At 57.4% G+C, this 56,684-nt stretch carries 55 protein-coding genes (1 of these 55 cut by a window edge); 25 read left to right on the top strand and 30 right to left on the bottom strand.

What is annotated here, in order from left to right:
- Nucleotides 1-23: 23 nt before the first annotated feature.
- A complete protein-coding gene (locus MWU55_RS05595; protein ID WP_246934770.1) occupies nt 24-452 on the top strand; it encodes a DUF1801 domain-containing protein in 429 nt (142 codons plus the stop codon).
- A gap of 7 nt (nt 453-459) precedes the next feature.
- On the opposite strand, the gene MWU55_RS05590 is transcribed toward MWU55_RS05595, so the two are convergent.
- Nucleotides 460-858, bottom strand: coding sequence for a metallopeptidase family protein (locus tag MWU55_RS05590; protein WP_246934769.1), 399 nt, complete (start codon nt 856-858; stop codon nt 460-462).
- 61 nt (nt 859-919) lie between these two features.
- On the opposite strand from MWU55_RS05590, the gene gltX reads away from it, so the two are divergent.
- The 3 genes from gltX (at nt 920) to MWU55_RS05575 (ending at nt 4,438) form a co-directional block, all read left to right on the top strand.
- The gene (gltX, locus tag MWU55_RS05585; RefSeq protein WP_246934768.1) at nt 920-2,245 is read left to right on the top strand and encodes a glutamate--tRNA ligase; all 1,326 of its coding nucleotides are present in this window, start codon (nt 920-922) and stop codon (nt 2,243-2,245) included.
- A 38-nt stretch (nt 2,246-2,283) separates the two neighbouring features.
- Nucleotides 2,284-2,934, top strand: coding sequence for a DUF4386 family protein (locus MWU55_RS05580; protein WP_246934767.1), 651 nt, complete (start codon nt 2,284-2,286; stop codon nt 2,932-2,934).
- 103 nt (nt 2,935-3,037) lie between these two features.
- Nucleotides 3,038-4,438 carry an MATE family efflux transporter gene (locus MWU55_RS05575; protein ID WP_246934766.1) on the top strand — a complete coding sequence of 467 codons (1,401 nt, stop codon included), beginning with the start codon at nt 3,038-3,040 and terminating at the stop codon, nt 4,436-4,438.
- On the opposite strand, the gene MWU55_RS05570 is transcribed toward MWU55_RS05575, so the two are convergent.
- The gene (locus MWU55_RS05570; protein WP_246934765.1) at nt 4,367-4,987 is read right to left on the bottom strand and encodes a gamma-glutamylcyclotransferase family protein; all 621 of its coding nucleotides are present in this window, start codon (nt 4,985-4,987) and stop codon (nt 4,367-4,369) included. The genes MWU55_RS05575 and MWU55_RS05570 overlap by 72 nt on opposite strands.
- A gap of 96 nt (nt 4,988-5,083) precedes the next feature.
- Between MWU55_RS05570 and gcvH the strand changes: the two genes are divergently transcribed.
- The gene (gene gcvH, locus MWU55_RS05565; RefSeq protein ID WP_246934764.1) at nt 5,084-5,443 is read left to right on the top strand and encodes a glycine cleavage system protein GcvH; all 360 of its coding nucleotides are present in this window, start codon (nt 5,084-5,086) and stop codon (nt 5,441-5,443) included.
- Between the two features lie 67 nt (nt 5,444-5,510).
- Here gcvH and MWU55_RS05560 read toward each other — a convergent pair whose 3' ends face one another.
- Genes MWU55_RS05560 through MWU55_RS05550 form a run of 3 tightly spaced genes read right to left on the bottom strand, consistent with a single transcriptional unit; the run spans nt 5,511 to nt 8,452 of the window.
- Nucleotides 5,511-6,560: an ornithine cyclodeaminase gene (locus MWU55_RS05560; RefSeq protein ID WP_246934763.1), complete on the bottom strand. Its 1,050-nt coding sequence runs from the start codon at nt 6,558-6,560 to the stop codon at nt 5,511-5,513.
- A 9-nt stretch (nt 6,561-6,569) separates the two neighbouring features.
- Nucleotides 6,570-7,499, bottom strand: coding sequence for an arginase (rocF, locus tag MWU55_RS05555; protein ID WP_246934762.1), 930 nt, complete (start codon nt 7,497-7,499; stop codon nt 6,570-6,572).
- Nucleotides 7,496-8,452: an arginine deiminase-related protein gene (locus MWU55_RS05550; protein WP_246934761.1), complete on the bottom strand. Its 957-nt coding sequence runs from the start codon at nt 8,450-8,452 to the stop codon at nt 7,496-7,498. Before MWU55_RS05550 ends, rocF begins: the two co-directional genes overlap by 4 nt.
- Before the next feature lie 126 nt (nt 8,453-8,578).
- On the opposite strand from MWU55_RS05550, the gene MWU55_RS05545 reads away from it, so the two are divergent.
- Both MWU55_RS05545 and trxC read left to right on the top strand, forming a co-directional pair.
- Nucleotides 8,579-9,004 (top strand): Lrp/AsnC family transcriptional regulator, encoded by a 426-nt coding sequence (locus tag MWU55_RS05545; protein WP_246934760.1) that lies wholly within the window; start codon nt 8,579-8,581, stop codon nt 9,002-9,004.
- A gap of 60 nt (nt 9,005-9,064) precedes the next feature.
- The gene (gene trxC, locus MWU55_RS05540; RefSeq protein ID WP_246934759.1) at nt 9,065-9,505 is read left to right on the top strand and encodes a thioredoxin TrxC; all 441 of its coding nucleotides are present in this window, start codon (nt 9,065-9,067) and stop codon (nt 9,503-9,505) included.
- Between the two features lie 2 nt (nt 9,506-9,507).
- Here trxC and MWU55_RS05535 read toward each other — a convergent pair whose 3' ends face one another.
- From MWU55_RS05535 to MWU55_RS05520, 4 genes are read right to left on the bottom strand one after another with little or no spacing between them, the layout of a single operon-like run.
- A complete protein-coding gene (locus tag MWU55_RS05535) occupies nt 9,508-10,806 on the bottom strand; it encodes a GDSL-type esterase/lipase family protein (protein ID WP_246934758.1) in 1,299 nt (432 codons plus the stop codon).
- Between the two features lie 30 nt (nt 10,807-10,836).
- A complete protein-coding gene (locus MWU55_RS05530; RefSeq protein WP_246934757.1) occupies nt 10,837-12,672 on the bottom strand; it encodes a carbamoyltransferase in 1,836 nt (611 codons plus the stop codon).
- Between the two features lie 7 nt (nt 12,673-12,679).
- Nucleotides 12,680-12,829 carry a DUF5989 family protein gene (locus MWU55_RS16505; RefSeq protein ID WP_348646215.1) on the bottom strand — a complete coding sequence of 50 codons (150 nt, stop codon included), beginning with the start codon at nt 12,827-12,829 and terminating at the stop codon, nt 12,680-12,682.
- Nucleotides 12,830-12,861: 32 nt separating this feature from the next.
- Nucleotides 12,862-13,266, bottom strand: coding sequence for an SxtJ family membrane protein (locus MWU55_RS05520; protein WP_246934756.1), 405 nt, complete (start codon nt 13,264-13,266; stop codon nt 12,862-12,864).
- Nucleotides 13,267-13,438: 172 nt separating this feature from the next.
- On the opposite strand from MWU55_RS05520, the gene MWU55_RS05515 reads away from it, so the two are divergent.
- Genes MWU55_RS05515 through MWU55_RS05505 form a run of 3 tightly spaced genes read left to right on the top strand, consistent with a single transcriptional unit; the run spans nt 13,439 to nt 17,023 of the window.
- Nucleotides 13,439-14,923 carry a di-heme oxidoredictase family protein gene (locus MWU55_RS05515; protein ID WP_246934755.1) on the top strand — a complete coding sequence of 495 codons (1,485 nt, stop codon included), beginning with the start codon at nt 13,439-13,441 and terminating at the stop codon, nt 14,921-14,923.
- Complete coding sequence (locus tag MWU55_RS05510) at nt 14,923-15,945, top strand: imelysin family protein (protein WP_246934754.1); 1,023 nt, start codon at nt 14,923-14,925, stop codon at nt 15,943-15,945. The genes MWU55_RS05515 and MWU55_RS05510 overlap by 1 nt, the downstream gene beginning before the upstream one ends.
- 4 nt (nt 15,946-15,949) lie before the next feature.
- Nucleotides 15,950-17,023: a DUF1513 domain-containing protein gene (locus MWU55_RS05505; RefSeq protein WP_246934753.1), complete on the top strand. Its 1,074-nt coding sequence runs from the start codon at nt 15,950-15,952 to the stop codon at nt 17,021-17,023.
- 60 nt (nt 17,024-17,083) lie between these two features.
- Here MWU55_RS05505 and MWU55_RS05500 read toward each other — a convergent pair whose 3' ends face one another.
- The 4 genes from MWU55_RS05500 to MWU55_RS05485 all read right to left on the bottom strand — a co-directional run bounded on the left by MWU55_RS05500 (nt 17,084) and on the right by MWU55_RS05485 (nt 21,882).
- Nucleotides 17,084-19,588 carry an FAD-dependent oxidoreductase gene (locus MWU55_RS05500; protein WP_246934752.1) on the bottom strand — a complete coding sequence of 835 codons (2,505 nt, stop codon included), beginning with the start codon at nt 19,586-19,588 and terminating at the stop codon, nt 17,084-17,086.
- A gap of 109 nt (nt 19,589-19,697) precedes the next feature.
- Nucleotides 19,698-20,354: a hypothetical protein gene (locus tag MWU55_RS05495; RefSeq protein WP_246934751.1), complete on the bottom strand. Its 657-nt coding sequence runs from the start codon at nt 20,352-20,354 to the stop codon at nt 19,698-19,700.
- A 1-nt stretch (nt 20,355) separates the two neighbouring features.
- Nucleotides 20,356-20,889 (bottom strand): hypothetical protein, encoded by a 534-nt coding sequence (locus MWU55_RS05490; RefSeq protein ID WP_246934750.1) that lies wholly within the window; start codon nt 20,887-20,889, stop codon nt 20,356-20,358.
- A 6-nt stretch (nt 20,890-20,895) separates the two neighbouring features.
- Nucleotides 20,896-21,882 carry a D-glycerate dehydrogenase gene (locus tag MWU55_RS05485; RefSeq protein WP_246934749.1) on the bottom strand — a complete coding sequence of 329 codons (987 nt, stop codon included), beginning with the start codon at nt 21,880-21,882 and terminating at the stop codon, nt 20,896-20,898.
- 185 nt (nt 21,883-22,067) lie between these two features.
- Here MWU55_RS05485 and MWU55_RS05480 point away from each other — a divergent pair, with 185 nt between their 5' ends.
- Both MWU55_RS05480 and MWU55_RS05475 read left to right on the top strand, forming a co-directional pair.
- Entirely contained in the window at nt 22,068-22,550 is a 483-nt protein-coding gene (locus MWU55_RS05480; protein ID WP_246934798.1) for an SH3 domain-containing protein, read from the top strand.
- 49 nt (nt 22,551-22,599) lie between these two features.
- Nucleotides 22,600-23,511 carry a cation diffusion facilitator family transporter gene (locus tag MWU55_RS05475; protein ID WP_246934748.1) on the top strand — a complete coding sequence of 304 codons (912 nt, stop codon included), beginning with the start codon at nt 22,600-22,602 and terminating at the stop codon, nt 23,509-23,511.
- On the opposite strand, the gene MWU55_RS05470 is transcribed toward MWU55_RS05475, so the two are convergent.
- The 6 genes from MWU55_RS05470 to MWU55_RS05445 all read right to left on the bottom strand — a co-directional run bounded on the left by MWU55_RS05470 (nt 23,508) and on the right by MWU55_RS05445 (nt 29,640).
- Nucleotides 23,508-25,526 (bottom strand): M3 family metallopeptidase, encoded by a 2,019-nt coding sequence (locus tag MWU55_RS05470; protein WP_246934747.1) that lies wholly within the window; start codon nt 25,524-25,526, stop codon nt 23,508-23,510. The two genes, MWU55_RS05475 and MWU55_RS05470, sit on opposite strands and share 4 nt — an antisense overlap.
- A 66-nt stretch (nt 25,527-25,592) precedes the next feature.
- The gene (locus tag MWU55_RS05465; RefSeq protein ID WP_246934746.1) at nt 25,593-26,084 is read right to left on the bottom strand and encodes a GNAT family protein; all 492 of its coding nucleotides are present in this window, start codon (nt 26,082-26,084) and stop codon (nt 25,593-25,595) included.
- The gene (moeB, locus tag MWU55_RS05460; RefSeq protein ID WP_246934745.1) at nt 26,068-27,102 is read right to left on the bottom strand and encodes a molybdopterin-synthase adenylyltransferase MoeB; all 1,035 of its coding nucleotides are present in this window, start codon (nt 27,100-27,102) and stop codon (nt 26,068-26,070) included. The genes MWU55_RS05465 and moeB overlap by 17 nt, the downstream gene beginning before the upstream one ends.
- A 1-nt stretch (nt 27,103) precedes the next feature.
- The gene (dut, locus tag MWU55_RS05455) at nt 27,104-27,571 is read right to left on the bottom strand and encodes a dUTP diphosphatase (RefSeq protein WP_246934744.1); all 468 of its coding nucleotides are present in this window, start codon (nt 27,569-27,571) and stop codon (nt 27,104-27,106) included.
- Nucleotides 27,568-28,773, bottom strand: coding sequence for a bifunctional phosphopantothenoylcysteine decarboxylase/phosphopantothenate--cysteine ligase CoaBC (coaBC, locus tag MWU55_RS05450; RefSeq protein ID WP_246934743.1), 1,206 nt, complete (start codon nt 28,771-28,773; stop codon nt 27,568-27,570). Before coaBC ends, dut begins: the two co-directional genes overlap by 4 nt.
- A gap of 66 nt (nt 28,774-28,839) precedes the next feature.
- Nucleotides 28,840-29,640: a ChaN family lipoprotein gene (locus tag MWU55_RS05445; RefSeq protein WP_246934742.1), complete on the bottom strand. Its 801-nt coding sequence runs from the start codon at nt 29,638-29,640 to the stop codon at nt 28,840-28,842.
- Between the two features lie 89 nt (nt 29,641-29,729).
- Between MWU55_RS05445 and cobU the strand changes: the two genes are divergently transcribed.
- The 4 genes from cobU (at nt 29,730) to MWU55_RS05425 (ending at nt 33,366) form a co-directional block, all read left to right on the top strand.
- Entirely contained in the window at nt 29,730-30,266 is a 537-nt protein-coding gene (cobU, locus tag MWU55_RS05440; protein WP_246934741.1) for a bifunctional adenosylcobinamide kinase/adenosylcobinamide-phosphate guanylyltransferase, read from the top strand.
- Nucleotides 30,263-30,847 carry a histidine phosphatase family protein gene (locus MWU55_RS05435; protein WP_246934740.1) on the top strand — a complete coding sequence of 195 codons (585 nt, stop codon included), beginning with the start codon at nt 30,263-30,265 and terminating at the stop codon, nt 30,845-30,847. Before cobU ends, MWU55_RS05435 begins: the two co-directional genes overlap by 4 nt.
- Nucleotides 30,848-30,904: 57 nt before the next feature.
- Nucleotides 30,905-31,786 (top strand): glutathione S-transferase, encoded by an 882-nt coding sequence (locus tag MWU55_RS05430; protein ID WP_246934797.1) that lies wholly within the window; start codon nt 30,905-30,907, stop codon nt 31,784-31,786.
- A gap of 68 nt (nt 31,787-31,854) precedes the next feature.
- Entirely contained in the window at nt 31,855-33,366 is a 1,512-nt protein-coding gene (locus MWU55_RS05425; RefSeq protein WP_246934739.1) for a YifB family Mg chelatase-like AAA ATPase, read from the top strand.
- On the opposite strand, the gene MWU55_RS05420 is transcribed toward MWU55_RS05425, so the two are convergent.
- From MWU55_RS05420 to rsmI, 4 genes are all read right to left on the bottom strand, one after another.
- Nucleotides 33,339-34,265: an alpha/beta hydrolase gene (locus MWU55_RS05420; protein WP_246934738.1), complete on the bottom strand. Its 927-nt coding sequence runs from the start codon at nt 34,263-34,265 to the stop codon at nt 33,339-33,341. The two genes, MWU55_RS05425 and MWU55_RS05420, sit on opposite strands and share 28 nt — an antisense overlap.
- Entirely contained in the window at nt 34,262-35,203 is a 942-nt protein-coding gene (gene gshB / locus MWU55_RS05415) for a glutathione synthase (RefSeq protein WP_246934737.1), read from the bottom strand. The genes MWU55_RS05420 and gshB overlap by 4 nt, the downstream gene beginning before the upstream one ends.
- Nucleotides 35,204-35,266: 63 nt before the next feature.
- Nucleotides 35,267-35,620, bottom strand: a complete 354-nt coding sequence (locus MWU55_RS05410) for a YraN family protein (protein WP_246934736.1) — start codon at nt 35,618-35,620, stop codon at nt 35,267-35,269.
- Nucleotides 35,617-36,474 (bottom strand): 16S rRNA (cytidine(1402)-2'-O)-methyltransferase, encoded by an 858-nt coding sequence (rsmI, locus tag MWU55_RS05405; RefSeq protein WP_246934735.1) that lies wholly within the window; start codon nt 36,472-36,474, stop codon nt 35,617-35,619. Before rsmI ends, MWU55_RS05410 begins: the two co-directional genes overlap by 4 nt.
- A gap of 79 nt (nt 36,475-36,553) precedes the next feature.
- Between rsmI and MWU55_RS05400 the strand changes: the two genes are divergently transcribed.
- Genes MWU55_RS05400 through murJ form a run of 3 tightly spaced genes read left to right on the top strand, consistent with a single transcriptional unit; the run spans nt 36,554 to nt 42,034 of the window.
- Nucleotides 36,554-37,726 carry a penicillin-binding protein activator gene (locus MWU55_RS05400; RefSeq protein WP_246934734.1) on the top strand — a complete coding sequence of 391 codons (1,173 nt, stop codon included), beginning with the start codon at nt 36,554-36,556 and terminating at the stop codon, nt 37,724-37,726.
- Nucleotides 37,668-40,496 (top strand): [protein-PII] uridylyltransferase, encoded by a 2,829-nt coding sequence (locus MWU55_RS05395; RefSeq protein ID WP_246934733.1) that lies wholly within the window; start codon nt 37,668-37,670, stop codon nt 40,494-40,496. The genes MWU55_RS05400 and MWU55_RS05395 overlap by 59 nt, the downstream gene beginning before the upstream one ends.
- Nucleotides 40,496-42,034 carry a murein biosynthesis integral membrane protein MurJ gene (murJ, locus tag MWU55_RS05390; protein ID WP_246934732.1) on the top strand — a complete coding sequence of 513 codons (1,539 nt, stop codon included), beginning with the start codon at nt 40,496-40,498 and terminating at the stop codon, nt 42,032-42,034. Before MWU55_RS05395 ends, murJ begins: the two co-directional genes overlap by 1 nt.
- A 57-nt stretch (nt 42,035-42,091) precedes the next feature.
- Here murJ and MWU55_RS05385 read toward each other — a convergent pair whose 3' ends face one another.
- Nucleotides 42,092-42,778 carry a rhomboid family intramembrane serine protease gene (locus tag MWU55_RS05385; RefSeq protein WP_246934731.1) on the bottom strand — a complete coding sequence of 229 codons (687 nt, stop codon included), beginning with the start codon at nt 42,776-42,778 and terminating at the stop codon, nt 42,092-42,094.
- A 98-nt stretch (nt 42,779-42,876) separates the two neighbouring features.
- Between MWU55_RS05385 and trpS the strand changes: the two genes are divergently transcribed.
- The 3 genes from trpS to MWU55_RS05370 all read left to right on the top strand — a co-directional run bounded on the left by trpS (nt 42,877) and on the right by MWU55_RS05370 (nt 45,314).
- A complete protein-coding gene (trpS, locus tag MWU55_RS05380; RefSeq protein WP_246934730.1) occupies nt 42,877-43,902 on the top strand; it encodes a tryptophan--tRNA ligase in 1,026 nt (341 codons plus the stop codon).
- Nucleotides 43,903-44,019: 117 nt separating this feature from the next.
- A complete protein-coding gene (locus MWU55_RS05375) occupies nt 44,020-44,664 on the top strand; it encodes a CDGSH iron-sulfur domain-containing protein (RefSeq protein WP_246934729.1) in 645 nt (214 codons plus the stop codon).
- Nucleotides 44,661-45,314, top strand: a complete 654-nt coding sequence (locus MWU55_RS05370; RefSeq protein WP_246934728.1) for a TIGR02453 family protein — start codon at nt 44,661-44,663, stop codon at nt 45,312-45,314. The genes MWU55_RS05375 and MWU55_RS05370 overlap by 4 nt, the downstream gene beginning before the upstream one ends.
- A gap of 10 nt (nt 45,315-45,324) precedes the next feature.
- Here the strand turns inward: MWU55_RS05370 and hisG are convergent, their stop codons facing one another.
- From hisG to hisS, 3 genes are read right to left on the bottom strand one after another with little or no spacing between them, the layout of a single operon-like run.
- A complete protein-coding gene (gene hisG, locus MWU55_RS05365; protein ID WP_246934727.1) occupies nt 45,325-46,023 on the bottom strand; it encodes an ATP phosphoribosyltransferase in 699 nt (232 codons plus the stop codon).
- Nucleotides 46,020-47,120 (bottom strand): ATP phosphoribosyltransferase regulatory subunit, encoded by a 1,101-nt coding sequence (locus MWU55_RS05360; RefSeq protein WP_246934726.1) that lies wholly within the window; start codon nt 47,118-47,120, stop codon nt 46,020-46,022. The genes hisG and MWU55_RS05360 overlap by 4 nt, the downstream gene beginning before the upstream one ends.
- Nucleotides 47,113-48,600, bottom strand: a complete 1,488-nt coding sequence (hisS, locus tag MWU55_RS05355; RefSeq protein WP_246934725.1) for a histidine--tRNA ligase — start codon at nt 48,598-48,600, stop codon at nt 47,113-47,115. Before hisS ends, MWU55_RS05360 begins: the two co-directional genes overlap by 8 nt.
- A gap of 158 nt (nt 48,601-48,758) precedes the next feature.
- Between hisS and MWU55_RS05350 the strand changes: the two genes are divergently transcribed.
- On the top strand, nt 48,759-48,953 hold the full coding sequence (locus tag MWU55_RS05350; RefSeq protein ID WP_246934796.1) for a SlyX family protein: 195 nt from the start codon (nt 48,759-48,761) through the stop codon (nt 48,951-48,953).
- 35 nt (nt 48,954-48,988) lie between these two features.
- Here the strand turns inward: MWU55_RS05350 and dnaE are convergent, their stop codons facing one another.
- From dnaE to MWU55_RS05335, 3 genes are read right to left on the bottom strand one after another with little or no spacing between them, the layout of a single operon-like run.
- On the bottom strand, nt 48,989-52,504 hold the full coding sequence (gene dnaE / locus MWU55_RS05345) for a DNA polymerase III subunit alpha (protein ID WP_246934724.1): 3,516 nt from the start codon (nt 52,502-52,504) through the stop codon (nt 48,989-48,991).
- A 43-nt stretch (nt 52,505-52,547) separates the two neighbouring features.
- Entirely contained in the window at nt 52,548-52,913 is a 366-nt protein-coding gene (locus MWU55_RS05340; RefSeq protein WP_246934723.1) for a VOC family protein, read from the bottom strand.
- Nucleotides 52,914-52,964: 51 nt separating this feature from the next.
- Nucleotides 52,965-53,786 carry a DUF6544 family protein gene (locus MWU55_RS05335; RefSeq protein WP_246934722.1) on the bottom strand — a complete coding sequence of 274 codons (822 nt, stop codon included), beginning with the start codon at nt 53,784-53,786 and terminating at the stop codon, nt 52,965-52,967.
- Between the two features lie 190 nt (nt 53,787-53,976).
- On the opposite strand from MWU55_RS05335, the gene xdhA reads away from it, so the two are divergent.
- Entirely contained in the window at nt 53,977-55,341 is a 1,365-nt protein-coding gene (gene xdhA / locus MWU55_RS05330) for a xanthine dehydrogenase small subunit (protein ID WP_246934721.1), read from the top strand.
- Nucleotides 55,338-56,684: the 5' portion of a xanthine dehydrogenase molybdopterin binding subunit gene (xdhB, locus tag MWU55_RS05325; RefSeq protein ID WP_246934720.1), read on the top strand. Its footprint extends 930 nt past the window's final position; only the first 1,347 of its 2,277 coding nucleotides appear in the window; it begins with the start codon at nt 55,338-55,340; its stop codon lies beyond the right edge, outside the window. Before xdhA ends, xdhB begins: the two co-directional genes overlap by 4 nt.

Raw genomic sequence — 56,684 nt, 5'->3', positions numbered from 1 at the left:
TCACAAGATTGTGAGACCCGCCCATGGCCCAGAACAAAACAGCCCCAACGGATCAGACCGTGCAGGCCTTCATTGCAGGTGTCGAACCCGCAGCAAAACAGAAAGATGCACAGATACTCGACAGCCTGTTTCGGGACGTCACCGGGTATCAGCCCATCATGTGGGGCCCGACGATCATCGGCTATGGACAGTATCACTATGTCTATGACAGCGGACGCGAGGGTGATTTTCTTGCAACCGGCTTTTCACCTCGGAAAGCCAAGCATTCGATCTACATTATGCCCGGTTATGCCGATTACGACGACATTTTGTCCCGCTTGGGAAAACATAAAATGGGCAAATCCTGCCTGTATGTGAACAAACTGGCCGACATTGACCTGGATGTATTGGCCGAGCTGATCCGCGCCGGACTGGCAGACCTGAACAAGAAATGGCCGGTTCTACCAACTTGATCGGCAGCTATTCCCACCAGTGATCAATCGCCGCAATTTGTTCGTCGGTCCAGCCGAAATGATGGGCAAACTCATGCACAACGATATGTGTCACCAGTTCAGAGATGGTCACATCCCCGCGCCGTGCCAATTCATCCAGAATTGGACGTCGGAACAGCCAAATCGCATCCAACGACAAGGGCTGATCGCTTGGCACCTTTTCCGTCAAAGGCACGCCGACATACATGCCAGTCAGTTCATAGGGATCAGCAATGTCATGATCGGCCAGTATGCTGGCATCCGGGATCTCGGCCACGTGGATGCCAACATCCAAGGCGGGCTCGGCAAACGGGTCGGGCAGATGGGCACGCGCTTCCAGCGCCAATTGCTCGATCTGCGCCAAACTGGGTGCAGATGAATTCTCCATAGGGAATATTATGGACAAATCCGGGCCAATATGAAAGAGGGACCGCCAAGGAGATCAACCCATGACCACCACCCGCTTCGCCCCCTCGCCCACCGGCTACATCCATGTGGGCAACCTGCGCACCGCGCTTTTTAACTATCTGATTGCTGCCAAATCGGGTGGCCAGTTCATCCTGCGTTTGGATGACACGGATCCAGAGCGCTCGAAGCAGGAATATGCGGATGCGATCATGGAAGATCTGGAATGGTTGGGCCTGACATGGGACCGCGTTGAAAAGCAATCGGATCGTCTGGACCGGTACGAGGCCGCCGCGCAAGAACTGCGCGACATGGGCCGTTTCTACGAGTGTTTCGAGACCCCGACCGAGCTGGATCTGAAGCGCAAAAAGCAGCTGAACATGGGCAAGCCGCCGGTCTATGACCGCTCGGCGCTGGCGCTGTCGGATGACGAAAAAACTGCCCTGCGCGAGGAGCGTGGTCAGGGCCACTGGCGCTTCAAGTTGGATCACGAGCGGATCAACTGGACCGACGGCATTCTGGGCGACATCTCGATCGACGCGGCCTCGGTCTCGGACCCGGTGCTGATCCGTGGCGACGGGCAGTTCCTGTATACGCTCGCTTCGGTTTGTGACGATATCGACTTCGGGATCACAAACGTCGTGCGCGGGTCGGATCACGTGACCAACACCGGCACGCAAATTCAGATAATCGAAGCACTGCGGGGGACGGTTCCCAGCTTTGCGCACCATTCGCTTCTAACCGGCCCGCAGGGCGAGGCTCTGTCCAAACGTCTTGGCACGCTTGCCATCCGCGATCTGCGCGATCAGGGCGTGCAGCCGATGGCGTTGCTGAGCCTGCTGGCCCGATTGGGGTCGTCTCAACCTGTCGAATTGCGCAGCTCGCTGGATGAGATCATTGAAGGCTTCGACCTGTCGACCTTCGGCTCGGCCCCAACCAAGTTCGACGTGCAAGACCTTTTCCCGCTGACTGCACGCCATCTGGCATCTCTGCCGTTAAGTGCTGTGAAAACCAAGCTGGACGAAATCGGCGTACCTTCCGAAATGGCCGAGGCCCTCTGGAACGTTGCACGTGAAAACATCACAACGTTGGGTGATCTCGACGGCTGGTGGTCCCTGTGCCGCGACGGCGCTGAACCGCTGATCGACGATGAGGACAAGGACTTCGTCGCCGAAGCCATGACCCTTCTGCCCGATGCCCCCTATGACTCCGACAGCTGGTCCAACTGGACCACGGCCGTGAAAGAGGCGACCGGCCGCAAAGGTAAGGGCCTGTTCATGCCGCTGCGTAAAGCCGTCACCGGCATGGAACGCGGCCCGGACATGTCATCGCTGATGCCTCTGTTGCAAGTTGTACGCGCCAAGGGGTAAACTTCGCCATTGGTTGAAGAATTTCGGCGAGGTGAAGCATGATTAGATTTCGAAAAGCAGGCGGCATTGCAGCGCTGATTTGTGCGGCGACATATCTGTTTGGCATCGTGATCATGGTCGCAGTGCTTGAACCTGCTGGCTTTGGCGCGACCGAGACCTCTCCACAAGAACGTCTGGACTTTCTCGCCGCACAGCAATCGGTTCTGTCGATTTGGTATCTTGTGATTTATGTGGTGAACGCCATCGCGCTTGCCGCGTTGGTAGTTGCCTTGCGCGCGTTGCTTAAGCCCTCTGCTCCGGTCCTATCCGACTTGAGCGCTGGCTTTGGTCTAATCTGGGCCACACTTGTCATGGGCGCGGGTATGATCGCCAACGTGGGGCTTGCAGCCACTCTATCAATGACGGGCTCGCCGGAGCTTGCCGCGCATTTGTGGACCACCATCACAACAATCGAAAATGGCCTTGGTGGCGGGAATGAGATCGCAGGTTCTGTCTGGGTGATCACTATCAGTCTTGCCGCATGGTCGGCAGGCATTCTACCGCGCGCACTAAACCTGTTTGGTTATGTCATTGGGGCCAGTGGCCTGTTGACCATCATCCCAGCGCTTGAGGCGTTTGGTATGATCTTTGGACTTGGCTTCATTGTGTGGTTCGCTGCTATCGGCATTGTTTTGATACGCAAAGCTTGACCGCGCATCGTCAGTTTCCGCACACCACCTGTGCACAGCACGCACTGGTGCTGCCCACTGTTCTGCGTCATGGTGATCCAAGCGAACAGTGAAGGTGACCACCATGGCCGAGGCGCAAGCGAAATTCCTTGAAGGGAACCTCTTTAGGCACATCTCGGTCATGTCCCTGACCGCGTCGGTTGGATTGATGGCGATCTTCCTTGTGGATCTGGTCGACATGATCTTCATCTCGATGCTGGGCCGGGATGAACTGGCAGCAGCCGTGGGCTATGCAGGCGGCATCCTCTTTTTCACCTCATCCTTCGGGATTGGCATGTCGATCGCAGCGGGTGCTTTGGTGGCCCGAGCCTTAGGGGAAGGAGACCCCCAAACAGCCCGCCGACGGGCCTCTACCGCGCTTTTATATGGCGTGGTGATCGGGGCGATTTTCACTGCAATTGTGTGGACCTACGCGCCACAACTGGTCGCGCTTTTGGGCGCATCTGACAACACACTCGCTCTGGCGACATCCTACCTGCGGATCATCCTGCCCAGCCTGCCGGTGCTGATCATCGGTATGGTGGGTGGTGCCATCCTGCGCGCCCATGGCGATGCCCGCCGCGCGATGATGGCGACCATTGGCGCGGGTGTGGTGAACGCCATCCTCGACCCCATTCTGATCTTTGGTCTGAACCTAGACCTAACGGGTGCCGCTTTGGCATCAGTGGCGGCGCGCATCACCATGGCCATCATGTCGATCTATCCGGTCATCCGCTACTACGGCGGGCTGGACCGCCCGACCCGCGCAGAGTTCCGCGTGGATTTCACCGCCATTGCTACCATCGCACTTCCTGCGATCCTGACTCAATTTGCCACACCAATCGGACAGGCCTATGTCACCCGCGCAATGGCTGAATATGGCGAAGACGCCGTGGCCGGAATGGCCGTGATTGGCAGACTTATACCAGTAGCTTTTGGAACAATCTTTGCCCTGTCCGGAGCGATCGGCCCTATTGTCGGACAAAATTTCGGGGCTGGCCGCATCGACCGGGTCAGACAGGCGATCCGTGATGGGCTGATCTTTGTCGCGGTCGTGATCCTTCTGGTTACTGCGATCTTGTTCCTTCTGCGCGGCCCAATCGCGGACCTGTTCAACGCCGAAGGCCTGAGCCGCGAGTTGATCTTCCTTTTCTGCGGCCCACTGGCACTGGCGTGGTATTTCAACGGGGTGATCTTCGTGACCAACGCGAGTTTCAACAACCTTGGCCACCCTTTCTATTCCACATGGATCAATTGGGGGCGTCAGACCTTGGGCACCATCCCGCTGGTCATGCTTGGCGCGGCCTATTGGGGCGCACCGGGTGTCCTTATCGGCCAAGCCGCCGGAGGGTTGATTTTCGCGGGTATCGCACTGATCTTGTCTGCCCGCGTTATGCGTAAGGCCGAGGTCGGGCTATGCCCCGGTGCCGCGCATCCGTTCCAACGACAGACCCGTCTCATCTCGCTCTTTCACAACCGCCGATAAGCGCGAGAGGCCCTCGTCCACAAGCGCGATTTCTTCCGCAGACAGCATCTGCGCACGCGGATAAATTGGATCGGAACGGTCGTTCAGGATCGGCGCGTTCCAGCCTTCTGTCGTCTCAAAGAAGTGAGTTACGCCGTCGAGGCCAAACTCGCGGAAGTAACCCTGCACCACCACGTCAAGGTAACTCAGCAGAACTGGGTTCTCTTCAGTTGGCGGCAGGTGATCGCCAGGCGCAATCGCGTAGATCGCCACATCCAGATCACCTCCATCATGGCTTATCTCAGATCCCAACGCGACCCGTGCATACGCGTGTTCACGTTGATCCAGTGCGCCCCAATCTGCACTTGGGACTGAAGCAATCAACCCTTCAATATAGTCTGCACTGTCTGGCACTGCCGTCAGGTAGCACAGCGCCCGATGCGGCGACCGACGCCACGCACGGTGCCACCCGGTGACGCGCGCTGCACGCGGGTTGTCATAGCTGTGCGTTTGACGGTTCACCAAGGAACCATAACCGAAGAAATGCGGGTCGCCTGTGGTATCGCTCATGCGCCCAACCTGCACCTGCATGCCGTTGGACACAAGCTCTTGCCGCCACGTGCGGGCAGCGCTACGGTCGGTTTAAATCCCTGAGGAGTGACCCAAATGAAATACACCGAAGAACACGAATGGCTGCGCGAAGAGGACGGCGTTTACGTGGTTGGCATCACCGCGCACGCGGCAGAACAGCTGGGCGACGTGGTTTTTCTGGAACTGCCCGAAGCAGGCGACACAGTTTCAAAGGATGACGAGGTTGTGGTGATCGAAAGCGTGAAAGCCGCATCCGACATTCTAAGCCCGCTGGACGGCGAGATCACTGAAGTGAACGAAACCATGGTGGACGAACCCGGCAAGGTCAACGACGACCCGGAGGGAGATGCTTGGCTGTTCAAGATCAAAGCGTCCGACACCAGCCCGCTGGACGATTACATGGACGAAGCTGGCTACAAAGATTTCATCGCCTGATTACACCAATTCATGAAAAGGGGCGCGGACCAAATCGGTTCGCGCCCCTTCTTCGTTTCAGAGTTCGCTACGCTTTCGAACGTTCCAACATGCCAAACAAATCGCGAGGATCATCCGGATCCGCCAACATGTCCAGCCGCGTGAAATAGGCTGTGCCCTCAATCGCTTTCGAGATATAGCGGAGCGCTGAGAAGTCTTCGATCGCGAAGCCCACGCTGTCAAACAAAGTGATTTGCTTGTCATCCGTTCGCCCTTGCGTTTTACCGGTAATCACCTGCCACATCTCGGTGATCGGGTGGTCTTTTTCAAGCTGCTGGATCTCGCCTTCGACCCAGGTCTGCTCCGGGTACTCCACAAAGATTTTCGAACGCAACAGGATGTCTTTGTGCAGCTCTGTCTTGCCGGGACAGTCTCCGCCGATGGCGTTGATATGCACACCTTCGCCGACCATGTTATCGGTCAGGATCGTGGCATACTGCTTGTCGGCGGTGCAGGTTGTGATGATCTCAGCCCCTTCCATGCTTTCCTCGCCGGTTTTGCAGGATACGACGTGCAGCCCGTGGCCCTTCAGATTACGCGCGGCCTTATCAGTCGCCACCGGGTCGATGTCATAAAGCCGCACGGTATCGATACCGCAGATCGCTTTGAAGGCCAGGCACTGGAATTCAGACTGCGCGCCATTGCCGATCATCGCCATCGTCTTTGCCCCTTTGGGCGCTAGATGTTTCGCTACCATCGCGCTGGTGGCAGCCGTGCGCAGGGCGGTCAGGACTGTCATCTCGGACAGAAGCTGCGGGTAGCCCGAGTTCACGTCGGCCAGAAGACCAAAGGCTGTCACGGTTTGCAGCCCCTCTTTCGTGTTCTTGGGGTGGCCGTTCACATATTTGAATCCATACATCTCGCCGTCCGAGGTCGGCATCAGCTCGATCACGCCAACATCCGAATGGCTGGCCACACGCGGGGTTTTGTCGAAAAGCTCCCAACGCTTGAAATCATTCTCGATTTCGGCTGCCAACTCGCGCAGGACTGTTTCAATGCCGATATGGTGGACCAGACCCATCATGTGTTCGACCGACACGAAGGGGACATAGGCTAGTTCAGAGGGAAGTGGGGGCATATTTGAGCCTCAATAGCTGGTGGTGAAACGGTCAAGCACGCGGCGGCCAAATAGGCTTGCCGTAAGATCAACCATCAGCCGCGCGGTGCGGCCACGTTCGTCAAGGAAGGGGTTCAGCTCGACCAGATCGAGCGACGTCATCAACCCGCTGTCATGCAACATCTCCATGATCAGATGCGCCTCGCGGAAGGTGGCACCACCGGGGACAGTTGTGCCAACGGCAGGGGCAATATCGGGTTCAATGAAATCGACATCAAGACTGACGTGCAAAAGCCCGTTTGCCTGCGCAACTTGATCAAGGAAAGGGCGCAGAAGCGTCACGATGCCATGTTCATCAATTGCGCGCATGTCATGCGCTTGCACACCTGAGGACTGCAAAAGCTCGCGTTCGCCGCGATCCACCGACCGCAAGCCCAACATACACAGTTTCGTCGGATCAAGCTGCGCTGGCAGCGGCTTGCCCAACAGATCCGGGAAGCCATCCAGCCCACAGGCAAATGCCATCGGCATACCGTGGATGTTGCCGCTGGGCGAACTGGCGGGCGTGTTAAAATCGGAATGCGCATCCAGCCAAAGAACGAATTGCGGGCGACCGATTTCGGCAGCGGCGGCCACGTGCCCTGTAACGGTCCCCAAGGCCAAAGCGTGGTCGCCCCCCATATAGATCGGCAGCACGTCCTGCTTGGCCAAATCAAAAGCGTGCCGGTGCAGGCTACGGGTCCAGCCCGCGACCTCGGGCAGGAATTTCAGATGGTCGTGATCGGTATGGATCGCGTCCACGGTGTCGCGCGCGGCATCGCCCAAATCGGTGACGGGGTGGCCCAGCGCGGCCAGTTCTTCGGTCAGCCCAGCGGTTCGATAGGCGTCCGGACCCATGATACAGCCCCGGCGTCCTGCGCCTTCCTCCATGGGCACGCCAAGCAGATGGATATTGGTCATGCAGCTTCTCCTTCGGTTTCGGGGTTGGGTCGTGGGCTAAGGTGAATGCCCGCAATGGTACAGCGCACCGATCCGCCCGCCATTTCGATGGTGGGAATGTCCAATGGCAGGATCTTCAGATGTGCTTCAATCCGCCCGCGCTGTTCAGGCGACAGTGCATCAAACGCGCGGCGAGACATCGCCAGAAGGCGCCCGTCTTTGCCCTGCAGTTCGATGGCATTCCCGGCGAAATTCGCAATTTGGTCGTGGCTCAGCTCAATCACATCTCGCCCATTATGTGCGAGACGCTTGCGCAGCTCTTCCCGCCGGCCAGCGTCCAAGATCGTGTCCAACCCGATCAACGCGACATCCGTGCCCACACACATCAGCACATTCGTATGATAGATCGGAAGCCCCTGCGCATCATGGGCATCAAACACCATGGGTTCATAGTTAAAATGCGTGCAAAACCGCTCCAACAACACCTCGCTGGTGCGTTTCGAGCGTGCGGCATAGGCCACGCGTTCAACGTGATCCAGAACCATCGCGCCGGTCCCTTCCAGATACAGCGCGTCTTGTTCCAAGCCCGAATAATCAATGATGTCCTGCACGCGGTAGCGCGCCTTTAGCATTTCGAGCACATCCTGACGCCGCTCAATCCGACGGTTCTGCGAGTACATGGGATAAACCGCAACATGCCCACCCGGATGGGTCGAAAACCAGTTGTTTGGGAACACGGCATCGGGCCGGTCATCGCGTGGATCTTCAAAAAGGTTCACTTCAACCCCTTCGCAACGGAGAGCCTCAACCGCTGTGGTCACCTCTTCAAATGCCCGCTTAGACAGATCAGCCTCGCCCCCCTTTGGAGCGGACACCTGAAATCCATTGTCACGCGCAGTTTGCGTGTTGGGGCGAAAATGATGGGGCCGTATCATGATCACGGCACTTGGTGCCTGAAGCGAGGTTTGGGGCATTTCTGCTCTCATTGTCCTGAGGAATACCCGAGCTTAACATTTACATGTTTTCATAGATAATGATCTAAATATTCATTATGGTAGATATTTTTTGCTATTTTGATCATAGTTGTTTACCATTTTGCTATGCACATTTTTGATGACCTCGATCGAAACCTAATCGCAATCCTGCGCGAAGATGGACGTGCGCCGGTTTCTAAACTGGCAACGATTCTTGGCGTCACCCGCGCCACCGTACAGGCCCGGCTGGACCGACTGCAGGACAGTGGGGCCGTCCTCGGTTTCACAATCCGTGCGCGGGAAGATCATGGGCCAGATGGGGTGCAGGCAATCATGATGATCGAGGTGTCAGGAAGATCAACGCTTTCGGTGATCAAGCGTTTACGTGGACTACCTGAATTAAGGTCCTTGCACTCGACAAACGGCAAATGGGACTTGGTTGCGCAGCTCACCGCAGAAAGCTTGCCTGATTTTGATCGCGTTTTGCGGGAAGTGCGCGTGGTTGAGGGGATAACCAACAGCGAAACCAGCATCCTTCTTAGCACGGTCTGACCTTGACCTTGTAACGGGCACGACACATATGCGGTTTGCGATATATGAATGGAGTCCATGATGTCCTCTGCCCTGAAAATGACCTGCCTAGAATGCAGCGCGGTGAATCGCGTACCTGCTGACAAACTCTCAGCCGGTGCAAAATGCGGCACCTGCGGCGCTCGCTTAAACGACGGCAAGGTTCGCGCACTGGACCCTGCTACATTGGCCAAAGCTCAACGCAACGATGATGTCCCGCTTCTGGTAGATTTCTGGGCGCCATGGTGTGGACCATGTCGGATGATGGCCCCTGCCTTTGAACAGGCTGCACGCTCAATTTCTCCTCAGGCCAGGTTTGCGAAAATCAATACCGAAGATCACCCAAATGTATCGGGCAAATTCGGCATTCGCGGCATTCCCGCGCTGATCTTGTTTCAAAACGGGAAAGAGATTGCACGTCAGGCGGGCGCAGTTCCAGCTCCAGCGATTGAGCAATTTGTGCGTAGAAAAGCGCGGCTTTAATCCTAATACTTGTTCAAATGCGATAGCACCGCTTCGGCGGTTAACTTGGCCCCGACAGCATTAAAATGCCCATCGGCTGCGTACACAGAGCGTGGCGACGCTTGGTCGGAAATGAGGGGCACCAGATCAACAAACTCCAGCCCAGCAGTGCCCGCAGCAGCCCGTACCAGATCGCGAAGTTCGTCATAAACGGACGCACTTGGCAATAGACCCACAAATCGGTCAACTTGTGGGATATAAACCAAAGTCAGCGTACCACCCCATTTATCCACCGTGGTACGCGCAGCCTTTAAGATCTTTAAGAAATCCGGGTTATCCACCGTGGCTTTGGGGTAGTGAATTCCCATTACAAGCGCAGACTGTTGCAACGCCAGAAAGTTCCTTCGCCAAGAACGGCGCCCAAGGAACCCCTCAAGTGATTGGTTCTGCTCTTTCCACCAGCCAGCAATGATGCTTTTTACGGCTTCGGGACTGTTCACTTCGCTGATGACCGGCCCAACCGGACTTGTTAGATCCAACGCGTCACTCAAGAATGCAAAGTCCCCTTCGCGCTTCAGGTTCTGCCAGTCATTGCCTTCAAAGAAGAAGATGACCGAGTGTTCAGGCGCCAACTGCGCACCCCACCGGCGCAAAACCGCAAGTTCGTAAAGCGGCCCCGCCCCTCGAGTTCCAGTATTGACCATCGCAGGCTCGCCGGCGCGAATGTAGCTGGCGATATCTTCACCATTGGGCAGGCAAATGCCTTCCGTAAAGGAATCCCCTACAAGCAAAAGCTTAACTGGCGCATCATGCACGTCATCTGGGTTTCGCAATCCGTGGCGATCCGCGATGTAGGACACAGGCTGATTATCCCGCGTACACAGAAGAACTTCTTCGCCGGGGACTGCACCGGTCAGCATCTCAGACATGTTGCCTGCGCCCAAATCCCGGTTCAGCGCCTTTAGAGTATAGGACGGTGGAATTGAGCGATTGTAGCGCTCATATGATGCATCTTCACCTTGAATGTATCCAGCGAGCCCGACAGCTCCTTGAATTGATCGCCAGGTCAGAAGAGCTTCAAAGGCAAACAATGCCACCAGCGCCGAAAATGCATAGATCCCGATCAGCAGTTTGCGATCGCTTTTCACGAACAATGCGACCAGCAGGAATACGACCCCAATTGCGCCGGGTGCAATCACGTATCGTATCAATCTTGCGGTGCCAACTGCATAGTCTGAAGCGTTCAACAGGGCATATCCGGAAATAGCCAGAAAGTACCCTGCGACGATGAAACACAAGATTGACCCAATCCGCGAGATCATATTCAGCCCCCAATTCTTGACCTAAAATCCTTAGTCCAATTCGTACTTCGACGTGTAATCCTCTTTCAGAGATGGATCCTGATCCGGCTTGCGTAAAATGACATTGCCGATGGCAAGCATGTCCATTTCGGTCCCCATGAAGCAGCGGAAGGCATCTTCGGGTGTGCAGACAATCGGTTCACCGCGAACGTTGAATGACGTGTTCACAACCACCGGGCATCCTGACTTGTCTTTGAAGCGCGAGATCAGTTGGTGATATAGCGGGTTCGTATCGGCATGCACGGTTTGGATGCGCGCGGAATAGTCGACATGCGTCACGGCCGGAATTTCGGACCGTGGGACATTCAGTTTTTCAATTCCAAATAGTGCCTCCTCCTCGGCGCTCATGGGCTTGCGACGCGACTCGACCACATCGGCCACGATCAACATATATGGGCTGTCATCGTTCAGCTGGAACCAGTCTCCGACATCCTCGCGTAGGACCGATGGGGCAAAGGGGCGGAAGCTTTCGCGGTACTTTACCTTCAAGTTCAGGGTCTTCTGCATCTCAGGCGAGCGTGGATCGCCAAGGATCGAGCGTCCCCCTAAAGCTCGCGGTCCAAACTCCATCCGGCCCTGGAACCATCCGATGGCATTCCCATCCGCAATTGCGCTGGCGGCTTGCTCGATCATCTCGTCCTGAGAGTGCACGGTATAAACCGCGCCAAGCTTGTCCAGTTCGGAACAAATCTGATCGGTTTCATACAAAGGCCCAAGATAAGAACCCTTCATCCGATCGCCAGCTTGCGATGGACGAGGTTTTCCAAGTTCTTGATGCCAAGCAGCCAAAGCCGTACCGACAGCGCCACCCGCATCGCCCGCTGCGGGCTGCACCCAAAGCTGTTTGAATGCGCCATCGCGCAGGATTTTGCCGTTTGCAACGCAGTTCAAGGCAACCCCGCCTGCCATACACAGATTCTCGATGCCGTATTCCGCAGCCGCCGCGCGGGCCATACGCAACACAACTTCTTCCGTAACGGCTTGGATCGAAGCGGCGATGTCCATGTGGAACTGCGTCAGCTGGTCGGTCTCAGGCGCGCGATGAGGTTCCCCAAACACTTTCGCAAAAGCATTGTTGGTCATCGTCAGACCGGCAGTGTAGTTGAAATAGGTCTGATCAAGTTTAAATGACCCGTCCTCTTTCAAATCCACCATGGTTTCAAGGATCAAGTCTTTGTACTTGGGTACGCCATAAGGCGCCAATCCCATGACCTTGTACTCACCCGAGTTTACCTTGAACCCGGTGTAGTGAGTGAATGCTGAATAAAGCAGGCCAAGCGAATGCGGGAAGTGGATTTCCTTAAGGATCTCCAGCTCGCTTCCGCGCCCAATGCCCAGCGTTGTCGTCGCCCATTCACCCACACCGTCAATGGTAAGCACCACAGCCTCGTCAAATGGCGAGGGATAGTAAGCACTGGCGGCATGGCTGATGTGATGTTCGGCAAACAAAAGCTGTGCCATATCGAAGTCAGGCGATAGTTTTTGCAGCTCTTTCACCAAGAACCTGCGTAGAAACAGCTTTTCCTTCAGCCAGATGGGCATCGCCACCCGGAAGGATGCGAACCCTTTCGGCGCTGTTGCAACATAGGTTTCCAACAGCCGCTCGAACTTGAGGAACGGCTTGTCATAAAACGCTACATGTTCGACATCAGAAAGCGCGATTCCGGCTTCCTCAAGTACAAACCTGATTGCGTGCTCAGGAAAACGCGCATCGTGTTTTTGGCGCGTGAATCGTTCTTCCTGTGCCGCAGCCACAATTTCACCGTCACGGATCAACGCCGCAGCACTGTCGTGATAAAGCCCAGATATACCAAGGATGTAGGTCATGATGCCCCTAGAACAGAGGATACAGGAAAGGAGCGATCGCAGAGCCTTGGCTGAGCACAATCAACCCTCCGAAAATCACAAGAATAAGGAACACCGGCGCCAGCCAGAATTTCTTTCTGACTCTTAAAAATGACCAAAGCTCTGCTAGAAATGACACTGTTTCCCCTCCACCAAATGAAACGCGTTAGCCTAATACTGCCGCAACATGCTTTCAGGCTTGGATGTGCGCGGCTTCCAATATGACTTTGCCGATTTGTCAAAATCTCGCGACAGAGGATCAGTACCCTTTAGGCGGAAAATCAATGCGATCGGCACAAATGCAATCAAGAAAACAAGAAACATCACCAAGGGCGAAATGATCGAATGCAGCAGCAGACCGAATCTAAACCAAAGCCTGTTCAGCGGATTCAGGATCGCCGGGCGTATGAATGCCAGTGCGAAAAAGACCAGCGCAAACAACGCGGGTATTGGCCAATATGCACCACCCCGGATCAACATATACAGGGCGATCAGAGCCGCCACACTGCCAAAGACCAACCCGAAATTCTTGTCGGACCCCATGGTCACTTCTGTTTTCGAAATATGTTCAGACATAATAATTGCCCCATAAACTTTGTTGAGCCTAACCCAATTGTCCTGAAACGCAAAATCTGGCGATCAAGCGCTGGATCCGAACGAAGTCGTTTAATTCAGAGTATTTTTATCAACTAATCTTTACCTCTTCTTTCGTGCGCCCTAAAACGCCCTTGTCAAAGGAGCTGACCAGATGCGCATCGCACCACTATTTGCCACTTTAGCGATAATCAGCTCGCCCTTATACGCACATGAAATCGGACCATGGGGTGAACCACATCTGTCGCCCCAGCCAAGATCCCAAGCCGAAGCAGAGCGCATTAAAGCAGCCACCGCTGCGCCGACGACGTTTGATGAGCCTTCGGCATTTGAAACACGCAGTGCCGGGGCCGCAACGCAAATGGCCCCTCAACCAGGAACCTTGTTCTCATCCCCGCTTCCCACTTTGTCTGACGACAAGAAACTCGACTTCAGCCTAGGCGAAGCGATGTTTGAGAAGCTTTGGGTACAAGCGCCATCGTCGACGGTTTCGTCGGACGGATTGGGACCGCTTTACAACACGCGCGCCTGTTCAGCCTGCCACATCAATGATGGACGCGGGTTTGTCGCAAGCCCCGATGATCACAAGGGGTTGGTCTTGCGTCTTTCTGTCCCCGCCACCGGGATGCAGCCAGAGCCAAACTATGGATTCCAGCTGCAAACACGGGCGATTGCAGGGCATGAATCCGAGGGGCGATTAGGCATCGTTTATGAGGAACAACCGGTCGAACTGGGTGACGGTGCCACTATAACTCTGCGCGCGCCGCGCTATTCGGTTCAGGACGGCACCTTTGGGGATTTGGCAGCAGGTACAATGACCTCTCCACGAATCGCCCCGCAAATGATCGGACTTGGGTTGCTTGAGGCGATCCCAGAAGCAGACATTCTGGCGCTGGCAGACCCGATGGATGCAGACGGCGACGGGATTTCTGGCAGGCCCAATGTTGTGTGGTCTCGCGAATTTGACCAAAACATGTTGGGACGGTTCGGCCACAAGGCGGGCAATCCAACGCTCCGCCAGCAATCAGCGGATGCTGCCAACGGTGATATCGGTCTGTCGTCGACACTGTTTCCCGCGCATTCGGGCGACTGTACCGAACGGCAGAAAAACTGCATTCACGAACGACATGGCGGCACCGAAGCTCAGGATGGGGTGGAGCTTGGGAACAAAGCTTTGGACGTGCTGACCACTTATGCTGCAACCTTGGCCCCGCCCGCTCGTCGTGATGTGTCGAACCCGGAAGTGTTGCGTGGGAAAGCCCTTTTCTATCAATCAGGCTGCACGGGTTGCCACACTCCGGCCTTTGTCACCCACCGTCTGCCGGACGACCCTGCCCGTTCATTTCAGTTGATCTGGCCCTATAGCGACATGTTGCTGCACGACATGGGGGAAGGGCTGGCGGATCGCCGGCCAGAATGGCAAGCTAGCGGCCAAGAATGGCGCACGCCGCCATTGTGGGGAATCGGCCTAACGGGCCAGGTGAGCGGGCACTCGACCTTTCTTCACGACGGGCGCGCGCGATCCCTTCTTGAAGCCATCCTGTGGCATGGCGGCGAAGCGGAGGCAGCACGGGAAACCGTACGCCTGATGGACGCGTCGGATCGTGCTGCGCTGATCACATTTCTGGAGTCGCTTTGATGCGCCTTATGACAATTGTTGCCACCTGCATGTTGCCCGCGCAGGTCTTGACCGCTCAGGTCGCCCCCCGTGTTGACCATTCGGAAATCGCCGAACGCGTATTGACCGTATTCGACACCCAGTTTGGAGCGTTTCGCGACCAAAGCGCCTTACTGGCCGAAGTTTCGGAAGCATACTGTGAGGGCGGTACACGCGAACCTGTTCTTGATGCCTTGCAGCAGACTTGGCTGGCTTGGGCGCCACTCGATGCCTATCAGTTCGGCCCGATTGAGCAGCAGGCCGCGGCACTAACCGTGAATTTCTTCCCGGACAAAAAGAACTTCACGGGCCGCGCATTGCGCCAGCATTTGAAGCGTCCCGCAGCAGAACAAGGGGATCCCGCGGTCGTTGCATCCTCCAGCGCAGCACTTCAAGGGTTGCCCGCGGTCGAGCGTTTGCTCTTTGAGGATCTGCCAACCTGCCCGTCGCTTGTCGGCATCACTGGAAATCTGGCGCGTATAGCGCAGGATTTGCATGATGGATGGTTCAGCCCCGCTGGCTGGGCCGATCTGGTAAGAACTGCCGGACCCGACAATCCCGTTTATCTAAATGACGTCGAATTCACCAAACAGGTCTATACCGCACTTGGCTTTTCGATCCAGCGCCTACGGGAACACCGCATCGGTCGACCGCTCGGCACTTATGAACGCGCCTTTCCCAAACGGGCCGAGGCATGGCGTGCTGGCCTCTCCAACCAGATTATGATCGCCCAATTGGATGGCATGATCGAGGTTGTGAATCTTGGATTTGCCGGATCGGTCTTCAACCCCTCCCGCGCTTGGGTGGTGAAGGTTATCAAGGATACCCAAACCAGAATTGAAGCGATTGGCGCGCCCGTATCCGAAGCCGTCTTGGATCCGTTGATGCGCGTGCGAGTCGAAGGCATTCAAACCAAACTGGACTACCTGAAGGTCCAGATGGACGAAGATATCGGCCCCGGTTTGGGCGTCGAAACGGGCTTCAGCGCAGGCGATGGGGACTGATCCAATGAAACGTCGCGATTTTTTTGGCAGGATGGCGGCCGGGATCGGCACTGCCGCCCTGCCCGTACCTGTTTGGGCTGATGCAGGCGCACCTGATTTCGTGAGCGCCGGGAACAAGCCCGACAACTCAACCTGGTTGGTTGGGCTTAGTGACACCGGTCACGTTCGGTTTGAAATCCCAATCCCCGGACGCGGCCACGCCGCTGCCCTGCATCCTGAACGGCCCGAAGCCGTCGCCTTTGCCCGCAGACCGGGTCGGTTTGCAGTGATCATCGATTGCGCCAAAGGGCGGGAGGTTGCGCGGCTGGACAGCCCCGAAGGGCGGCATTTTTACGGGCACGGGGCTTACTCCGCCGATGGCACGCTGCTTTTCACCACGGAAAATGACTATGACGCGCCAGCGGGTGTTTTGGGCATCTGGGACACTAAGAATGGATATGCGCGATTGGGTGAAATCTCTTCCGGCGGCATCGGGCCACATGAGGTTCTGACCCTACCTGATGGCGGGTTGGTGGTCGCCAATGGCGGCATCCAGACCCATCCCGACATGGGACGCGCTAAACTGAACCTGCCTGACATGCGAACCAATCTGACCTATCTGGAAACGAATGGCGTCATCACGGAAACGGTCGCATTGACTGGAAAGATGCACCAGAACTCCATCCGTCACATTGCAGTCGACAGGGGTGGCCATGTTGTCGCTGCCCTACAATGGCAAGGTGCTCCAACGATGAAGGTTGCTCTGGTTCTTACACACACAAGAGGGGCGGACCCGCACCTTCTTTCTCACCCCGACGAAGAACTCCTGAAGAATTATGCCGGGTCCATAGCCACTTGCGCTGATAGCGGAGAAATTGCCGTTACCGGCCCAAAAGGCGGCCATGTCTTGTTTTTCAACGGCGATGGCACCCCGAACAGATCCGCTCCACACAGCACCGCTGCAGGTGTCGCACGATCAAAATCTGGCGGACTAATGATCACCTGCGACGTTGGGTTAGTTCATCGGCATCACGGGACAGATCGCTTGATCCCTGTCGCAGGTGAGTGGGCGTGGGACAACCATCTGGTTGCGGTTTAATCCCCGAAAAAATGAGAAGGCCCCGCAACAGCAAGGCCTTTTCAAGACTTTCCGAACTGATCAGCCGTTGACGCGGATCGTTTCGTTTTTCGGGTCATAGGGGCTGTCGACAGTGACCTCGGCGTCATAAAGCGCGCCCATGATCTTGACCTTAAGCTTCTGACCCGGCACTGCCAGTTCCGGCGGCAGATAGCCCATGCCGATCGATTTCTCGAACGCGACCGAATAGCCGCCCGACGTCAGACGTCCGACTTTCTTGCCATCAAGGAACAGCGCTTCGCGGCCCCACGGATCCGCATCATCGGGTCCGTCGATCAAAAGCGTACAGCACTTCACGCGCACGCCGGTTTTCACCATCGCATCCTTGCCGTGGAAGTCTTTTTCCAGATCGATGAAGCGCGGCAGGTCGGCCTCGGCTGGGGTCGCATCGCGGCCCAGTTCGGTGCCAAACGCACGATAGGATTTCTCTTGACGCAGCCAGTTCTGTGCACGTGCGCCGACCAGCTTCATACCGTGCTTTTCGCCTGCATTCACCAACAGATCCCACAGATAGTTCTGCATCTCGATCGGGTGGTGAAGTTCCCAACCCAGCTCGCCAGTATAGGCCACACGGATTGCATTCACCGGGCACATGCCCAGCTCGATCTGCTTGGCAGACAGCCACGGGAACGCCTTGTTGGTCAGCGCGGTTTCCGGGTCTGCATCGACGATGATCTCTTTCAGAACGTCACGCGATTTCGGACCTGCGATGGCGAAGACGCCCCACTGCGTGGTTACGTCCTGGATCTCGATATAGCCGAATTCCTCCATCTTGTCCTCGGCCGCTTTGCGCAGGAAGTCGGCGTCGTACTCGGTCCATGCACCGGCCGAGACGAGGTAGTAGTTGTTCTCGCCGTTGCGGACGATGGTGTATTCCGTGCGGGTGGTGCCGTGCGAGGTCAGCGCATAAGTCAGGTTTATCCGGCCAACGCGCGGCAGTTTGTTACAGGTGAACCAGTCAAGGAACTGGGTCGCACCGGGGCCTTTAACGACGTGCTTGGTGAACGCGGTTGCGTCGATCAGGCCAACGCCTTCACGCACGGCCTTGGCTTCATCCACGGCATATTGCCACCAACCACCACGGCGGAACGAACGGCTTTCTTCGTCGAAGTTCGACGGTGCGTCCACGGGGCCATAGTAGTTCGGGCGCTCCCAACCATTCACCCAGCCAAACTGCGCGCCTTTTTCTTTCTGTCGGTCATAGGCAGGCGACGTACGCAGCGGACGACATGCCGGGCGCTCTTCGTCCGGGTGGTGCAGGATATAGACGTGCTCGTAGCACTCTTCGTTTTTGCGCGCGGCGAACTCGGTGGTCATCCAGTTCGACGAATACCGTTTGGGGTCAAGCGATGCCATGTCGATCTCGGCCTCACCATCGACCATCATCTGGGCAAGGTAATAGCCGGTGCCACCAGCCGCGGTGATCCCGAACGAGAAACCTTCAGCCAGCCACATGTTGCGCAGACCCGGCGCCGGACCCACCAGCGGGTTGCCGTCGGGGGTGTAGCAGATCGGACCGTTGAAGTCGTCTTTCAGGCCACTTTCGGCACAGGACGGCACGCGCTCGGCCATCGCCATGTATTGATCCGCGATCCGGTCCAGATCCAGTGGGAACAGGTCGGCGCGGAAGCTGTCCGGCACGCCATGCTCAAAACGGGCGGGAGCGCCGCGCTCATAGATACCAAGGATCCAGCCACCACGCTCTTCACGGGCATAGGATTCGTTGTCGGCGTCACGCACAACCGGGTGTTCGGGGTTGCCCGCTTCGCGCCATTTGACCAGCTCGGGATCTTTGTCCATGACGATGAACGTGTGCTCGACCGGGATGGCGGGCATCTTGATGCCCAGCATCTTGGCAGTGCGCTGTGCGTGGTTGCCCGAAGCAGTCACGACGTGCTCGGCAGTGATCACGACCTTCTCGTCGCTCTCGATCAGGTTGCCGCCCTTTTCCACCATCTTGGTGCAGGTAACTTCCCAGTGAGTGCCATTCCAGTGGAAATCGTCCGCTTGCATCTTGCGCACGATCTCAACGCCACGCTGACGGGCGCCTTTGGCCATCGCTTGCGTGACGTCTGCCGGGTTAATGTACCCATCTTCGGTGTGATACAGCGCGCCCTTCAGGTCCGACGTCTCGATTAAAGGCCAACGCTCTTTGATCTGATCTGGAGACAGGAATTCATAGTTGATGCCAACGGTATCCGCGGTCGACGCATAGAGCTGGTATTCATCCATACGCTCGTCAGTCTGTGCCATACGCAGGTTGCCGACCACCGCGAAACCCGCATTCAGGCCGGTTTCTTCTTCAAGCTGCTTATAGAACTTGACCGAGTAGTCGTGGATGTGGGTCGTCGCATAGGACATGTTAAAGAGCGGCAGCAGACCGGCAGCGTGCCAGGTCGAGCCCGAGGTAAGCTCGTCCCTCTCGATCAGCATCACATCGTCCCAGCCTGCTTTGGCCAGGTGATAGGCGATCGACGTACCGACGGCACCACCGCCGACGACAAGCGCTTTTACATTGGTTTTCATGGGGCGACTCCCTTGGGAATAATCTGTTGCAGTATACATGCCAAAAGGTCGCGAAACGTGCCAATCCCTCCCGACCTAACGCGGAATGAAAACGACATATCCTTCAAAATCAGCGCGCCAAGGCGTCTGCCAAGGTATCGACGGGGATCACCGGCGTGATAAAGGCTTCGATTTCCTTGCGCCGGGGATGATCTGGTACAAACAACGTCATGCACATGTAGTCTTCGACCAACGCCGCCTGCGCCTCGAAATTGTAGCTTAGGTAAGCGCCCTGTTCCCGCCCCGGCCAGTAATAGGGGTCGCCCGGCTGAAAGCTCTCGGCCCCTGATTTCCACGGCGTGTAGCCCGTGCGTTCGCGATTTTGCCATTGCCAGACATGCACCAGCTCGTGCGCCATCAAAAGTGCGTGCGGCATGGGCAGGCTTTTCGGCCAGCCTTCGAACATGTCATCACGATAGAACTCGCGTTTCAGGTAGATCTGATTCCAAAGCACAAAGCCCGCCGGGAAGGTCCATTTACGGTCAGGCTGCGGCACGCGGTCACAAACGGTGTTAGGAATTTCGCGCGGCGTCGCCTTTGGAGTGTCTTGCGTGATCGGTTCAGGGTTTGGAAGCGGCAACACTCCAACCCCAGCACGCACGCGCACCTTGGTGGTGTCCAGAGTATCCCCGAACAGAACGCGCGACATCTCGGCTTCATTGTTGGACAGGGGACGTGAACAGGCCGTTAAGCAGACAAGGGCGACAAGGGTAGCTTGTTTGAGCATTTTAACGCCCCTCGGATGCAGATGCTGGCGCCTTCCGACGCGCTTTGCGCACCTGCGCACCGACATAAATCAAACCAATCACCAGCCCGATGATGCCCGCCAAATAGGATGTGTCGTGAAGCATCGCCGCGCGCCCATATCCGATCGGATCTTTGGCAGCGGCGGGTACCGGAATGTGGTCCATCGGCGGGGCCACCAAAAGGCTTACCAACCCCAGTGCAAGCGTGATCGAGACCACAAGAAATGCCGCCCGAAAGAACACTTTCGTCGCCAAAGTCGGCGAAGGAATGCCCAGCGACATGACTGAGATTGGAATGCCAATCACCAGCCCCATCCACCAGCTTGCCTGCCAACCGACCAGCGCCGCACCAATACGGTCGTGGAAATACTCTGGCATACGGAACTGAGTAAACTTCAGTGCGCGAAAGTAGTCTGGCCCGACCGAGTAGCTGATTTGGTTGTGCACCATTCCATAGATGCCAGCCAAAACGCATGCAAAGCCGACCAGCAAAGGAAGTTGCAGCACACGTCGCATGACTGATTAAAGCAGCCCCGGCACAACCTGATCGGGCGGGCGATGGCCATCTGCAAAGGTCTTGATGTTGATCAGAACCTTCTCTCCCATTTCGACACGACCTTCGACCGTGGCGGAACCCATATGCGGCAGCGCCACAACGTTGGGCAGATCACGCAGGCGGGGATTGATTTCGTTCCCGTGTTCATAAACGTCCAGCCCGGCCCCAGCGATTTCACCCGCGCGCAACATTCGCGTCAGCGCGTTTTCGTCGATCACTTCCCCGCGCGAGGTGTTCACGATCACCGCATCCGGCTTCATCAGTTTCAAACGCCGCGCATTCATCAGATGGAACGTTGACGGAGTATGCGGACAGTTGATGGAAATCACATCCATCCGTGCAACCATCTGATCCAGGCTTTCCCAATAGGTTGCCTCGAACTGTTCCTCGATCTGAGGATGCAGCCGTTTGCGGTTGTGATAATGCACCTGCATGCCGAAAACACGGGCGCGGGCAGCGACGGCCTGACCAATGCGGCCCATCCCAAGAATCCCAACGCGTCGGCCTTGAATGCGGTGGCCCAGCATCGCGGTGGGCGACCAGCCCTCCCACTTGCCGGAGGACATGACCCGAATGCCTTCCGGGAAACGGCGTGTGACCGCAAGAATCAGCGCGATGGCCATATCTGCGGTGTCATCCGCGGACACACCCGGCGTGTTGGACACCAATATGCCACGTTGTCGGGCCGTTCCAATATCGATGTGATCGACGCCAGCACCATAATTGGCAATCAGGCGCAGTCGTTCACCGGCCCCTGCCAACATATTTGCATCAATCTGGTCATTGATTGTCGGCACCAAAACATCGCAACGCTTCATGGCATCTGCGAGCTCTGCCTGACTCATCGGTTGGTCATTATCCCGAAGTTCAACGTCGAACAGTTCCATCATCCGGGTCTCAACGACCTTGGGCAACCGTCGCGTCACGACAACACTCAGACGTTCAGCACTCATGCCAGCCCTCCCTGCGGCTTTTCTTTTGCGCGTCTCCCTGCCAAAGTGACAAGTAACGAGGCAAGGTACAAGCTCTCTCCGGATCGCAAACGAAATAAAATTGCGCGGGCGGTGATGAGCGGCAGGAGATCGGTGTGAGTATTCGATTTAGCAGTAGTTTCGCGGCCTGTGTGCTGGCGGTTTTTCTGGGCGCGCAATCTGCCCATGCTCAGTCCGCTGAGCAGCCAGAGGTTCAGCAGGAACGTGGCACTGTCACCAACCTTCCGATTCCGCGTTTCGTGTCCCTTAAGGGGAAAGAAGGCAATGTCCGGCGTGGCCCGTCATTGCGACACCGGATTGACTGGGTATTCAAGCAACGCGGGATGCCCTTGCGCGTCATTGGAGAGTTCGAACACTGGCGTCAGGTGCAAGACCGTGACGGCGTCGGGGGGTGGGTTCATTACTCGCTTCTGTCTGGTGTACGCACGGCGATTGTCGACAACGATCTGACGCCGCTTTACAGCCGCGCGGACCCAGAAAGCCAAATCAACGCCTATCTCGAAGCGGGTGTCGTTGCCCGAATTGAAAACTGTGGGCCCGTTTGGTGCCGACTTAAGGCCGATGGTATCCGGGGCTGGACCATAAAAGACACCATCTGGGGCGTCGGCGCGGATGAAGAGATCAAGTAGCCGCGTCTTCACCTTGCGTATCAGGCAGGCAATACGCTAGCCCAGTGACATGAGCAACTCAGTCAGCACCAAACTGAACCTGTCCGCCGGGGCGGCATCTGCGCTTGTGGCGGTAACGCTTGTGGCGTTGAAGCTGTGGGCGCTTGGCGAAACGCAGGCCTTGTCGGTTGCGGCCTCGCTTGCGGACAGTGCGATGGACCTGATGGTGTCGCTTGGGGCGCTGGCTGCAATTTGGTACGCCGCCCGCCCAGCGGACGAGGATCACGCCTTCGGTCATTCTTCGGCCGAGGATTTGGCGGCCTTGGGGCAAAGCCTGTTCATTCTAGTTTCGGCTGGCATTATCGCATGGGCTGCGATTGCCCGGCTGTTGTCAGGGGAGCCAGCCCCGATCATGTCGCATGAAAGCGGCATTGTGGTCATGGTGATATCCATCGTGCTGACATTGGCGTTGGTACTATGGCAGCGCCACGTGGCCACGCGCACCGGATCTGCTGTGGTTAAGGCTGACAGCCTTCATTACCTGGGCGACCTCATCCCCAATATCGGCGCAATCCTATCGCTGTGGGCGGCCGCCTGGTTCGGAATGGAACAGATTGACAGCGTTGTCGCCATTGGGGCCGCGATCATGTTGGCGGTGGGAGCATTGCGTATCTTCAAAACCGCATGGGATGGGCTGATGGACCGCGCCGCGCCGGATGAAATGGTACACGGCATCGAGGCCATCGCGCGTGATCATCCCGGAATCTACGGTTTTCACGACTTGAAAACCCGCCGGTCCGGCTCAATCACCTTTATCAACCTGCATATCGAACTGGATGGCGCCCAAACACTGGACGATGCGCATTCCATCGGTGCCAGCCTGCGCCGCGCCATATTGCGCGCTTATCCCAACACGGATGTGCTGATCCACAAGGATCCGGTGGGGGTCGAAACGCATCCGGACGACCCCCAAAAAAGTTAAGCCAATCCGCGACCTTTCAAAAGCGGCTCAACGCCGGGCATGCGTCCACGGAAAGCTGTGTAAAGGTCCTCAGCCTCGACCGAGCCGCCTTTGGACAGGATGTGTTCTTCCAGCTTTTCAGCCATCGCCGGATCAAACGCATCGCCCGTTTCAGTGAAGGCTTCAAACGCGTCGGCATCCATGACCTCGGACCACATGTAGCTGTAGTAGCCTGACGAATAGCCATCGCCTGCAAAGACATGCGCAAAATGCGGGGTTGCGTGACGCATTCTGATCGCATCCGGCATACCGATCCGCTGAAGCGTTTCAGCCTGCGCCTGCATCGGATCAGCAGGGGCGGCACCATCGTGGAAATCAAGATCCACCAAGGCCGAGGACAGGAACTCCACTGTTTGGAACCCTGTGTCATGGGTCGAGGCCGCAATCAGTTTGTCCAGCAGAGCTTTCGGCATCGCCTCGCCGGAGTCCGCATGGGTCGCAAACTTGCCCAGAACCTCGGGCACTTCCATCCAGTGCTCGTAAAGCTGGCTAGGCAGCTCGACGAAATCACGAGCAACCGAGGTGCCCGAGATTGACGGATAGGTCACATCGGACAGCATCTGGTGCAAGGCGTGGCCGAATTCGTGAAACAACGTACGAGCATCGTCCCAAGACAGAAGCCCCGGACGCCCTTCTTCGGGTTTGGCAAAGTTACAGACATTTACGACGATCGGGCTAATGTCACCTTCCAGCTTTTGCTGGCTGCGCATTGCAGAACACCACGCGCCGGACCGTTTCGACCCGCGCGCAAAGTAATCGCCCACGAAAACCGCGATATGTTTGCCATCGCGGGTGACTTCCCATGAGCGGGCATCGGGGTGGTAAAGCGTCACGTCCAAGGGTGCGAACTCCAGCCCGAACAGGCGGTTCGCGGTGTCGAACGACGCCTCGATCATCCGGTCGAGCTGTAGGTACGGCTTTATCTCGGCCTCATCCAGATCATGCTCGGCCTCGCGGCGGCGTTCCGCGTAAAAGTGCCAGTCCCACGGCTCTAGATCGCCATTATGGCCGTCCGCATGCAGCATTTCTGTCATTTTGACCGCATCTTTGTTGGCAGCGGCACGGGCAGGCTCCCATACCTGCATCAGCAAACCACGCACCCGATCCGGTGTGCGCGCCATTTCAGTCTCCAGCTTAAACGCCGCAAAGCTGTCATATCCCAACAAACGCGCACGTTCTTCGCGCAAAGCAAGTGTTTCCGAAGCAATGGCCCGATTGTCGGTGTCGCCCCCGTTTGCACCACGCGCCACGTATGCCTCATACGCACGCTTGCGCAGGTCGCGACGAGGTGAGTGCTGCAAAAACGGGGTGATAACGGAACGGGCCAAGGTGATTGCCGGGCCATCCAGACCTTTATCCGCCCCTGCCCCGCGCGCGGCGTCCACAACAAAGCCTGGCAAACCTTCCAGATCATCCTCGGACAGTTCCATATGCCACGCGCGCTCATCCGCAAGAAGGTTCTGGGTGAAATCGGTGCCCAACGTGGCAAGACGTTCCAACACCTCTTTCAACCGATCCCGATCCGCCCCTTCCAGTAGCGCACCCGAGCGTACAAACCGCCGACGGGTCAGCATCAACACGCGCGCCTGTTCGTCGGTCAGATCCAGCGTTTCACGAGCTTGCCAAAGGGTTTCAATCCGTTGAAACAGGGCTGCATTCATCGTCACCTCAGACGAAAACGCCGCCAAAAGGGGCGAGAACGTGCGCTGCAATTCCTCGCGCGCGGGGCTGCTGTCAGCCCCCGCCACGTTGTAGAACACGCCCAAAACGCGGTCGAGCGGTGCATCGGCAAGTTCCAAAGCCTCGATCGTATTGGTAAATGTTGGCGCATCTTTGTTGTCCGTGATCGCAGAAATCGCCGCGCGTGTCTCGTCCAATGCGGCGTGGAATGCCGGTTCGAAATCGGTATCCGTGATCTTGTCAAACGGAGGCAGTTCAAAGGGCGTGTCCCAAGCGGACAGAAGCGGGTTGGTCATGGGGGTCTCCTTTGCCCGAAACCTATGGGGCCATTTGCAGAATTGCCAGATGCGACCGTGATATTATCAGTCCAGATCCAGATCCCGCCGAAAAGTCTTGCATTCAAACTCGGCAATCACATCGCTTCCGGTCACATGAAAGCCGTTCTTTTCCAGAACCCGCATTGAGGCCGGGTTGTCCAGTTTCACACGTGCCTCTATCGCCCAAAGGCCAAGCCTGCGCGCTTCATCGATCAGCAGTGCGACTCCACGTGAGGCCGTGCCACGCCCCGCCTGTTCCTGCCCAATCCGATAGCCAAGCTGCGCCACGCGTGCCTCGACCCCGGTCAGGTTCACGCGTCCAACGATCCGGCCCCTGTCTTTCAAAAGAAACATCAGCTCGCCTGCTTCGACCTGTTCCTGAACCAATTCGGTCAGGCGGAACAAGTCCCAGTAGATATCTGGGCGCGGGCCAACATGTGCTTCGAACCATGCCTTGTTGTGCTTTTCAAACAAGAACAGCGCCGGGGCATCCGCGATGGACAGACGTTCCAAAGACAGATCAGCCACAGCACTCACATCCCGCACGCCGCTTCGTCTTGATCACCCGCGTCTCGGCATACATCGCATCATAGATCAGCATTCGACCACGCAGACCCTCGCCCGCGCCAGTGATCTCTTTCACGGCTTCGGTCGCCATGATGCCACCGATGATGGCGGGCAGCGGGCCGACGACGCCAGCTTCGGAACAGGACGGCGCCAGACCGGGGGCGGGCGCTTCGGGGAAGATGCATTGATAGCAGGGCGCGCCATTGGCTGGGTCAAAGGTCGACACCTGCCCTTCCCACTGGCTGAGCGCGCCTCCGATAACGGGTTTGCCCAGCTTGGCGGCCACGCGATTCACCAGGTAACGGGTTTCGAAATTGTCCGAACCTTCGAGGATCAGGTCATAGTCCGCCAGAAGTCCGTCTGCGACGTCCTCGGTCAAGCGCCGATTATAGGGGCGGACCTCGATCGCGGGGTTTTGGGCTCGCATGGCAGCCTCGGCCGAGAACACCTTGGGCACTCCAATATCCGCATCGCGGTGGATCACCTGACGTTGTAGGTTCGAATTGTCGACAACGTCGTCGTCAATCACGCCAATCGTGCCTACGCCCGCTGCCGCCAGATACAAAAGGACGGGCGAGCCAAGCCCGCCTGCCCCCACCACCAAAACGCGCGCGTTTTTCAGCGCCACCTGTCCGGGGCCACCGATTTCGCGCAACACAATGTGGCGCGCATAGCGGTCAAGCTCTGTATCTTTGAAAGGGCCTTCGTCCGCAGCGCTGGAGTTTGGCGCTTCCGGCACACGTGCCTTAAGCCAAGCCAAACCCCGACCATAAAGCGCGGCCAATCCAATACCTGCAAAGAACACGGCCCAGATGGTAAAGTTGCCACCCAGTCCGGCCGTGATCGGATTTCCCTCTGGTAAGACCGAGAAGCTAAGCAGGATCACCCCGGCCAGAAGCCCTGTCAGGATCCAACGCTGTGATTTCGAGAAGCTTAGATAGCTGCCCCCGAGCCATATCAGCAAAAGCGCCAGAAGAACCCAATGCATGTCAGCCCCGGCCTGTGGAACCAAAGCCGCCAGCGCCGCGCGTGGTGTCGCCTAGCGCGTCAACCTGAGCGTATTCAGCCTGAACAACGGGCGCGATCACGGCTTGTGCAATGCGGTCTCCGTGACCCACGGTGAAGGGCTCGGCCCCCAAGTTGATCAGGATGACACCCAATGGGCCACGATAGTCGCTGTCGATTGTGCCCGGCGCGTTGGCCAGCGTCACACCATGTTTGGCCGCAAGGCCAGAACGCGGACGGATCTGCATCTCAAACCCGCCCGGGATTTCCACCCGCAAGCCAGTGGGCACAATGCGGCGCTCCATCGGTGCAAGCACCCAGCCATTGGCACGATCATCTGCGGGCAAGTTGGCACGCAAATCGGCCCCTGCCGCGCCTGAAGTCTCGTAAGACGGCAGAGCGATTGTGGGGTCACTGCCCTCGTCGCGCAGAACCTTGATTGCGGGCATCATTCGTTTCCCTTCAATGCATCCGCAATACGCGCCGCCAGTTGACGCGCTACGTCATCTTTGCCCATGCGCGGCCAGACATCTGCGCCTTCTTCGGTGATCAGAGTCACAGCATTTTCGCTGCCACCCATGATCCCGGTTTCCGGGCTGACGTCATTGGCGACAATCCAGTCGCACTTCTTGCGCTCCCGCTTCGAGGTCGCATTGACCATCACTTCATCTGTTTCGGCGGCAAAGCCGACAACCAAAGACGGTCGGCCCTTTTTCATCTGCGCGACGGTGGCCAGAATGTCCGCGTTTTCTGCGAATTTCAGCACTGGCAAGCTGCCTTTTGCGTCTTTCTTGATTTTGCTCCTCGATGCAGATGCCACGCGCCAATCGGCAACGGCAGCGGCGAAAACTGCGGCGTCCGCAGGCAAAGCGGCTTTCACGGCTTTCAGCATCTCTTTCGCAGATTGCACTTTCACCACATTCACACCTTCAGGCGGCGGCACGTCCGCCGGCCCTGTGACAAAGGTGACATCGGCCCCCAATGCGGCCAGAGCACGGCCCAGCGCGGTGCCCTGTGCACCTGAGGATCGGTTGGCGATATAGCGCACAGGGTCGATTGGTTCATGAGTTGGGCCAGAGGTTACAAGGATGTGCTTGCCCTTCAGGGGACCATCCATCAAGGCGGCCTCGACCGCGGCAACGATTTCGAGCGGTTCGGACATGCGGCCGGGGCCAAACTCGCCACAGGCCATTGCGCCTTCATTCGGGCCAACGAACAGAACGCCATCACCTTTCAAGGTTTCAACATTGCGCTGACAGGCAGGGTGTTCCCACATGCGGACATTCATGGCAGGTGCCACCAGCACCCGTTTGTCCGTTGCCATCAGAAGCGTCGATGCCAAATCATTGGCGAGACCACCGGCCATCTTGCCCAGAAGATCCGCCGTCGCGGGGGCGGCGACAACCAGATCAGCTGCGCGCGACAGCTCGATATGGCCCATCTCGGCCTCGTCGGTCAGATCAAACAGATCGGTGTAGACCTTGTTCGCCGCCAACCCAGACGCGGAAAGAGGCGTTACGAATTCCTGCCCTGCTTTGGTGATCACGGGCGTCACCTCGGCCCCGCGTTCGCGCAGCCGTCGGATCAGGTCCAAAGATTTGAAGGCGGCGATGCCACCACCGATGATCAGAAGGATGTGTTTGCCAGCCAGCATAGGGATCCCCTTTGAAGTACAATCAAACAGTTACGGGAGCATGGCCTGCCTTTCAATGGGCAGGTGCTATTTGAACTGATCACAAGGATCAGGGCGATCCGGCGCGGGAGCATCCAAAACGATGTCAAACCCACCCTCGGTCAGCACACCATCTTCGCCCTGTCCGATAGAGATAACCTTCAGTTCTGGCGCAACTCGCGCCAAGTAAGCCGGAACACCCCAATCTTTGCGCGCATGGCCGTTGCCGGTGATGACCACCACTTGGCCGTCCGTGTCGGCCAGAGCCTTCATCACCCCGGCGGCCAAAGTGGCATCGCGCAGGCGCTGCACTTCGATCATGCCACCAAGCATCTCGCGTGGCATGGCTTCGCAATGGGCTGCAAACTGAAGCTCGATCCGTTGTGCATATTGGTTTTTCGGCAGTGTTTCGGTCAGCCCATAGGCCACCGCATCCCCCGCGAAATGCGCGGCCACCCCATCCGAATACGTGGCCTTTGCGACGTCACGTGGCACCGCCCCGCCTACGATCTTTCCGGGGAGCTCTTGACTGCGAACCGCATCGAAGATCGGCAAATACATCTGAAAATCAGGCCACCCAATTTCCGCCCAGCGCGCGGCAAAGGCCTTTGGGTCTTGCGCCAGAGCATCAGCATCTGACTGGATTAACATCTCAACCACCAGCGCTGCGGGTTGCAGCTCCTCGACGATTTGCGCCTGCGTTGCGTGATGTGAGGGGTTGTCGTGCACCTCGCCAATGATGACGACATCCGCCGCTGCCAAGCGCGACATCTCGTCTGCGCTGACCGCAAGAGGCTGAGCAATCGCTGGAGATACACATGCGATCAAGGCACATAAAAAGGCTTTCATGCTGGCAAGCTAGGCCGCGACAATCCCTTCTCGCAAGGGCTTTCAACTTGACGCGCCATATGCCGCAATGTCACCTCGGAGTTATGAGTATGAAACTTCCTCCCCTGACCCTCGTATTGGGCGGCGCGGCTTCGGGCAAATCGGACTATGCGGAACGGTTGGTCGTAAGCACTGGGCGCCCGATGCTGTATATCGCCACCGCACAGTCATTTGACGCCGAGATGGACGACAAAATCGCCCGTCATCAAGCGCGACGGGGGAACGGATGGCGCACTATCGAAGCACCCTTGGAAGCCTCGGATGCCTTTGCCTGCGCACAGGAAAACGAGGTGGTTCTGTTTGATTGCGCGACCATGTGGCTGTCGAACCAATTGTTTGCCGAAAACAATCTGGGCGATGCGGAAAGCGCGTTGTTCAAGGGCATAGCTGGCTGCGCGGCCCCGGTGGTCGTTGTTTCAAACGAGGTCGGCGCAGGGATTGTCCCTGAAAACGCCTTGGCGCGGCGATTCCGTCAAGCTCAGGGCGAGCTGAACCAGCGCATCGCGGCAAAGGCGGATCTTGCCATCACCGTGATGGCCGGGTTGCCGATTGCCCTGAAGGGGGCCTTGCCCGAGGGGGCGCCATGACCAAACCCGTCACTTGGTGGTGGGTACGTCACGGTCCTACGCATGCTAAAAACATGGTGGGCTGGCGGGATTTGCCCGCTGACATTTCTGACTATGCCGCTATTTCGCGCCTATCGGACCACTTGCCACACGATGCGGCCGTGATTTCGTCCGATCTTATCCGGGCCACGGCCACAGCCGATGCGATTGAATGCAAGCGGTTTCGTTTACCGCACCACCCCGACCTGCGCGAGTTTCACTTTGGAGAATGGGACGGTCTGGGCTGGCAAGAGGTGTCAGAGCGTGACCCAAACCTGTCGCGGGCCTTTTGGGAAGCACCGGGTGACCACCAAGCCCCAGGGGGCGAAAGCTGGAACCAGCTTTCTGCGCGCGTGACGGCTGTCGTAGATGACTTAAACGAACGCGGTCATCGCCACATCGTGGCGGTCGCTCATTTCGGCGTGATCCTAACTCAGATTGCAATGGCGGGTGACATGACCGCCTACCAAGCTCTGGGTCACAAGATCGACAATCTCTCGGTCACGCGGCTGGATTGGGACGGAGGACGCTGGTCTGTTGGGCAGATCAATCACCTGCCGTGATCCAATCCGTCACAAAATGGAAATTGCGCCGGTCGCGTTCATTGGTAACCTATGCCAATGATTTATGACCTTTATATTGGCGACCAGAGTTTTTCGAGCTGGTCATTACGCGGCTGGCTGATGTTTGAGAAATTCGGCGTCCCCTACCGCACACATATGGCCGGATTATACAGCGGCACGTTGAAGCAAGATCTTGAAAAGCTTGCTCCGGCCCGGTTTGTTCCCGCGATCTGCACACCCGAGGGAACCCCCGTCGGCGACAGTCTGGCGATCGCTGAAACACTGGCAGAACGCCACCCGGAAGCTGGGTTGTGGCCCAAAGACCCCGCCGCCCGCGCCTTGGCCCGCTGGCTGGTGGCCGAGATGCATTCAGGTTTTGATGCCCTGCGCGATGCCTGCCCAATGCAGCTTTTGGGAACTGTCGAAGGGTTTGAACCCTCCAAAGAGGTGAAAGCTGACCTGCTTCGGATTGAAGAGCTCTGGAATACGGCATGGACCCAATTTGGTCGCGAAAGCAGCCCATGGCTTTTCGGTGATTATTCGCTGGCTGATGTGTTCTATGCGCCAGTTGCAGCGCGGATCGCGGGTTTTGGTTTGCCCGTTGGTGAGGCTGCGCAGAATTATGTTGCCGCTCATCTTTCCGACCCGGCGTTTCGTCGCTGGCGGGCCATTGGGCTTCTGAAATCCTATGACCCGGTGCCTTATATCGATGGATTGCCTCTGGCAGACTGGCCCGGCCCCGCTCCGCTAAACGCCGTGATATCCGACGGCCCTTCGATCAACGACGCGTGCCCTTATTCAGGCAAACCCGTCACGGACTTCCTTGAGCTGAATGGGCGAATTTGGGGTTTCTGCAATCCCGGCTGTCGCGACAAGACCATAAATGACCCAGAGGCGTGGCCCGCCTTCATGGACATGGTGACTACACACAACACCTGAACGCCGGAGTTAACGTTTTGCTAACCATGACAATCTAGCCTGCCAAAAACTAAGGGGCAGGCTGGATCATGGTGGCACGTATCAGCACGGTGGCATTTGAAGGCATAGACGCGCGTATCGTCGAAGTCGAATGCGCCCTATCCCCCGGATTGCCGGGATTCTCGATCGTTGGACTGCCAGACAAGGCGGTGTCTGAGGCGCGCGAGCGTGTGCGATCGGCCCTTGCCGCCATGTCCGTCGCACTGCCCCCGCGTAAAATAACAATCAACATGTCCCCGGCAGACCTACCTAAGGAAGGGTCCCACTTTGATCTGCCCATCGCTTTGGCGCTTTTGGCCGAAGCCGGAATGCTGGATCGGGATGAGCTGGCAAATACGTTGGCCATTGGCGAGCTGTCTTTGGATGGCTCGCTGATACCTGTTCTGGGTGCCCTGTCCGCAGCGCTGGCAGCCGCAGAACGCGAATTGGACCTGATTTGCCCGAAATCCTGCGGGGCGGAAGCAGCGTGGATTGATGCCACCAAGGTTCTGGCTGCGGATAGTCTGGCGGCCGTGCTTCAGCATTTCACCGGACAATCGCCCATCGCTCCCGCCGTTGCAGGGCAGGTCAAGGTCCAGAAGTCCTCAAAAGACATGGCCGAGGTGAAAGACCAGGAACGCGCCAAACGTGCGCTGGAAATCGCAGCGGCTGGCCGCCATCACCTGCTGTTGGTCGGGACGCCCGGCTCGGGCAAATCAATGCTGGCCGCGCGTTTGCCCGGCATCATGCCGCCCCTGTCTGCACGCGAGGCGCTTGAAACCTCGATGATCCACTCGGTGTCCGGGCTATTGGATGCGGGCGGCATCTCGCAAACGCGGCCCTTTCGCGCGCCGCATCATACGGCCTCGATGGCTGCGATTGTTGGCGGGGGCCGCGGGGCCAAACCCGGCGAGATCAGCTTGGCCCATAACGGCGTCTTGTTCATGGACGAATTTCCCGAGTTCAATCGCCAAACGCTCGAAACACTGCGCCAGCCATTGGAAACGGGCGACGTGACAGTAGCCCGAGCAAATGCGCATCTGCGCTATCCCAGCCGTTTCCTGCTGGTGGCTGCCGCAAATCCCTGCAAATGCGGATACCTGACGGATGCAGGGCGCGCATGTAACCGTGCCCCGATTTGTGGCGAGGATTACATGAAGAAAATCTCGGGGCCTCTTTTGGATCGCTTTGACCTGCGTTTGGACGTGCCGCCTGTCAGCTTCCAAGACCTCGACCTACCCGCGACCGGAGAGCCGTCATCGGCCATTGCCGAACGCGTAGCCACGGCGCGCGCGCGACAAACGCAGCGCTACGTTGACCAGCCAGATGTGACGACGAATTGCGATATCGAAGGGGATCTGCTGACACGCGTTGCCACACCGGATGCTGAAGGGCGCGAGATCCTGAACAAGGCCGCAGATCGGTTTGGCCTATCCGCCCGCGGATATCACCGCGTGCTGCGCGTGGCGCGCACAATCGCTGATTTGGACGGGGCGGATTGCGTTGAACGTGGCCATATTGCCGAAGCCTTGGGTTATCGCCTTGTCACGCCGTTTCCGTGATCTTCCACGGCGCTCTTCATCGCGTTTGCAATTCGGCTGATGGATTGATTGGCTTCGGGCAATGGTCCTGCAAACATCTGCCAAACATGTGGAAGACCATCATCTTCTTGTAGATCCACAGACACGCCCTGTTCTTCCAAAGACGCAGCCATACGGAGCGCATCGTCCAAGAAGATCTCGGACCGGCTTACGGTGATCAGGACAGGTGTTGCCCCTGAAAATGTTGCGAACAGTGGGCTAGCGCGTGGATCACGCGCATCTGCGCCATCAAGATAATAGGCGGCAAGCTCTGCCATGCGTTCGGCGGGCAGGACCACTTCGGTCTTGTCATTGTCACGGATCGATGCACCGCTGGTGGTCAGATCGGTCAGCGGCGACAGTGCGATTGTCAGAGCTGGCTTCGGCAGGTCCAGCGCCACAATCTGCGCAAGCAAAGCCAAGGCCAACCCACCGCCAGCACTGTCCCCTCCGATGATGATGGCTTGATCCGGATGGGCCGCAACGACTTCTTGATAGATCGCAAGCGCATCATCGGGGGCGGCGGGGAACGGATGCTCCGGCGCAAGACGATAGGCAGGCAGCAAGGCGCGCGCGCCCGCAGCCCGCGCAATGCGCCCAACCATGTTGCGTACAGTGCGAGGCGAGCCAAAGAAATACCCGCCACCATGAAAATAAAGAAGGATATGCGCATCCTCAGCCACGTCAGGATCGATTTCCATCACCGGGCGGGCCATGTCGTGCCATGCATACCGCAACCCGCGCGGAGGATGCAGAGACAGGCGCGTCACCCTCTCGAACCGCCGACGCACCCGGTCCACCGTTTCCGGAGTGGCGCGGGTCAGCGCTGGCCGCTCGGTCAAGCGCAGCCACAGGTTCAGTGGGCGGCGCAACCAGCTCATGCGCGGCGTGCCTCGATCGCTTGCCAGATCTTTTCGGCCACATTGGTTCCGTCAAACCGCTCAAGCTCTTGAATGCCCGTGGGTGATGTGACGTTGATCTCGGTCAGGTAGTCGCCGATCACGTCGATGCCGACGAATACCTGCCCTTTATCACGCAGAAGCGGGCCAATGGCGGCACAGATCTCAAGGTCGCGTTCGGTCAGCCCGATCTTTTCAGGGCGTCCGCCCACATGCATATTTGAACGCGTTTCGCCCGCAGCTGGCACACGGTTGATCGCGCCAACCGGCTCGCCATCCACCAAGATGATGCGCTTATCCCCGTTCGAGACGTCAGGCAGGAATTTCTGAGCAATCAACGGCTCTCGGTTGATTCCTGCGAAGAGCTCGTGCAACGAGGCAAGGTTGCGGTCATTGTCATCCAGACGGAACACGCCCGCGCCGCCATTACCGTAAAGCGGCTTCAAAATGATGTCGCCATGCGTGTCTTTGAAGGATTTCAAAGTGGAGAAATCACGGGCGATCATTGTTGGGGGTGTTAGGTCAGGAAACTCAAGAACTAACAGTTTCTCAGGGTAGTTCCGTACCCAAAACGGGTCGTTCACAACCAACGTGTCAGGGTGAACCATATCCAGAATATGCGTTGTCGTGATGTAGCCCATGTCAAAGGGCGGATCCTGCCGAAGCCAGACCACGTCCATTTCGGCCAAATCCACGTCCTGCAATTCACCAAGGGTGAAGTGATTTCCCTGCTCGCGACGCACGGTCAAAGGCCAGCCCCGTGCCATAACACGCCCTTCGCGATAGCTGAGCTGATCTGGTGTGTAGTAAAAAAGGATATGCCCACGCGCCTGCGCCTCTTCGGCAATGCGAAAGGAACTGTCAGCGTTGATATCGACGTGATCGATCGGGTCCATTTGAATGGCAACTTTAAGCGACATGGGGGCTCCTTCTGAATTCAGTTCCCCATAGATGGGGCAGAGCAGCCCGTGGCGCAATGGGGATCAGTATCCCAATGCGTTTTCAATGATCTGGATTTCACCTGAACCGTTCACAAGTGCGACATCAAAGCGAGTCGGCGTAAGGTCGCCCTTGGGTTCGCTCGTCAGAAATTCAGAAGCCGTTTGATATAGTCGCTTGATTTGCGCCTTCGACAAGGCTTCGGCGGCACGAAGAAAATCTCGGGATTTCTTCACTTCCACAAAGATAATTTCGTCCTGATCCCGCACGATCAGGTCAATCTCACCACGTTTGCCGCGCCAACGACGAAAAGCCACCTGCCGCCCGCCCAGCTCGTACGCCTGCGCCACAGAGTCTTCGGCAGCGATGCCAGAAAGATATGAAACCATCCCGCTCATTGGTTACGGTCCATGCCCAACGCTGTCTGATAAACTTTTCGGCGCGGTAGCCCAGTTGCCTGTGTCACCATGGCAACGGCGTCTTTCATGCTCATATCCTGCAACGCGTTGCTTAACATCTGTTCCAGATCAACCTCATCCTCGCCCGCTGCGGCCTGTCCGAGCACTAGCGCGATTTCGCCTTTCAAAGTCATCTCAGGGATCTGGTCAGAAAGATCCTGAACCGTCCCACGCCTGATTTCTTCGAACTTCTTTGTCAGCTCCCGGCACAAGGCCGCCGGACGTGACTTTGCTTCAGTGGAACACAGCTCCTCTAACAACCGGTTAACGCGTTTGGGGCTTTCGTAAATGATCAGCGTGGCCGGTATGGCCAAAAGCTCGGTCAGCCATTTCTGGCGCGCACCTTTCGCCGAGGGTGCGAAACCTGCAAAGCAGAAGCGGTCCGAGGGCAGACCAGACAGGCTGATCGCCGTGATCGCCGCCGTTGGACCGGGCAGCGCGGTGACGTGATGGCCTTCATTCGCAACATCCCGGGCCAGCGCAAAGCCCGGATCGGCAATAAGTGGACTGCCCGCTTCGCTTGCGTACGCCACCGATTTTCCCTGCGCGATCAGCTTAAGGATACCCGCACGGCCAGCCTCTCCGGAATGGTCGTGATAGGCGATTACTTTTCTGTCTCCCAGAGATACCCCGTGAATCTCCAACAGTTTACGTGTGGTTCGAGTGTCCTCGGCCGCGATCACATCCGCCGAGGCCAGCACATCCAATGCGCGCAGAGTTATGTCTCGGGCGTTCCCAATCGGCGTCGCGACCAGATAAAGTCCGGGTTCAAGGGGGGCTATCAGGGGTTTCACTCTGGACCTGTCTGTTCTTAGGGTTATTATGGCGCGGTCTGTCGGGGTGCGTTCTGCCTCGCTCGGGAAAGGATATTATATGTTTGCTGTTTTCGCACGCACCCGCAAGGCGCTGGGTGCACTTACCGCCCTTGCGTCTCTTTCTGCCCTTGTTGCCTGTAACGTCGCAGCCCCGCAAGTTGGCCAAAGTATTAACACCAATAAACCCGTGCCTGTTGCCCTTCTGGTACCGTCGGGATCGGGGTCGGCCAATGATGCCAACCTTGCTCAGTCGCTGGAAAATGCAGCCCGCTTGGCCATGTCCGAATTGTCCGGGGTCAAGATCGATCTGCGCGTCTACAGCACTGCTGGCAGCGCGAATCAGGCCGCTTCGATGGCGACCAAAGCTGTGAACGATGGTGCGAAGATCATTATTGGCCCGGTTTTTGCCCAAAGCGCCAATGCAGCCGGTGTCGCCGTTGCACGCCGCAACGTGAATGTTCTGAGCTTTTCGAACAATCCAAGCATCGCAGGCGGCAACGTCTTTATTCTGGGCAACACCTTCCAAAACACCGCCGACCGCCTGACACGCTTTGCTGCGCGCCAAGGCAAAGGTCGCATCATGGTCTTGAACGGAAATGATCAAGCCGAAGCTCAGGGGCGCGCTGCAATCGAGACTGCGATCCAGAATTCGGGCGCAACACTTGCTGGCTCCGCCTCGTTTGAACTTTCGCAGAACGGCATCGTTAACGCGCTGCCCGGCATCAGCTCCAAAGTCCGCAGTTCGGGTGCGCAATCGGTCTTTCTGACCTCTGGCACTTCAGGTGCGCTGCCGTTCCTGGCTGGTCTGCTGCCTGAAAACGGTGTTGATCCTGCAAAGGTCCAGTTTATCGGCCTGCAACGCTGGGATATCCCCGCCAATGCAATGTCGCTTCCCGGTCTGCAAGGCGGCTGGTTCGCTATCCCAGATCCAGCACTCAGCAATCGGTTCGCCGGTCGTTACCAAGCACGGTATGGTGCGTCACCACACCCTATCGCGGGTTTGGCGTATGACGGCATTGCCGCCATCGGCGCACTTGTAAAAGCTGGCAAATCCAACGCATTGACCACAACGGCGTTGACCCAACCGCAAGGGTTTGTTGGCGTGAACGGTGTGTTCCGCCTGCGCGCCAACGGAACCAATCAGCGCGGTCTTGCTATTGCGCAAATTCAAAATGGGCAACTGGCAATCATCGATCCTGCGCCCAGAAGCTTTGCCGGTGCCGGGTTCTGAAGCTGACCGGATCCTTCCGGCCCAAACGGCGGGGCATCTTATTTGCCCTGCCGAAGAAATCCTGAATGAAGATGCGCTTTGGCTAAAGCTGGAGCATTCGTTTGAAGATGCCAAAGATGCGTCAGACATTCGCAAATCGACGGTGTCCGCACTTCGCGACAGCATCAAAGCCGGACGCGCGCGAATTGCCGAGGCGCTGTCGAAAGATCCGCTGAACGCACATCCTGCAATTGCTGCCTACAGCCATTTGACCGACGGCATTGTGCGATGCGTTCATCGAGTGGCGACTGAAAAGCTTCATCCCCTGCAACTGCCGACAACATCTGAACGGATAGCCGTCATTGCCGTCGGGGGATGCGGACGTGGCGAGATGGCACCGCAATCGGATGTGGATCTGCTGTTTCTGACGCCTTACAAAATCACCCCATGGGCGGAAAGCGTCATCGAAAGCATGCTCTATATGCTATGGGATCTGCGCCTGAAGGTGGGCCACGCAGCACGGACAATCGAAGATTGCCTGCGACTGGGGCGTGAAGACTATACGATCCGCACTGCATTGCTGGAACAGCGGCCCATCTGTGGCGATCAAGCCTTGGCGGCTGAACTGGAAGACCGCCTTTGGAGCGATTTGTTCAACGACACCTTGGGCGACTTCATTGAGGCGAAGTTGGCCGAGCGTGATGCGCGTCATATCAAGCAAGGCCAGCGCTATGTAGTTGAGCCCAATGTGAAAGAAGGCAAAGGCGGTTTGCGAGACCTACAGACGCTGTTTTGGGTCGCGAAATATCAGCATCATGTGTCTCATCCCTCCGAGCTGGTCTCAAAAGGTGTGTTTACCGAGGATGAATTCGAGACCTTCCGCGAAGCCGAGGGTTTTCTTTGGGCCGTGCGTTGCCAGTTGCATTTGGTGACCAACCGCCCCTCGGACCAACTGACCTTCGACTTGCAGGTGGAAGTAGCGGATCGGCTGGGTTTCAAAGACACCGAAGGGCGCCGGGGCGTTGAGCATTTCATGCAAGCCTACTTCCGCCACGCGACCCAAGTGGGTGATCTGACCCGAATTGTGCTGACTGCGTTGGAAGCCCAGCACCTGAAGCAAGAGCCGCGTCTGATGCGGCTTTTGAAACGGCGAAAGAAGCTGAAACACGGGTTTGTCGAGAAACACGGGCGCCTTGACGTGGGCGACGAGACCGAATTCCTATCCAACAAATTGAACCTTCTGCGCATCTTCGAAGAAGGTTTGCGTACGGGGCTGTTGATCCATCCCCACGCCATGCGGCTGGTGTCTCATAACCTCGATCTGATCGATGATGAGATGCGCAAGGATAAGGAAGCCATCCGCATCTTCCTTGATCTTCTGCTGAAACACGGCAACCCGGAACGCGCGTTGCGCCGAATGAATGAACTTGGCGTATTGTCCGCATTCATTCCCGAGTTCGAGCCGATTGTCGCGATGATGCAGTTCAACATGTATCACAGCTACACAGTGGACGAGCACACGATTCAGGTGATCTCGAATTTCGCGCAGATTGAGAGGCATGAGCTGGAAGACGAGCTGCCAATCAGCTCGGAAATCCTCGACAAAGGCGTCAATCGCAAGACGCTGATGGTTGCGATGCTGCTGCATGATATCGGCAAAGGACGTCCACAGGACCACTCTATACTAGGTGCGCAAATTGCCCGCAAAGTGGCCCCACGTCTTGGGATGACGCAGCGGGAATGCGAGACCGTCGAATGGCTGGTGCGCTATCACCTATTGATGTCCGATATGGCGCAGAAACGCGACATTGCCGACCCGCGCACGGTGCAGGATTTCGCGAAAGCTGTGCGCTCGGTCAGGCGGCTGGACCTGCTGACCGTTTTGACGGTGTGTGACATTCGGGGCGTTGGGCCAGATACATGGAACAATTGGAAAGCAACGCTGATCCGTACGCTGTACAACCAGACCCGCCGGGCGCTGGAAGACGGGATGGAAGCACTGAATCGGGAAAGCCGCGGGGCTGAAGCAAAGCGCGCTTTGCGTCAGGCACTGACCGACTGGAAGCCCAAAGATCTTAAAACCGAAACGGCCCGTCACTACGACGCGTATTGGCAAGGGCTACATGTCTCGGCCCATACGGTGTTTGCCCGCATGCTGAAGGACATCGGCGTGGATGAGGTGCGCATTGAGCTGGAGCCGGACGAAGAACGTGACGTGACCCGCGCTTATGTGGTGCTGGCCGACCACCCGGGCATCTTCTCGCGTCTGGCAGGCGCCTTATCAGCTGTTGGAGCCAATATTGTCGACGCGCGCACCTATACGTCGAAGGACGGGTTTGCGACCGCCTGTTTCTGGCTGCAGGATGCAGATGGAAGCCCCTATGACGTGGACCGCAAACCCAGACTAACGCGCATGATCCACAAGATGCTGAAAGGTGAGGTCGTCGCACATGAAGCCATCGCCGGGCGCGACAAAATCAAAAAGCGCGAGCGCGCCTTTAAAGTGCCCACCACGATCACTTTCGACAATGACGGTTCTGAGATTTACACCATCATCGAGGTCGACACCCGCGACCGTCCCGGTCTTCTGTATGACCTGACACGCACACTGGCCAACACCAATGTTTATATTGCCTCGGCCGTGATCGCGACATATGGCGAACAGGTGGTGGACAGCTTCTATGTCAAAGACATGTTCGGTTTGAAATTCTACGCTGAACACAAACAGAAGCTTTTAGAAGACAAGCTGCGTGCAGCCATCGAAAAAGGCGTGGAAAGGGCAACCTCATAATGGCATCGAGACTGGCGCGAGGCTTCATGACCGTTGGTGGTTGGACCATGGCTAGCCGCATTCTGGGCTTCGTTCGCGACATTATGATTGGCGCCTTTCTGGGGTCTTCTGCTGTGGCCGAAGCCTTCCTGATCGCCTTCTCGCTTCCCAATATGTTCCGTCGTTTCTTTGCCGAAGGCACGCTGAACGTGGCATTTGTGCCAATGTTCGCCAAGAAACATGAAGGCGGAGAAGGCGCGTTTGAATTTGCCCGTGATGCGTTCGCGGGTCTTGCATTCATTCTTGTGATCTTCTCGATCATTGCGCAGATTTTCATGCCAGCTTTGGTCTATGCGATGGCGTCTGGTTTCACCGAAGACAGCCGCTTTGATCTGGCGGTGACCTATGGGCGCATCGTCTTCCCCTACATCTTATTCATCTCGCTGGCTGCGCTCCTGTCCGGGGTTCTAAACGCCACGGGGCGCTTCATGGCTGCAGCCGCGGCTCCTGTGCTACTAAACGTGATCCTGATCGGTGCGATGTTCATGGCCAATGTGTCGGGTTTCGACATCGGAACCGCCCTTGCATGGACGGTGCCCGTCGCCGGGATTGCCCAAGTGGCCCTCGTTTGGATTGCGGCCAGCCGTGCAGGCTATCGCTTGATCCCGCGCATGCCGCATATGACGCCCGAGCTAAAACGTCTTGCCATCATTGCAGCCCCTGCGGCCCTTGCAGGCGGCGTGACCCAGATCAACCTACTGGTGGGCCGTCAGGTCGCCAGTTTCTTCGAAGGCGCGGTCGCATGGCTCTACTATGCGGACCGGCTGTACCAGCTGCCCTTGGGTGTGGTGGGCATTGCCATTGGCGTCGTACTTCTACCCGAACTGTCGCGCAACCTGCGTGCAGGTGATGCAATAGCAAGCCGCGAAGCCCTTAGCCGAGCGGGTGAGATGTCGTTGGCGCTGACCATCCCGGCCGCTGTTGCGCTGATGGTGGTACCAACTCAGTTGATCGAAGTTCTGTTTCAACGCGGAGCCTTCACGGCCGATGACACGGCCTGGACCGCACTTGCCACAGCCATCTACGGCGCGGGGCTTCCTGCGTTTGTGCTGCAAAAGGTTCTGGTTTCAGTCTATTTCGCACGAGAAAACACAAAAACACCGTTCTACTTTGCGCTGGTCGGCATGGTCGTGAACGCCGTCCTTGCGATTGGGCTTAGCTACTACATCGGCTTCATCGCCGCAGCCATCGCCACTACGTTCGCGGGTTGGACAATTGCATTGCTCACGTGGATAGGTGCTGCCCGCATGGGCGAAGAGACCCGCTTTGACGCGCGCTTCTGGTCCCGTTTCTGGCGCATCATCGCTGCGAGCTGGGCAATGGGGGCTGTTATTTGGGCCATGCTGATCGTAATGGGGCCAATGTTCGGATTGGCCGGACTAAAGATCATCGCCCTTCTGATCCTCGTCATTGGAGGCATCATCGTCTACGGCATCTTCGGCCAACTTCTCGGGGCATTCCGCTTGTCAGAAATCAAGGCCGCTTTCCGCCGCGGCTGATTCCATACACGCGTCTTATGGCCCGAAATCTATTTGGGTGACGCCCCCGTCACACCACTATCGCTGGCGCAACCGCTTCAATACGCGCGACCAGCCACCGGGGCTGACCAGAAAACTCAGTCCAAAGCCTGCGACAAAGCCAGCAATCTCGGCGACCCAGTTCAGCCCCGCTCCAAACAGCAGTCCGAAGGTCAACTGGATCCCCAGAAGGAAAGCGATGATCCGAAAGGCTGAAAGCTGGTTGCCTCCGGTCGCGCCCAGTTGGGCCCACAGGATGAAGGTGTAGGCCCCAATCAAGCCATACACTGCCGGGTATCCCCCGAATAGAACCACCCCAGTATCCCAAACCAGCCAATAGGCCAGCGCTCCGATAGTGGCGGACCCAAAAAACACGACCAAAAAGGCGAAGGCTGAAAACACCTCACCAACCATTTTGCCAAGCGCCAGAAGAAAAACCAGAACGAATAGAAGATGCGTAAAGCTGAGATGCAGGAAGGAATAGGTAAAGAACCGCGCCACGTCCTTCAGGGGAAAGCGCCCGTTTTCGACCATCCACGAGAACAGAGGCTCATGAAAGCCCCAGTTCTGGATCGTGGTAATACGCCAACCCGCCGCCTCCGGACCGCCAAACAACCCCTTGTGCCCCACCCAAAACACAAGTTCGATCCCAACCAAGAACACGGACAGAGCGATGACCACCGGCGGCAATGGGTTCACGGGGCTTTCTTCTTGAAAATGGCTCATTCACTGCTCCTACCCCGGGGTTTGTCCGGGCATTCCTTGACGGTCTCTACACAGCTAGGTAATCGACAAGGGCACATTATTCCAGACGGAGCAAACACATGACCAATCACACGCCGCGCGTATTTTCGGGGATCAAACCCTCGGGCGGGCTGACGCTGGGCAACTACCTTGGCGCCATCAAGCGTTTCGTGGACATGCAGGCACAGGATTTCGAGACCATTTATTGCGTCGTCGACCTGCATGCCATCACCGTCTGGCAAGACCCAAAAGAGCTGACCGACGCAACCCGCGAAGTGGCCGCCGGGTTTCTGGCCGCAGGCATTGATCCTAGCCAGTCGATCCTGTTCAATCAAAGCCAAGTTTCGGCTCATGCAGAGCTTGCTTGGCTGTTCAACTGCGTGGCCCGCGTGGGTTGGATGAACCGCATGACACAGTTCAAGGACAAGGCTGGCAAGAACGCCGAGCAAAGCTCGCTTGGGCTTTACGCCTATCCGTCGCTGATGGCTGCCGACATTCTGCTCTATCACGCGACCCACGTGCCCGTGGGCGAGGATCAGAAACAGCACGTCGAGCTAACGCGCGATATAGCAGCGAAGTTCAATCACGATTTCAAGGCTGAAGGTTTCTTCCCGCAGCCCGAGCCAATCATCGAAGGCCCGGCAACCCGCGTGATGAACCTGCGTGACGGCACCAAGAAGATGTCGAAATCGGGCGAGAGCGATATGGAACGCATCAACATGACAGATGATGCAGACAAAATCGCCAAGAAGTTCAAGAAGGCAAAGACCGACCCGGAGCCTCTGCCCGAGACTTTGGACGGCTTAAAAGACCGTCCCGAGGCGAAGAACCTTGTGGACATCTATGCGGGCCTGTCGGGTATGACGAACGAACAGGTGATCACGGAATACGCTGGCGCTGGCTGGGGCAAGTTCAAGCCAGCATTGGCAGATCTGGCGGTCGATAAGTTGGCACCGATCTCGACCGAGATGTCGCGCCTGATGAACGATAAGGCCGAGATTGACCGCATTCTGGGCGAAGGCGCGGACAAAGCTGATGCGATTGCGCAGCCTATCCTTGACCAAGCCTATGACATCACGGGCTTCTTGCGCTCGCGCAAACGCTAACGCACAACACAACCAGCAACATGAACGAAGGGCGTCGGACCACCGGCGCCCTTTTTCGTGATTTTGCGAATTTTGTGATTGGCGTTAGGCTGATCACACGCAGCGGGGGAGCCACGTATGAAACGTAAAGAGTACTCTGGACAGGACATAACCGTCACATTTGACCTAGGGCGATGTATTCACGCACGAAATTGCTTCCTTCAATTGCCCGAAGTATTCGACCCGTCAAAGCGCCCTTGGGTGCAGCCTGACAACGCTAGCGCTGAAGAAATCGCCGCAATGATCCGCACTTGCCCGTCCGGGGCATTGGCCTTCAAACGGCCAAGCGGCGTGGAAGAACGCGCACCCAAGATCAATCGGCTGGCGGTTTTGGAGAACGGCCCGTTGATCTTGGCCGGAGACGTCTGCGTTGAAGACGGCGCACGCGAAAACCGCGTTGCCCTTTGTCGCTGTGGCTTGTCCAAGAACAAACCTTTTTGTGACTACAGCCATGTGGAAGGAGGGTTCGAAGCAACCGGGGAACCAGCCCCTAAAACACCAAAGCAAAGCGAAGATGTTGGCGGCCCTGCCAATGTCTCGCGCCGTCCTGATGGCCCTTTGGTTGTCGATGGAAATCTCGAGATCTGCTCGGGTACCGGTCGACGGATTGGCACGGTTGGAAAAGCGTTCCTCTGCCGATGTGGAGCATCAAAGAACAAGCCGTTCTGTGATGGAAGCCACAAGGCGGCTGGGTTTTTTGACCCGCAGGAACCGGCATCATGAATTGGTTCAGCGATGAAACCCTGTCGTTTCTTCGTGACCTGTCCCAAAACAATCGCCGCGAGTGGTTCGAAGCCAACAAGCAGCGATACACGGACCATGTCAAAGATGCCGGCCAAAGGTTCGCGGATGCGTTAAATCAGTTGCTCGCAGCCAAATATGAGACCGAAGTCACCACCCGGATCTTTCGTATGCATCGCGACTTGCGGTTCTCAAAAGACAAAACACCCTACAACACGCATATTCATATCAGTTTTTCAGATGCACAAACCGGAGCCAGCTGGATGGTGGGTCTGCAAACGGATCACCTTGTGGTCGGCTTTGGGCAATTCGCGTTTGACCACGATATGCTTGAGCATTGGCGCGAGACCGTGGCGGGCCCCCAGGGTGAAATTTTGACAGAGCTGAATGCCAAAGCCATCAAAGGTGGTCTGAGACTCTCCGAGCCAGAGCTGAAACGTATTCCTCTGGCATGGGACGCTGACCATCCTCAAGGTGCATTGCTTCGCCGCAAAGGGATTGTCTGGTGGAACGATCATGTCCCGCAGCACGAGATCTTCGGACAGAACGCGCCAAAGGCCATCGCGGGTGAACTGGTCGCGATGGATCCCTTACATGACTGGATGAAACTGGCACTGGACCCGACGCATTAGGTAAGATCACTCAGGCGTTGATGCCCAGCTTGTCAGTGAGCACAGCGAAGGTCGCACGGGTCTTGTCGTTCCAATCTGCACCCCGCGCTTTGAACAGGGTCGCTTGTGATTTGTGAACTGGTGCGCCCGCCAGAATCTTCAGGTGATTGGCGCGCAGAGTTTCCCCGGTCGAGGTGATATCGGCAATCGCCTCGGCCGTTTCGTTTTTCACGGTGCCTTCCGTTGCGCCCTGACTGTCCACAAGCTGATAATCCGCCACGCCGTGATCACGCAGGTGATCGCGGATCAAACGGTGATACTTGGTGGCGATGCGCAGCCGGAATCCGTGTTTGGCGCGGAAAGCCGCTGCCACCGCATCCAAGTCGTCCAGTGTGTTCACATCGACCCAGCATTTCGGTACTGCAATCACCAGATCCGCATGGCCAAAGCCCATAAGAGCAAGCTCTGACACCTTATCGGGCCAAGCGGCCAGTTTCTCACGCACAAGATCCGATCCGGTCACGCCCAGATGGATACGGCCCGCGGCCAGCTCGCGCGGGATTTCACCGGCTGAAAGCAACACAAGCTCGACACCTTCGATCCCCTTTACGGCCGCCGCGTATTCGCGGTCAGACCCAGTGCGGGACAATTCAACGCCACGCGCGCCGAACCAATCAAAAGTTTTCTCCATCAGGCGGCCCTTCGAGGGCACTCCAAGCTTCAACGTCATGCTTTGTCCCCCGCACCAAGTTCCAACAGTAGCTCGGGCCGGATGACCCCGCCCACTGCTGGGATCTCACCGCTGCCATTTTGATTGCCCAAAACACGGGTCAGCGCATCGTAGCGCCCGCCAGTTGCAACAGGTGGCAGGTCTGGGCGCGCTTCGGCGTAGAAACCAAAGACAAACCCGTCATAGTATTCCATCGAAGTGCGCCCATAACTGCCTTCGAAATCGAGTGTATCGACATTCACGCCACGCTTAACCAGCGCTTCGGCACGCGCTTCCAAGCGATCCACGGCATCTGCGATTGCGGGCATGTCCACGGCGATGTCGCGCAGATGCTCCAGTACATTCGATGTGGACTCGCGCAGGGCCAGAAGGTCATCCAGCAGCTCGACCTCTTGCGTTGAGATCGCGGCGGCAGCAGCGTCTTCGCGCAAAGCGTCAACACGCTCAGAAATTTCGGCAGCGCTGCGCAGACCGATTTGTGGCCCGGCATCGATCATCGGATCTTCTTTCGCCAACAACGCTTCGCGGCCTTCTGGCAGCGGTGCGCGGCCTGCAAAACGGTCCAGAAGCGCGCGGAAACGGCGCGGACGCCAGATGTGGCGCAGAAGGGCTGCTTTGCGGCGATCGGTTGTTTTCAAGCCGCGCACAGCAGCCAACAGAAGGCCCATATCCCCGGTTGCCGCACGCAGCGACAAAGGTTCCAATGCTCCACGGATCAGTGCAAACACCTCAGCATCCGCATCAATCGGCGCGTCGCGGTCGAACACCTCGTATCCCACTTGGAAATACTCAGGCGCCCGTTCGGCCACTTGCTCCTGAGCTCGGAAAACTTCGCCCATATATGTGTAGCGCGCGGGTTCTGCCCCCTCGGCCATGTGCATTTGCACCACGGGCACGGTGAAATCTGGGCGCAGCATAACCTCGCCACGCATCGGGTCATGGCTTACAAACGCGCGGCCGCGAATGTCTTCGCCATAGAGGTCCAGAAGTGTGCCAGCGGGCTGCAGAATGTCAGCCTCGACAACCTGAGCGCCCTTCGTTTCAAAAAAGCCCCTTAGCCGTGTTGCTTCGGCCCTGATCAGTGCCTTGTCAGTCATCGGATGCCTCGATGATCTCGCGCACCTTGGCGACCAGTTCCGAACGGTTGCATTCGAATTGGCTTGGTCGCTCTTTCCATTCTTCAAGCGTGGCGCTTTCAGCGATCTTCGCTCCCAGAACGAGGTCCTTGATCTGGACCTTGCCGGCGTCAAACTCGTCTGAACCCGCAATCACCGCGACGGGTGATTTGCGCTTGTCAGCATATTTCAACTGGTTGCCGAAATTCTTGGGATTACCCAAATAAACCTCGGCCCGGATACCAGCGTTGCGCAGCTCGGACACCATCGACTGATACTCCGCCAGACGCGCCTTATCCATGACGGTAACCACCACGGGGCCAACGGCCTTGCCGCTCATACGACCCTTGGCACGCAGCGCGGCAAGCAGGCGATCCACGCCGATGGAAATGCCGGTTGCGGGAACCGCTTGGCCTGTGAAGCGCTTGACCAGATCGTCGTAGCGGCCACCACCAGCCACGGACCCGAACTGGCGCGGGCGGCCCTTCTCGTCGAGGATTTCGAAGGTCAGTTCGGCCTCGAACACGGGACCGGTGTAGTAGCCCAGCCCGCGCACGACCGAGGGGTCAATCTCGATCCGATCAGGGCCATATCCTTGAGCGGTCAGAAGCTCGGCGATCTGTTCAAGCTCTGCAATGCCTTCAGCACCAATCGCGCTTTCACCTACTGCAGCGCGAAGGTTCGCAAGCGTCTCGGCGGCCGTCGCACCCTTCGAGGTGAGGAAGGCCAGCACCGGTTCTGCCTGTTCATCCGACAGACCCACACCGTCAATATAAGCACCCGACGCATCCAAACGCCCCTTGCCCAAAAGCTCGCGCACGCCTGCTTCGCCCACCTTGTCGAACTTGTCGATGGTGCGCAGAACCGCGTCACGTTCAGGACCTTCGCCCACGCCCATAACTTCCAGAACGCCATTCATAACCTTGCGGTTATTCACCCGGACCAGATAGTCGCCACGCGGGATACCAACGGTTTCCAGCGTGTCTGCCAGAAGCGCGCAAATCTCGGCATCCGCGGCCATCGAAGCCGTGCCCACCGTGTCCGCATCACATTGATAAAACTGCCGAAAACGACCCGGACCGGGCTTTTCGTTGCGCCAGACCGGACCCATCGCATAGCGACGATAGGGGGAAGGCAGGTCATTGCGATGTTGCGCATAGACACGCGCCAACGGCGCGGTCAGATCATAGCGCAGGGCCATCCAGTCGCCATTGTCCTTTTCATCGAACTCCTGCCACGCGAAGACGCCTTCGTTCGGACGATCCACATCGGGCAGGAATTTACCCAGCGCCTCGACCGTTTCGACAGCCGAGCTTTCCAGCGCGTCAAACCCATAGCGATGGTACACAGCCGCAATCTGGTCGAGCATATGTTTACGCTCGTCCACTTCCGCTCCGAAATAGTCGCGAAATCCCTTGGGCGTGATTGCCTTGGGGCGGGGCTGTTTTTTCTGCTTGGCCATGACTGGTCCCAGTTCCGATAAGGTTCGCGGGCGGTCTAGCGGATGGGCGGCTTGGGGGCAAGGAAAGCCTGCTTTTCTTCACGATTTACCGCCACATGCGAAAAGCGCTGGGTCTTAGCCGCAAGCCGCGCTATGAGGGCGCTATGACAGATGATCGCCTGACCCAACTTGAAGAAACCGTTTCCCACCTGACCCGTCAGGTCGAGGAATTGAACGACGTCGTCGCGCGGCAGGATACGGAGCTGTCAACGATGGCGCATCGCGTGAAGATGCTGATGGAGCGCGAAGCCCAACGTGAGAACGCGGGAACGGGCGGCGTGATCTTAGGTGACGAACGCCCGCCACATTACTGAGGCACGTTGCGGTCAACCCGCCATCTAAGCTTCAATCAAACCTCTTCCACATCAATCACGCCATTCAGTGACTTCAGCGCTCCTTTGATCTGCGGGTTAAGCGGGTAGGATTGCCCAAGTGTCATTTCGACCTCACCCGGCAAACTGGGGTCCATCAGACAGATCGAGATTTCGCCCGGCCGCACGTTGCGGGCCTTTTCAGCGGCATCATTCAGAAGGGATGCGACTTGTTCCAAAACGGTCGGCTCTTCCAGGTAGAGCTTCAACGCCATGCCCCCCACATCCGACACCACATTGTCGATGGGCGAGATTGAGCGGGCCAGAAGCTTCAACTGATCGGCCTCCATCGTCGCTTCGACCGTTACGACCACGTTGGCCCCGGTTTCCAGATAATCGCGGCATTTCTCTAACACGTCTGAGAAGATCGTGACCTCATATTGCCCTGTCGGATCCGTCAGTTGCGCAAAGGCAAAGCGGTTTCCGCGCGCGGATTTACGTTCCTGCCGTCCGGCCACAGTGCCCGCGATCTTGGCGATGGACGCCCCGCGTTCAGATTTCTTTTCAAGCTCGGCCAGTGACATGACCTGCTTGCGCTTCAGCGCTGCCATGTAGTCGTCCAGTGGGTGGCCTGACAGGTAGAAACCAATCGCTTTCTGCTCTTCCGCCAGACGTTCGCTTGGCAGCCAGTCGCCAACAGGGGAAAGGCGTGGTTCAGGCAGGTCATCCCCCGCTTCTCCAAACAGAGACACCTGGTTCGAGGCGCGCTGTTCGTGAATGGCCGCCGAATAGTTGACCAGACCATCGAGGCTGTCGAAAATACGGCGGCGGTTCTTGTCGAGCTGATCAAAGGCACCTGCACGGGCCAGCATCTCCATCGGGCGCTTGCCAACGCGTTTCAGATCCACGCGGCGGGCGAAATCAAAGAGCGTGGCGAAGGGCTTGTCGGCGCCGTCCACTTTGCGACCCTCGACCACCAGCTTCATCGCTTCGATACCGACGTTTTTCAGAGCGCCCAGACCGTAGACAACTTTGCCATCCTTCACGCTGAAGGTCTCGAGCGAGCGGTTCACGCAAGGCGGTACGATCTCGAGATCCATACCGCGGCGCACTTCGTTGGCGTAAACCGCCAGCTTGTCGGTCAGGTGGATATCGCAATTCATCACACCAGCCATAAACTCGACCGGGTGGTTCGCTTTCAGCCATGCGGTTTGATAGCTGACGACCGCATAGGCAGCGGCGTGGGATTTGTTGAAGCCGTAGTTGGCGAATTTTTCCAGAAGGTCGAAGACTTCCGAGGCTTTCTTGGCAGGCACACCGTTTTCGGCAGCACCCTTTTCGAACTTCGGACGCTCGGCGTCCATCGCCTCTTTGATCTTCTTACCCATGGCCCGGCGCAACAAATCCGCGCCGCCAAGCGAATAACCCGCCATGACCTGCGCGATCTGCATAACCTGTTCCTGATAAACAATAATCCCTTGAGTTTCCTCGAGAATATGGTCGATCAGAGGATGAACGGACTCGATTTCTTTCAAGCCATTTTTGACCTCGCAATAGGTCGGGATGTTCTCCATCGGGCCGGGACGATACAGCGCCACAAGGGCCACGATATCTTCGATACAGGTGGGTTTCATGCGCCGTAGCGCATCCATCATGCCGGTAGATTCCACCTGGAATACAGCGACTGTTTTCGCGGCGGCATAGAGCTTGTAGGTTGGTTCGTCATCCAGCGGGATGGCGTTGATTTCATTCACCGCGCCTTCGGGCGGATCGTAGAGTTGATCGCCATTCGGTCCCGTATGGATGTCGCGCCCCTGTCCCCGGATCAGGTCCACAGCGTTCTGAATGACGGTCAGTGTTTTCAGACCCAAGAAGTCGAACTTCACAAGACCGGCCTGCTCGACCCATTTCATGTTGAACTGGGTGGCGGGCATGTCAGAACGCGGATCCTGATAGAGCGGCACAAGCGCGTCTAGCGGACGATCTCCGATCACAACCCCCGCCGCATGGGTTGATGCGTTGCGCAATAGCCCTTCGATCTGCTGGCCATAAGTGAGCAGCCGATCGACCACTTCCTCGGCGCGGGCTTCTTCGCGCAGGCGCGGTTCGTCAGCCAGCGCTTTCTCGATCGACACGGGCTTCACGCCCTCAACCGGGATCATCTTCGACAGACGGTCCACTTGCCCGTAAGGCATTTGCAGCACCCGGCCCACGTCGCGCACGGCGGCCTTGGAAAGAAGCGCGCCGAAGGTGATGATCTGCCCGACTTTGTCTCGGCCATATTTTTCCTGAACGTAGCGGATCACCTCTTCCCGTCGATCCATGCAGAAGTCGATGTCGAAGTCTGGCATCGACACACGTTCCGGGTTCAGGAAGCGTTCGAACAGCAGTGAATAGCGCAGCGGATCAAGGTCGGTGATCAACAGGGCATAGGCGACGAGGCTGCCTGCACCGGACCCCCGGCCCGGCCCCACAGGAATACCTTGGTCCTTGCCCCATTTGATGAAGTCGGCAACGATCAGGAAGTAGCCGGGGAAGCCCATGCCCTCGATGATATCGAGCTCAAAATTAAGCCGTTCCTTGTATTCTTCGACGCTGACAGCATGCGGGATCATTGAAAGGCGGTATTCCAGACCGGCCTCGGCCTGTCGCCGCAGTTCGGCCACCTCATCATCCGCGAATTTCGGCAAGATCGGATCGCGACGATAGGCCATGAAAGCACAGCGCTTTGCGATCTCCACCGTGTTTTCAATCGCTTCCGGAATATCAGCAAAAAGCGTGATCATTTCCTCAGGGCTTTTGAAATAGTGCTGCGGTGTCAGGCGGCGGCGACCGTCCTGCTGATCCACATAAGCGCCTTCTTTTATACAGATCAGAGCGTCATGCGCCTCGTATAGTTTTTGCGCGGGGAAATAGACATCATTGGTGGCGACCAGGGGAATGCCCATCTGATAGGCCATCTCAACAAAGCCGCGTTCCGTCAGACGTTCGGGTTCGGTGGGTTGGCCACCCTCGCCGGGGTGACGTTGCAATTCCATATAAAGGCGGTCACCGTAGATCGTGTGAAGCCTGCGCATCAGCGCCTCGGCCTTGTCGCGCTGACCGTTCTGCAGAAGCTGCCCTACAGGGCCTTCCGCCCCACCCGTCAGGCAAATCACGCCTTCAGAATTGGCCTCAAGGTCCTCTAATGTCACCTGAGGCAGCGCGCCGTTTTTATCAACATAGAGGCAGGTGTTAAGTCGCATCAGCCCCTCGTACCCTGCCTCGGTTTGGGCCAGCAAAACAACGGCGGCTGGGGCTTTTGGGGCCTCGCCCGGCTCAGAAGGATCAAAGCAGACATCAACCTGACACCCGATAATGGGCTGCACGCCTTCGTCAGCAGCGGTCACGGAAAACTCCAGTGCCGCAAACATGTTATTTGTGTCAGTCATCGCGACGGCGGGCATGTCATGCGCGGCGCAAAGACCGGGCAGTTTTTTGACAGGAACGGCGCCTTCCAGAAGCGAATACTGGGTGTGCGTGCGAAGGTGAATGAATCGGGGTTGGCTGCTCATTGCCACAAGTTAGACGAGCGGACGGAGTTCTGAAAGAGACCGATTACGTTTTGGCGCGCTCGAGGCATTCGATCCGGTTTCCGAATGGGTCTTCGGTGTAGAACCGGTTATAATCGGGCAGCTTTTCATCGATCCGAACGCGGCATCCCGCCTGCTTCAATCGCTCCCCCAAAGCATCCAGATCCGCGACTTCGAAAGCTGGATGTGCTTTGCGAGCTGGCTGAAATGGGGTTTCGACGCCGAGATGAACACGCAGGTCGCCCAGACAAAACCAGACGCCCCCACGTCCAAGCAAGGCATCAGGTTTGGGTTCTTCTGAAAGACCAAGCAAGTCAGCGTAAAACGCGCGGGCTTCGTCTTCGTGCCCTTTGGGCATCGCGAGTTGTACGTGATGGAGATTTAGAAGCATGGCATTGGCACTCCTCTTTTCGGTATACTATTGCATACCGAACTGCAAATATCAACTCGACCTATTCTGACAGGGACCTAGCCGGCCCCGCCAATAGCCTTCATACCCATCTGAATAAACATAGCCAACTTCGCCAGTAATTGGCACACGCCGCCCATCAAGCATTGCATAGTTCGAGTAGCTTCCGCGCCAATCCAACAAAACCGGTTCGCCATTCTCATCTTTTGCAAGACGATTACTCGCCTGCATCCCAACAATGTCGCCCTCGGCATTGAATAGCAGCGTCACGCGTGCTTCTTTGCCGCCAACTGGCAAGCTGACGTCGACGCGATCATCGGAATCCTGCTGCCAATTGATTTGATGATTGGCAAGGATCGCGTCGGGGAACCATGGCAGCTCCGAAAGGTAACGCATCGCCTCGCCCCGGTCTGCTTCGGCCCCGGTTTCGCGTCCCATGGGCCAAGCGCCCAGAAGCCGCACCTCAAGTTCGCCGACCCCTTGCACAAACCGGTCTAAAACTCGGACCACGGGCACCGGGCCAAGCCGCATAGTGGCGGACCAAACAAAGCCGGGTTCTGTGGTGGACACGATCTGACGTGCTGTTATTGGTTGCCAATCAGCCCCTTTGGAAAGGCGCATTTCAACATCTTGGGACACACAGTGGCTTGTCCTGATATGTTCATCGCCCACCATGCCCTTCTGTGCGAACGCGGCAACGATTTCAGGCAAGTCAGTACGTATCTTACCGGTTGCTTCACGCCGCAACTGGTCAGAAAGTTCATGGACCTTCGCGGCAAACCGCATCCCCAGAAAAATTTGTCCAATCAAAAGGATAAGCGCAATCAGCAGCAGTATCAGTCCAAATGTCTTCATCTCCGCCTCCGCCTGAAATTTAGTATCCAACTGGAAGGTTCGCGTTGATCGTGATCAAGGATTTTCTTGCTTCAAAAGCGATTCTCGGTTTTTCTGATCTGACTTCAAGAATAACCCCGCGCGTTTTCTACGCCGCATCGAGGACGCCAATAGCGGGGCCACCAACAGGGTAAGGCGGCAGGACTATGAAATGACTATCACCTTTCTTCTGAATGGAGAGAGCGTGACCCTGCGCGATGTCGACCCGACGCAATCCACGCTGAATTGGCTGCGCGAGAACCGCGGTCTGACCGGAACCAAGGAAGGCTGCAATGAAGGTGATTGCGGCGCCTGTACCGTCATGGTGCGGGATGCAGGCGGGGCAAAAGCCGTCAATGCCTGCATTCTCTTTTTGGGCCAGTTGGATGGAAAATCCGTCACCACGGTCGAGGCACTGGCGGGTGACGATGGCCTGCACCCAGTGCAAACCGCCCTAATCGAAGAACATGGATCGCAGTGCGGGTTCTGCACGCCGGGGATCGCTGTGTCATTGGCGACCGCGCATTTGAATGGCGACATGGCGCATGATGATGTGCTGGCCGGGAATCTGTGCCGATGCACGGGGTACGCGCCGATTGTCCGTGCCGCTGAAAAGGCAAGCAAGCTGCCTGCCCCCGCAGGAATTACCCAAGCGCCAGATCTGCCCGAAGTGGATGGCCACGACCCTATGCAGCCGAAGGATAGTGACGGTCTGGCGCAGGCGTTGATGGAGCACCCGCACGCGACACTTGTGGCGGGGGCGACGGATGTTGGGCTTTGGACCACAAAGGCGTTGCGGGACATCCGGCCTGCAATCTTTCTAGGGGGCGTATCCGACCTAAAACAGGTCGAAGTCACGGATGCGCAAATCCATATCGGCGCAGGCGTCAGTATCGAGGATCTGCGTCAACTGATGCTGGGTCGCCATCCCCATTTCGCGGAAATGCTGCGCCGTTTTGCATCACTTCAAGTGCGCAATGTCGCGACGATTGGGGGCAATATTGCCAATGGCTCTCCAATCGGTGATGGCCCGCCGCCGCTGATCGCTCTAGGTGCAACGCTTCATTTGCGTCGCGGGGACATACGCCGTCAGATCGCGTTGGAGGACTTCTTCATCGACTATGGCAAACAGGACCGTCAGGCAGGCGAGTTTGTCGAGGCAATCTCGATTCCGCGTCAGGCGGATCAGCTTCGGGTCTATAAACTCTCAAAACGTTTCGATCAGGATATCTCGGCCGTTCTGGGCGCGTTCAACATCGGTGTTGAGGACGATAAAGTCACGACCGCTCGAATTGCGTTTGGCGGCATGGCCGGGACACCTAAGCGTGCCACGCATGTCGAAGCCTCATTGATTGGGCAGCCGTGGACTCTTGAAACCGTCCAGTCCGCAGCCAAAGAATTTGCCAAGGACTATGAGCCCTTAACGGATATGCGAGCCTCGGCGGATTACCGACTGAAGGCTTGCCAGAACATGTTGATCCGCTGTTACCACGAGGATCAGGGCACAGCCTCTTCTGTACTGGAGGTGACGTCATGAGCGCCGGAACCTCCCTGCCCCACGACGCAGCCGCCCTTCATGTGACCGGCGCTGCGCGCTATGTCGACGACATCCCCACGCCTTCCAACTGCCTGCATCTGGCCTTTGGCCTAAGCGATACAGCGCGCGGGATCATCACGCGGGCGGACCTGTCCAAGGTACGGGCCGCTGAGGGCGTGGTCGCGGTGCTGACTGCTGCGGACCTGCCATTTGACAACGACGTCTCGCCATCGGCCCATGACGAACCGCTTTTGGCGCAGGGCGAAGTCTTCTATCACGGGCAACCCATTTTCCTTGTGGTCGCGACCAGCCATTTGGCTGCGCGAAAGGCGGCGCGTTTGGGCGAAATTATAATCGATCCTCGTCCGGCAATTCTAACCATTGATGACGCATTGGCCGCAAACAGCCGGTTCGAAGACGGGCCAGTTATCTGGTCACGAGGGAACGCCGAAAGCGGGCTTTCAACAGCGCCCTATATCATCGAAGGCAGCTTCGAGATGGGCGGACAGGAACACTTTTATCTTGAGGGGCAGGCCGCGCTGGCCGTGCCGCAAGAAGATGGGGATATGTTGGTCCATAGCTCGACCCAACACCCAACTGAAATTCAGCACAAAGTGGCCGAGGCCATTGGCAAGCCGATGCATGCCGTCCGTGTCGAGACACGGCGCATGGGCGGGGGTTTTGGCGGCAAGGAAAGCCAAGGCAACGCGCTGGCCGTATCCTGTGCCATCGCAGCACGACAGACCGGGCAACCCTGCAAAATGCGCTATGATCGGGATGATGACATGGTCATCACCGGCAAGCGACATGACTTTCGCATTTCCTATCGCGCGGGTGTCGATGAAAACGGTCGACTGGTGGCGCTGGATGTCACACAAATGACCCGCTGCGGGTGGGCGCAAGACCTGTCCCTGCCCGTCGCAGATCGCGCCATGCTGCATGCCGATAACGCCTATTTCCTGTCCGATGTGCGGATCGAAAGCCACCGGTTGAAAACCCACACGGCTTCGGCCACTGCATTTCGTGGCTTTGGTGGCCCGCAGGGGGTATTCGGGATCGAACGGATCTTGGATCACGTGGCGCAAGCACGCGGATTGGACCCCAAGGATGTGCGGCGCGTGAATTACTATCGCGACGGCCAAACAACCCATTATGGGCAGGAGATTCAGGGCTTTCACATACCGGCCATGACCGATGCGTTGCTTGAACGCGCAGATTACACGCGCCGAAAAGACGAGATCGCTACCTTCAATGCGGAGAACCCGCTCTTAAAAAAAGGGCTGGCGTTTTCACCCGTTAAGTTCGGGATCAGTTTCACGCTGACCCATCTGAACCAAGCGGGC

Source organism: Aliiroseovarius sp. F20344 (genome assembly GCF_023016155.1).
Lineage (GTDB): Bacteria > Pseudomonadota > Alphaproteobacteria > Rhodobacterales > Rhodobacteraceae > Aliiroseovarius.
Note: the sequence above shows the minus strand (reverse complement) of the source record. Positions and strands in the feature narration are given on the sequence as shown.

Coding starts and splice junctions, on each gene's coding strand:
- MWU55_RS05360 (WP_246934726.1), bottom strand. CDS start 47,120: ATGACTGACAAGGCACTGATCAGGGCCGAAGCAACACGGCTAAGGGGC.
- MWU55_RS05370 (WP_246934728.1), top strand. CDS start 44,661: ATGAATTGGTTCAGCGATGAAACCCTGTCGTTTCTTCGTGACCTGTCC.
- MWU55_RS05535 (WP_246934758.1), bottom strand. CDS start 10,806: ATGATCTCGCGGATTGGGTCAATCTTGTGTTTCATCGTCGCAGGGTAC.
- MWU55_RS05490 (WP_246934750.1), bottom strand. CDS start 20,889: ATGCGACGTGTGCTGCAACTTCCTTTGCTGGTCGGCTTTGCATGCGTT.
- dut (WP_246934744.1), bottom strand. CDS start 27,571: ATGATGCCCGCAATCAAGGTTCTGCGCGACGAGGGCAGTGACCCCACA.
- hisG (WP_246934727.1), bottom strand. CDS start 46,023: ATGACGTTGAAGCTTGGAGTGCCCTCGAAGGGCCGCCTGATGGAGAAA.
- moeB (WP_246934745.1), bottom strand. CDS start 27,102: ATGCATTGGGTTCTTCTGGCGCTTTTGCTGATATGGCTCGGGGGCAGC.
- MWU55_RS05595 (WP_246934770.1), top strand. CDS start 24: ATGGCCCAGAACAAAACAGCCCCAACGGATCAGACCGTGCAGGCCTTC.
- cobU (WP_246934741.1), top strand. CDS start 29,730: ATGAAACTTCCTCCCCTGACCCTCGTATTGGGCGGCGCGGCTTCGGGC.
- MWU55_RS05385 (WP_246934731.1), bottom strand. CDS start 42,778: ATGAGCCATTTTCAAGAAGAAAGCCCCGTGAACCCATTGCCGCCGGTG.
- MWU55_RS05560 (WP_246934763.1), bottom strand. CDS start 6,560: ATGCCCCCACTTCCCTCTGAACTAGCCTATGTCCCCTTCGTGTCGGTC.
- MWU55_RS05495 (WP_246934751.1), bottom strand. CDS start 20,354: ATGCTCAAACAAGCTACCCTTGTCGCCCTTGTCTGCTTAACGGCCTGT.
- MWU55_RS05510 (WP_246934754.1), top strand. CDS start 14,923: ATGCGCCTTATGACAATTGTTGCCACCTGCATGTTGCCCGCGCAGGTC.
- MWU55_RS05435 (WP_246934740.1), top strand. CDS start 30,263: ATGACCAAACCCGTCACTTGGTGGTGGGTACGTCACGGTCCTACGCAT.
- MWU55_RS05530 (WP_246934757.1), bottom strand. CDS start 12,672: ATGACCTACATCCTTGGTATATCTGGGCTTTATCACGACAGTGCTGCG.
- MWU55_RS05400 (WP_246934734.1), top strand. CDS start 36,554: ATGTTTGCTGTTTTCGCACGCACCCGCAAGGCGCTGGGTGCACTTACC.
- MWU55_RS05470 (WP_246934747.1), bottom strand. CDS start 25,526: ATGACCAACCCGCTTCTGTCCGCTTGGGACACGCCCTTTGAACTGCCT.
- MWU55_RS05395 (WP_246934733.1), top strand. CDS start 37,668: ATGGGCAACTGGCAATCATCGATCCTGCGCCCAGAAGCTTTGCCGGTG.
- MWU55_RS05515 (WP_246934755.1), top strand. CDS start 13,439: ATGCGCATCGCACCACTATTTGCCACTTTAGCGATAATCAGCTCGCCC.
- MWU55_RS05590 (WP_246934769.1), bottom strand. CDS start 858: ATGGAGAATTCATCTGCACCCAGTTTGGCGCAGATCGAGCAATTGGCG.
- dnaE (WP_246934724.1), bottom strand. CDS start 52,504: ATGAGCAGCCAACCCCGATTCATTCACCTTCGCACGCACACCCAGTAT.
- MWU55_RS05430 (WP_246934797.1), top strand. CDS start 30,905: ATGATTTATGACCTTTATATTGGCGACCAGAGTTTTTCGAGCTGGTCA.
- MWU55_RS05475 (WP_246934748.1), top strand. CDS start 22,600: ATGAGCAACTCAGTCAGCACCAAACTGAACCTGTCCGCCGGGGCGGCA.
- MWU55_RS05420 (WP_246934738.1), bottom strand. CDS start 34,265: ATGAGCTGGTTGCGCCGCCCACTGAACCTGTGGCTGCGCTTGACCGAG.
- MWU55_RS05340 (WP_246934723.1), bottom strand. CDS start 52,913: ATGCTTCTAAATCTCCATCACGTACAACTCGCGATGCCCAAAGGGCAC.
- trpS (WP_246934730.1), top strand. CDS start 42,877: ATGACCAATCACACGCCGCGCGTATTTTCGGGGATCAAACCCTCGGGC.
- gcvH (WP_246934764.1), top strand. CDS start 5,084: ATGAAATACACCGAAGAACACGAATGGCTGCGCGAAGAGGACGGCGTT.
- MWU55_RS05550 (WP_246934761.1), bottom strand. CDS start 8,452: ATGCCCCAAACCTCGCTTCAGGCACCAAGTGCCGTGATCATGATACGG.
- MWU55_RS05545 (WP_246934760.1), top strand. CDS start 8,579: ATGCACATTTTTGATGACCTCGATCGAAACCTAATCGCAATCCTGCGC.
- MWU55_RS05375 (WP_246934729.1), top strand. CDS start 44,020: ATGAAACGTAAAGAGTACTCTGGACAGGACATAACCGTCACATTTGAC.
- gltX (WP_246934768.1), top strand. CDS start 920: ATGACCACCACCCGCTTCGCCCCCTCGCCCACCGGCTACATCCATGTG.
- MWU55_RS05485 (WP_246934749.1), bottom strand. CDS start 21,882: ATGAGTGCTGAACGTCTGAGTGTTGTCGTGACGCGACGGTTGCCCAAG.
- MWU55_RS05335 (WP_246934722.1), bottom strand. CDS start 53,786: ATGAAGACATTTGGACTGATACTGCTGCTGATTGCGCTTATCCTTTTG.
- rocF (WP_246934762.1), bottom strand. CDS start 7,499: ATGACCAATATCCATCTGCTTGGCGTGCCCATGGAGGAAGGCGCAGGA.
- coaBC (WP_246934743.1), bottom strand. CDS start 28,773: ATGCTGGCTGGCAAACACATCCTTCTGATCATCGGTGGTGGCATCGCC.
- trxC (WP_246934759.1), top strand. CDS start 9,065: ATGTCCTCTGCCCTGAAAATGACCTGCCTAGAATGCAGCGCGGTGAAT.
- MWU55_RS05445 (WP_246934742.1), bottom strand. CDS start 29,640: ATGAAAGCCTTTTTATGTGCCTTGATCGCATGTGTATCTCCAGCGATT.
- MWU55_RS05505 (WP_246934753.1), top strand. CDS start 15,950: ATGAAACGTCGCGATTTTTTTGGCAGGATGGCGGCCGGGATCGGCACT.
- xdhA (WP_246934721.1), top strand. CDS start 53,977: ATGACTATCACCTTTCTTCTGAATGGAGAGAGCGTGACCCTGCGCGAT.
- MWU55_RS05520 (WP_246934756.1), bottom strand. CDS start 13,266: ATGTCTGAACATATTTCGAAAACAGAAGTGACCATGGGGTCCGACAAG.
- MWU55_RS05425 (WP_246934739.1), top strand. CDS start 31,855: ATGGTGGCACGTATCAGCACGGTGGCATTTGAAGGCATAGACGCGCGT.
- MWU55_RS05580 (WP_246934767.1), top strand. CDS start 2,284: ATGATTAGATTTCGAAAAGCAGGCGGCATTGCAGCGCTGATTTGTGCG.
- MWU55_RS05570 (WP_246934765.1), bottom strand. CDS start 4,987: ATGAGCGATACCACAGGCGACCCGCATTTCTTCGGTTATGGTTCCTTG.
- MWU55_RS05575 (WP_246934766.1), top strand. CDS start 3,038: ATGGCCGAGGCGCAAGCGAAATTCCTTGAAGGGAACCTCTTTAGGCAC.
- hisS (WP_246934725.1), bottom strand. CDS start 48,600: ATGGCCAAGCAGAAAAAACAGCCCCGCCCCAAGGCAATCACGCCCAAG.
- MWU55_RS05410 (WP_246934736.1), bottom strand. CDS start 35,620: ATGAGCGGGATGGTTTCATATCTTTCTGGCATCGCTGCCGAAGACTCT.
- murJ (WP_246934732.1), top strand. CDS start 40,496: ATGGCATCGAGACTGGCGCGAGGCTTCATGACCGTTGGTGGTTGGACC.
- gshB (WP_246934737.1), bottom strand. CDS start 35,203: ATGTCGCTTAAAGTTGCCATTCAAATGGACCCGATCGATCACGTCGAT.
- MWU55_RS05500 (WP_246934752.1), bottom strand. CDS start 19,588: ATGAAAACCAATGTAAAAGCGCTTGTCGTCGGCGGTGGTGCCGTCGGT.